The sequence below is a fragment of the Pseudomonas sp. FYR_7 genome, assembly GCF_043106155.1.
Lineage (GTDB): Bacteria > Pseudomonadota > Gammaproteobacteria > Pseudomonadales > Pseudomonadaceae > Aquipseudomonas > Aquipseudomonas parafulva_B.
Window position 1 is genome coordinate 1 of sequence record NZ_JBICMI010000071.1, and the last position, 57,234, is coordinate 57,234.

Here is a 57,234-nt window from a genome sequence, read left to right on the forward strand (position 1 = left end):
TATTTCGAGAAACTCGTTCGACTTCAAAGGCTTGCAGTACTCCAAAGCGTCTACTTGATGCCCGACTGCGCTGGAGTGGGGCGAATTATAGACACTAATTTCGTAGCGTCAAGCATTAATCTTATCCGAACGTCATTTAAGTGGAACGCTTAACACTGTATTGCTGTCTGCCACACCGTTGCGCACTATAGTGCGCAACGCCACTTCTAGGTAATCCGTCCCCATGTCCAAACCGCCTCGCAACCTGGCTAGCGTGCTGTTCCCAATCGGCCTGCTGCTTATCGCCATGGCATCGATTCAGACCGGTGCTTCGATCGCCAAAAGCATGTTCCCACTCATTGGCGCACAAGGCACAACCTCACTGCGACTGATTTTCGCCAGTTTGATAATGGTTGCGCTGCTACGGCCATGGCGAGCACGCTTCACTACTCGCACCCTGCGTAACGTCCTTATCTATGGCTTGGCGCTCGGCGGAATGAATTTCCTCTTCTATATGTCCCTGCAGACGGTGCCCATTGGCATTGCGGTGGCACTCGAATTCACCGGCCCACTGGCAGTTGCCATATTCGCCTCACGTCGCGCCATCGACTTCATCTGGATCGCGCTGGCCATTTTCGGCCTGCTGATGTTGCTGCCCGCAGGCCATGACGGACAGGCGCTGGATCCACTGGGCGCCTGCTACGCAATCGGCGCGGGGGCGTGCTGGGCACTTTATATAGTCTTCGGCCAACGCGCCGGTGCCGAACATGGCGTGCAGAGCGCAGCGCTGGGAGTGGTGGTCGCTGCACTGTTCATCGCACCGATCGGCATCGTGCATGCCGGTAGCCTGCTGCTGACGCCCGCGGTCATCCCCATGGCGATCGCTGTAGCGGTATTGTCTACCGCCCTCCCCTATAGCCTGGAAATGGTTGCGCTCACGCGCATGCCCGCTCGTACCTTCGGCACCCTCATGAGCATCGAGCCTGCCTTCGGTGCCTTGTCCGGGCTGTTGTTCCTGGGCGAGGTCCTGTCATTTACCCAATGGCTGGCCGTAGGCGCCATTATCGCTGCTTCCGTGGGCACGACGTTGTCCATGCGCCATAGCCCAGAACCGACGATGGTCGCGGATTGACACGGGAAAACTTTTCGTTGAAAGCTGCATGGGTGTTGTGGCGTCACCGCTCGCTGATTAAGCTGTCCCAGCGCAGTCGAACAGGGACGCTGTACTCTTCAGGATGAACCCGAGCGAAAATGACGGACCCAGGTAGCTGATCCGTCCTGCATTTAAGGACAGGAATGAAACGTATTTTGCTCATCCTGGCCATCTTGGCTATTGCTGGATGTGCCGCCACGGCGAAAACCGAGGTCAAACGGGGCAAGAAAGGCCTGCATATCAACTGCTCCGGCCTGTCTTCTTCGTGGGACAACTGCTACAGCAAGGCCGCTAGCGCCTGCACCACTCGCGGATACCGCGTCGTCGCCCGTTCGGGCGACAGCGACGAAGAGGACGGCGATTATCTATTTGGCATCAACCCTGCCGGCTACACCAGCCGCAGCATGATCGTCATTTGCAAGTGACCGGGGCAGCCTGATGGCTGCCCCCATATGCCTTAGATCGCCTCAGTACGTGATAACAACCACGCCAGCGCCTTTCCTTCCAGCAGTGGGGCCAATCGCTCGCGCACCATGGCATGGTAACTATTGAGCCAGCAAACCTCCTGCTCAGTCAGCCGCTGCGGCAGCAAGCAACGCGTATCGATGGGGCACAGCGTCAGGGTCTCGAAATCGAGAAATTCACCGAATGCACTGCGGCCGGCGCTTCGCGCGGCGACCAGGTTTTCAATCCGCACCCCCCATTGCCCAGGTCGGTAGGTGCCAGGCTCGATTGAACTGATCATGCCTTCTTGCATGGCGGTCTGCGGCGCGGCCGCTGCCTGATAGGCAATCACCTGAGGCCCTTCATGAACATTCAGGAAATAGCCCACTCCATGGCCGGTGCCGTGGCCGTAATCGACCTGGTCGGCCCAGAGGGGCGCACGGGCTATGGCGTCAAGCATGGGCGACAGCACGCCCCGCGGGAAGGTCGCCCGCGACAGCGCTATCATGCCTTTTAGCACACGGGTGCAATCGAGCTTCTGCAGGTCGCTCGGTTGCCCGATGGGGACCATACGCGTGATATCCGTGGTCCCACCCAGGTATTGGCCGCCAGAGTCAATGAGTAGCAGGCCGTCGCCCTTGATCACTGCGTGTGACTGATCAGTGGCCCGATAGTGGGGCATCGCACCATTGGCATTGAACGCAGCAATGGTCGAGAAGCTCAACGAGACGAAGCCCGGTCGCCTGACGCGCGCCGCGGTGAGTTGCTCATCGACGGTCAGTTCGGTCACCACCTGGGTCGCGAGCGCTTCTTCAAACCAGGCGAAAAATTCGCACAAGGCCGCGCCGTCCTGCTCCATCGCCCTACGAACATGCTCAAGTTCGCCCTCAGCCTTGCACGCCTTGCTCAGGGTACTGGGATTCGAGCCTTCCACGAGCACTACCCCTTCGCCTAGCGGCTCGAGCAACCCGCACGTCACCCGCGCTGGATCCACCAACAAGCGACTACCAGGTGGCAACTGACCAAGGGCGCCGGTAGCCTCGGTGTAGTCTCGCACTTCGATGCCATCCTCGCGCAGCGCCTGACATAGAGGCTCATCGACTTTTCCCGAGGCAATGAAAAGCTGCACGCGCCGCGCATCGATCAGGGCAAACGCCAGGAACACCGGATTGTAAGACACATCGCTACCGCGCAAGTTGAACAACCAGGCAATGTCATCAAGGGTGGCGATGAAATGACTGTCCGCACCTTTGGCCTGCATCGCCTGCCGCACCTGCGCCAGCTTCTGCGCACGGCCCACTGCTGCGTAGGGCGCAAGATGTGAATACACCGGGTTGGACGGTAGCGTCGGCCGGTCGCTCCAAACGCGACCCAGCACATCCTGGTCAGTCACCAACCTTGCGCCTCGCTGGCCAAGGCGCTCTCGCAACTGGCGAGCCGAAGCCAAAGCCATCGCACGACCATCTACGCTGGCGCACCCCTGCGGTTGCACATGTTCAGCCAACCAGTCCAGCGCGCTCGGCTGCCCGGGTGACAATTTCATCAATTCGATGCCGCTACCTGCCAGCTCTCGCTCAGCCTGCTCCCAGTAGCGGCTATCGACCCACAGCCCGGCAAACTGCTGGCTTATGACCAGGGTGCCGACCGAGCCAGTGAAGCCCGACAGCCACTGGCGGCCTTGCCAGTAGCCTGGCAGATATTCGGAAAGATGAGGGTCTGCCGATGGAACCAGCAAGGCGTCAAGCCCTTCTGCGGCCATGGCCTTACGCGTCGCGGCAAGACGCTGGGCCGTGGTCTGTTGGAGAGTGGTGTGCACGATCATGCCCTTATCAGTGGCGACATCCGGTATGCCTGAGCGCTTGATGATGGAATAGCTGCCCGCGGCCTGCAATCAGCAATCTCCGTGCTGCACGCTTCTGAGAAAGGGCCTACGCCGGACCATACCATTGATCCTGCCATGCTGAACTTCACCAACGTCCCGGATTCAGAGGCAGTACAGCTCGCCTTGCAAGAGGGATCGTCATGCCCAGTGCCTGTCATCGCAAACAGGGCGTCGTGGTACTCGACACTCGGCCTCACACGCCCGACCACGAGCACGCCGTGCACCGTAAGCTATCGGAAGGCTTCGCACAGTTGCTGGACTGCCCTGTGATAGACCTGCACGGACCGACACGGGCGGACGCTTCGTACTACTACATGCTCACCCAGCCTTTGGTCGACACCGCAGATCTGACAGCACTGGGTATAAAAAGCGAAGCCGATTTTTTCGGCGGTGCCGTCGCTCATCCGTTCATGTCCACCAAGGCCATTTCACACCCTCTGCCGCCAGGTGCTCCACCGAAGCCTGATTGGCCTGAGGCATTTGCCCGGCAGGCCTGGGACGCGCTGCTCAAGGGCTACACCGTATTCGACAAGGCCACCGCCCGGCACGCCGCACAACTGTTGTTGATCACAGGGCCTGTACGACTGAAACCCGTACGCGCATGCGCGGGTCGAGGGCAGGCCGTGTTCTCCACGCTCGAAGAACTTGAACCCCTACTCTGTGCGGTGGATGACGCAGAACTCTTGATTTGGGGCCTGGTGATGGAACAGAACCTGAGCAACGTCGAGACGTTCAGCGTCGGCCAGGTACGGGTTGCAGGCTTGGTCTGCAGCTATTACGGCACACAGCAACTTACCCAGGATCACCAAGGTATCGAGGTGTACGGCGGCTCTGACCTGACCTTCGTACGAGGAGGCTTTGCGTCTCTGCTGGCCGGCCCCTTGGAAAAGAGCGTTCGCCTGGCGATCGAGCAGGCAATGACTTATGACCAAGCGGCCGATCGACATTTACCAGGCTTCATCGCCTCACGCCGCAATTACGACATCGCCCGCGGCACCGACACCAAAGGCGGCATTTGCAGTGGCGTGCTGGAACAATCCTGGCGGATGGGCGGTGCCAGCAGCGCCGAATTGCTCGCCCTTCAGGCATTCGCTGCCAACGCCAGGGTCGATCGAGTGCGGGCTAGCACCCACGAAGTCTTCGGCACGCCCGCGCTACCGGCGGATGCCACACTTTTCTACCAAGGAAACGACAGTGAACTCGGACAACTCACCAAATACGCGCGGCTGCGACACGTTGGCCATTCAGAGTGAGACGATAGAGCTGCCGGTGAACGGGGATACCATCTGTGCGACGCTGGTCAGCCCGGGCAGCAAAATCCCCGGCATCCTGTTCGTCCACGGCTGGGGCGGCAGCCAGCAGCGTGACCTTGCCAGAGCGCGACACATCACAGGACTTGGCTGCGTCTGCATGACCTTCGATCTGCGCGGCCACGAGAAAACCCAAAGTCAGCGACTGACGGTAACGCGAGAGCAGAATCTGCAGGATCTGCTAACAGCCTACGATCAGCTCATTAGCCACCCCACTGTGGACCCCAACGCCATCGCCGTGATCGGCAGCAGCTACGGCGGCTACCTGGCTACCTTGTTGACCTCGATGCGCCCGGTCCGCTGGCTGGCCCTGCGGGTACCGGCCATGTACTGGGACGAAGAGTGGAATACGCCCAAGCAGTCCCTGGACCGACAACGGCTCAATGACTATCGCCGTCGCCCCTTGGCGCCGTCTGACAACCGTGCTCTGGCCGCCTGCGCCGAGTTTACCGGCGATGTTCTGCTGGTCGAATCCGAGCATGATGACTACGTACCCCACAGCACGCTGATGAATTACCGATCAGCCTTCGGCAGTGCCCACTCGCTCACCCACCGGATTGTCGACGGCGCCGACCACGGCCTGTCCACCGAAGAGAGCCAGAAGGCCTACAGTGCGCTGCTGGCGGCATGGATCAGCGAAATGGTCATTGGTGCTCGCCTGGACCGCTATCCCCACTACGCACCCTGGTACGCGTGAAGCTCACTCCACCTGACAGTACAACGCTCCGTCTGGATGGCGAGCCAGACACCGCAGGGCCGTGAAAGCAGCAAAGTTCACGGCGCTGGCGTGATACTGCTGGAGGAGACCCAGAAACGAACCGTCCAGCACTTGCTCGATAGCCGCCTCACAGGCCTCCCGGTTGGTCCACTGCAGCGACTGAAGCAGACAATTGCCATCTTCGCTCACCTGAACGCTGACCGCCCGGAGGTCTTCAAAGCGCGCTGCCAGTGACTCACTGCGCTGCATCAATGCCTGGGCCAATGCTTGCTGAAAGACGACGGCGACCCGATATTCGATCATCTGGTTGTACCAAATGGCTGAGACACTTCCTGACATCGGCAACCTCCTGACAGGGGATACACATCGCAATGCCCGGAAGGTTAAAACCTCAACCAATCTCGAGGTCAAGAGGGTCGCTACGCCATGCACCCCGATCCTCAGGCATTGAAGTCACGCCCTGCCGTCGAAATGCACTGGGGGTGATGCCTGTGGCGCGCTGAAATACCTTGCGAAACGCACCGGGGTCGCGATAACCGACATCCCAAGCGATCTGGTCGACTGTCCTGCGTGTGAACTCAAGCAAACGTGCTGCCCGGCATACTCTGATCTGCTGACAGTACTCGGTGGGGCGCAAGCCTGTAGCCAAGCGAAATCGCCTCAAAAACGTGCGCGGCTCCAGGCTGGCGCACGCTGCCATCGCTGCGAGGCCCGCCGTCCGCGCGCCCGTAGCCTGCAACCAGTGCTGTACCTTCAGGACCGCTTCATCGCCATGATCAAGCAACGGGTTGAGGCAAGTGCCGGGCAAAGCGGCAGGTATCGGATCTACCGCCAGAAAGTTCGCAGTTTCAGCGGCAACGGTATTGCCCATAAATCGCTGCACCAAACTCAGGCCCAGACTGGTCCAGGCCATCAGGCCAGCGGAGCTGACGATATCGCCGTCGTCGAGCAACACCTGTTGAGCCTCAGCCCTGAGGTGCGGGTAACGCGCCTTCAGTAGCTGCACATGATTGCGATGGGCGCATGCGGTGCGTCCATCCAGCAGACCGCAGTCGGCTATGAAGAAAACCCCGATGCACACCGAGGCCAGAACGGTGCCTTCCTGGTGCAATCGGCACAAAGCCGAGCGATGGCGAGCCAGGCAGGCATCGTGGGGAACGGCGTGCAAACTTGGCGGGATGATCAGAACACGCAGTCTCGCATCACTGTCATCCCCTGAAGGAGCCTCAGGCAGCAGTTCTTCCTCTGCACCCACACCCCATACGCTGATACGCACACGAGGCGCTTGGGCCGCACCCAACCCGTCAGCCATACGGTTAGCCACGTCGAACAGGTCGTGCAGGCCGTGGATCGCTGCCTCCTGCGCATCGGGATAGCGAAGCAGGCCAATCTCGATAAAACGAGCCATGTCAGTTTTGCCCCGCATAGTGTCTTTCGCGCCGATTCACCCCTATCACGCGACAGCCTATAACTAAGCAACAGTCAAAACCACTACCCCCGGAGGCAACATGAACACTCACGCACTGATCATCATCGACATCCAGAATGACTATTTCGCAGGCGGCAAATGGCCTCTGGAAGGTGTCGAGCGCGCCGCTGAAAATGCGGCCCGCCTGCTCCAGGCTGCCCGCGACGCGAACGACCTCATCGTGCATGTACGCCACGAGTTCGACAGCGCCGACGCCCCCTTTTTTGCTCCAGGCTCTTCGGGCGCAGCCATTCACCCAAGTGTTCAGCCGATGCCTGGAGAGACTGTGATTCTCAAACACAAGGTCAACGCTTTTCTCTCGACCGATCTTGCGCCGACGCTCGAGCGCCAGGGCATCAGGTCGCTGACTGTCGTGGGCAGCATGAGCCACATGTGCATCGATGCAGCGGTGCGCGCAGCAGCTGACCTCGGGTACGAAGTCACGGTCGCCCATGATGCCTGCGCCACGCTGGCCCTGGAGTTCAACGGCAAAAGGGTACCTGCTGCACAGGTGCATGAGGCATCGATGGCTGCACTGGCGTTCGCCTATGCCTCGGTGCGCAGCACCGATGCATTGCTCCAAGAGGCTGCTGGCCACGCCTGATCGCCACTTTAGATCACTACATTGCGTACAAACTTCACTGCGACCGCGCCATCGTTGCGATAGGCGTAACGGCAATTGCTGGCGAATACGTGAAAGCGTCCCTGCTCGAGTCGGTGCTCGACGCCCTCGATAATCAGCGTTAGTACACCTTCGACCACGTAGATCTGCTCGCTCCAGCCTTCGGCATCTGCCTCGCTGCGATAGTGTTCGCCGACCGCCAGCGTCCATTCCCACAGCTCAACTTCGCGACGGGCCATGCTGCTTGCCAGCAGGATGGCCCGGCTTTGCGGATGCTCACCCGCCCAGGCCAGCTCTTCGATACGACCAGGGTTACGCTGGTCAGGCGCCTGGATCAATGTGCTGAACGCCACCCCGAGTGCCTCGGCGATGAGGTCGAGCGTGGTGAGGCTGACATTTTTCTCGCCAGCCTCAATCGCCACCAGCATGCGACGGCTGACACCTGAACGCTCGGCCAAGGTTGCCTGGCTGATGCCAGCAGCGTTGCGCAGACTGCGAACATTCAAGCTCACGTGTTGCAGCACCGAAGCACGATGCGAGGCGTCGTTGTGCACTATATTGCTCACCCCTAGTTGTTGCGCAGTATACTGCCCACTTTGCGCCGATTGTGCGCCCTGTCCTACGAGCCTGCAACCGCATGAATAAGTCACGCCCGCAACGTCCCACCTTTTCGTTCCGTTTTAGCAAAGCCGAGTGGGTACTGGTGTTCATCACCATGTTATGGGGCGGTACATTCCTGCTGGTGCACAACGTGATGGCCGTCAGTGGCCCCATGTTTTTCGTGGGCTTGCGCTTCGCCGCGGCTGCCCTGTTCGTCGGCATGGTCTCGGCCCGCGCCTTGCCAGGGTTAACCCTTGTCGAATTCAAGGCAGGCCTGTCGATTGGCGTATTGATCATGTTGGGCTACGGCCTGCAGACCATGGGCCTGCAGACGATCAGCAGCAGCCAGTCGGCGTTCATCACGGCGCTCTACGTGCCCTTCGTACCCTTACTGCAGTGGCTGGTGCTGGGTCGGCGCCCGGGCCTGATGCCCAGCCTTGGGATCGGCCTGGCATTCGTTGGGTTGGTCCTGCTCGCCGGGCCGCAGGCCGGTAGCCTGCACATGAGCGAAGGCGAGGTAGTGACATTGGTGAGCGCCGTCGCCATCGCCGGCGAAATCATTCTGATCAGCCGCTTTGCCGGGCGCGTCGACGTTCGCCGCGTTACTGTGGTGCAACTGGCAACGGCCTCGGCACTGGCATTCATGATGATGCTGCCTACCCAGGAATCGGTACCCGATTTCTCTTGGCTTTTGCTGAGCAGTGCGATTGGCTTGGGTCTGATGAGCGCGATCATCCAGGTGGCGATGAACTGGGCACAAAAATCGGTATCACCCACCCGGGCCACGTTGATCTATGCCGGTGAGCCAGTGTGGGCCGGCCTCGTCGGACGGCTAGCGGGAGAGCGCCTGCCAGGGTTGGCATTGTTGGGCGGCCTGCTGATCGTCATCGCCGTGGCCATCAGCGAGTTGCGCGTGCGCCGCAGGCCAGAATCTGCTGGTACTGAACTTGCACAGAATGAACGTCAACTCAAGACCGGTCTCTAAAGCTCCGACTATCCTCTGTAAAAAACTGTTATAAAAAAACAGCCTGTCACAGCCCTTTTGTAGGATTCTGCGACAGGTTGTGTGTTGGTCGATGACCCGTTCGGCACGTATGATCCTTGGAAAACCTCTCAGAATAGAACTCTATGTCTTTGATAGTGCTATTGCTTCTGCCGTTCGTGGGCAGTTTGCTGGCAGCCGCGCTGCCGCACAACGCACGTAACGCCGAGTCCATACTCGCCGGGCTCGTGGCCTTGGTCGGCACCGTCCAGGTAGCACTTCTCTATCCACAGGTGGCCCACGGTGGGGTCATTCGTGAAGAATTCCTGTGGCTACCTAGCCTTGGGCTCAACTTCGTACTGCGCATGGACGGCTTTGCCTGGCTGTTCTCACTGCTGGTGCTGGGCATCGGTACGTTGGTGTCTCTGTACGCGCGCTACTACATGTCGCCACAAGACCCAGTGCCGCGATTCTTTGCCTTCTTCCTTGCATTCATGGGCGCCATGCTCGGGCTGGTGTTGTCGGGCAACGTTCTGCAACTGGTGTTTTTCTGGGAGCTCACCAGCCTCTTCTCCTTCCTCTTGATTGGCTACTGGCATCACCGGGCCGACGCGCGCCGTGGCGCCTACATGGCGCTGATGGTCACTGGTGCCGGTGGCTTGTGCCTGCTGGTAGGGGCGCTGCTGCTCGGCCATGTGGTGGGCAGCTACGACCTGGACAAGGTCCTGGCTGCAGGTGACACCATACGCCAGCACGCACTTTACCCAGTGCTGTTGCCGCTTATCCTGATCGGCGCCCTGAGCAAGAGCGCGCAATTTCCCTTCCACTTCTGGCTGCCCCATGCCATGGCGGCGCCCACGCCGGTGTCGGCGTACCTGCACTCGGCAACCATGGTCAAGGCCGGCGTATTTTTGCTGGCGCGCCTATGGCCAGTGCTGTCGGGCACCGACGAATGGTTCTGGATAGTCGGTGGTGCTGGCGCGCTGACGCTACTGCTCGGTGCCTTCGCAGCGATGTTCCAGAATGACCTCAAGGGCCTTCTGGCCTATTCGACTATCAGCCACCTGGGCCTCATCACGCTGTTGTTGGGGCTGAACAGCTCGTTGGCCGCCGTGGCGGCGGTCTTTCACATTCTCAATCACGCGACCTTCAAGGCATCGCTGTTCATGGCCGCCGGCATTATCGACCACGAAAGTGGTACGCGTGACATCCGGCGCCTGAGCGGCTTGGTCCGACTGGTTCCCTACACGGCCACCCTAGCCATGGTCGCCAGCGCCTCCATGGCGGGGGTGCCGCTAATGAACGGCTTCCTGTCCAAGGAAATGTTCTTCGCCGAAACCGTGTTCATCACCTCCAGCGCCTGGGTCGAGGCCATGCTTCCGGTGATCGCCACCCTGGCCGGCACATTCAGCGTGGCCTATGCGCTGCGCTTCACGGTCGATGTGTTTTTCGGCCCCACTGCCCAGGACCTGCCGCATACACCCCACGAACCCCCGCGCTGGATGCGCGCGCCGGTCGAGCTGCTGGTGCTGACATGCCTGGTGGTCGGCATTTTCCCCGCCCAGTCCGTAGGCCCCTTGCTAGCCGCTGCGGCACTGCCGGTGGTAGGGGGTACGCTACCCGAGTACAGCCTGGCCATCTGGCACGGCTGGAATGCGCCCTTGATCATGAGCCTGGTGGCCATGAGTGGTGGCGTGGTCCTGTACCTGCTGTTGCGCAAGCAACTGCGACGTGGCCGCTTCCCCTGCCCTCCCGTGATGGGCCGATTCGATGGCAAGCGTCTCTTTGAGTATGGCCAGGTGCAGTTGATGCTGATGGCGCGACGTATCGAGCACCTGCTTACCAGCCGGCGCCTGCAGGCGCAGTTGTTCATGCTGGTGGTGGCCGCCTTCCTCGCGGGCCTGACACCCATGCTCCACAGTGGCCTGACTTGGGGCGAGCGGCCGAAGATCCCAGGTTCAGGGGTGTTCGTCGCACTCTGGATGATCGCCATTGCCTGCGCGATCGGCGCGGCCTACCAAGCCAAGTACCACCGCCTGGCGGCCCTGACCATGGTCAGTGTGTGCGGCTTGATGACCTGTATCACGTTTGTGTGGTTTTCCGCACCTGATCTTGCCCTGACCCAGTTGGTCGTCGAAGTGGTGACCACTGTCCTGATCCTTCTTGGCCTGCGTTGGCTTCCACGTCGTATCGAGGGTGTATCCCCTCTGCCTGGCAGGTTCGACCGCGCCCGCGTGCGTCGCCTGCGCGACCTGCTACTGGCGGTGCTGGTGGGTGCCGGCATGGCCGTGCTGTCCTACGCCATGCTGACCCGCCCTACGCCTAATGACATCTCTTCGTTCTACCTGAGCCGTGCGCTGCCCCAAGGTGGTGGCACCAATGTGGTCAACGTGATGCTGGTGGATTTCCGCGGCTTCGATACCCTGGGCGAAATCACCGTGCTGGTCGCGGTGGGGCTGACCGTTTTCGCGCTTCTGCGTCGCTTCCGCCCACCCAAGGAAAGCATGCAATTGCCGACCCAGCAGCGCCAACTGGCACCTGATGTCGTCACCGACCTGATCAACCCGCGCCATGCTGCCGATACCGCTCTGGGCTTCATGATGGTGCCCGCCGTGCTGGTGCGCCTGTTGCTGCCCATCGCGCTGCTGGTATCGATGTACCTGTTCATGCGTGGTCATAATCAGCCGGGCGGCGGCTTCGTCGCCGGGTTGGTGACTTCGGTGGCGTTCATTCTCCAATACATGGTCGCAGGCACCCAGTGGGTCGAAGCGCAAATGCGCCTGCGCCCCTTGCGCTGGATGGGCACCGGTCTGCTCTGTGCAACCTTGACCGGTGGCGGCGCCATCGTGCTCGGTTACCCGTTCCTGACCACCCATACGGCGCACCTGCATCTTCCTCTGCTCGGAGACATCCATCTGGCAAGCGCATTGTTCTTCGACGTCGGTGTGTTCACCGTGGTCGTCGGATCGACCCTTTTGATACTCACGGCCCTGGCCCACCAGTCGGTACGTGCCTATCGCCCGGCCAGTCCAGGCAAGACCCGTAAAGCAGGAGCCGCCTGATGGAAGAAGTGATCGCAGTGGCCATTGGCGTGCTTGCTGCCTCCGGAGTCTGGTTGGTGCTGCGCCCTCGCACATACCAGGTGATCATGGGCTTGTGCCTGCTTTCCTATGGGGTCAACCTCTTCATTTTCAGCATGGGCAGCCTGTTCATCGGCAAGGAGCCCATCATCAAGGAAGGCGTTACCCAGGACCTGTTGCACTACACCGATCCGCTGCCACAGGCCTTGGTACTCACGGCAATCGTCATCAGCTTCGCCATGACCGCCCTGTTTCTCGTGGTACTGCTGGCATCGCGCGGCCTGACCGGTACCGACCACGTAGATGGCCGGGAGCGTGAGGAATGAGCGGCATGAGCCAACTGATCGTTGCCCCTATCCTGCTGCCGTTGATTACAGCGGCAGTCATGTTGCTGCTGGGCGAAAAGCGTCGATTGATCAAGGCACGGCTGAACCTGCTGTCGACCTTCGCCGGTCTTGGCATTGCCATCAGCCTGCTGCTTTGGGTCCGTACCCAGGGCCAGGCAGAATCGATCGGCGTCTACCTGCCGGGCAACTGGCCAGCCCCGTTTGGCATCGTGCTGGTGGTGGACCACCTGTCGGCGCTGATGCTGACCCTGACCGGCGTCATCGGGCTAAGCGCCCTGCTGTTCGCACGGGCACGCTGGGATGGCGCCGGTGCAAGTTTTCATGCGCTGTTCCAGATTCAGCTGATGGGCCTGTACGGCGCATTCCTGACGGCAGACCTGTTCAATCTGTTCGTGTTCTTCGAAGTACTGTTGGCAGCTTCATACGGCCTTCTGCTGCACGGATCCGGCCGCGCACGTGTGCGAGCCGGCCTGCACTACATCGCCGTCAACCTTTTCGCCTCCTCGTTGTTCCTGATTGGCGCGGCAATGCTGTATGGCGTGACGGGTACGCTGAATCTTGCGGACCTTGCCCTGAAGATTCCGCTGGTACCCGAGGCCGACCGCGGCCTGCTGCATGCAGGCGCAGCGATTCTGGCCATGGCGTTCCTGGTCAAAGCGGGCATCTGGCCCCTGAACTTCTGGCTGGTACCAGCCTATGCGTCTGCCAGCGCGCCCGTGGCTGCCCTCTTTGCAATCATGACCAAGGTGGGGCTGTATGCGGTGCTGCGAGTGTGGACGCTGCTCTTCTCCGGGCAAGCAGGGGCATCGGCACACTTCGGGGGAGATTGGCTGGTCTACGGAGGCTTGGCGACCCTGGCCATGGCAGCGGTGTCGATCTTGGCAGCGCAGCGCCTGGAACGCATGGCGGCGTTGAGTATCCTGGTATCGGCTGGCACCTTGCTGGGGGCGGTGGGCTTTGCGCAATTGGCATTGACTGGAGCCGCGCTGTTCTACCTCGTGAATTCTACCCTGGCCTTGTGCGCATTGTTCCTGTTGGCCGAACTCATCGAGCGCTCGCGATCTGCCAATGAGTTGCCATTGGACGAGGAAGAAGACGCCATGCCGGCCTTACTGGAATCACTTCACCCTCCAAAAGGGATCAACCTCGATGATGACCAGAAGGCCGTCATCGGTCAGGTCATTCCTTGGACCATGGCATTCCTGGGCTTGAGCTTCATCGCCTGCGCCTTGTTGATCATCGGCATGCCACCCCTTTCAGGCTTCGTCGCCAAGCTCAACCTCATCAGTGCCTTGTTCAACCCCAACGGCTTGGGCGTTCCGAGCCAATACACCCTCGGTGCCGCTGGCTGGGGCCTTGTGGCCCTGCTTGTACTGTCGGGAATGGCATCGCTGATCGCATTCGGACGCGTTGGCATCCAACGTTTCTGGAAACCCGAAGAGCGACCCTCTCCAGTGCTCAGGCGTTTTGAATGCCTTCCGATCGTGATCCTGCTGGGCCTGTGCATGCTGCTCAGCTTCAAGGCCGAGCCGCTGCTGCGCTACAGCCTGGACACAGCTGCCAGCCTTCAGGCGCCTGATGCCTACATCGATGCAGTCATGGCAGCGCAGCCAAAACCTGGTCCTACCTCGCTCGACGTTCAGGGGCAGCCATGAGCCGACTATTTCCCGCTCCTCTGCTATCGGCATGCCTGTTCGGCCTGTGGCTGTTGCTCAACCTGTCGCTGAGTCCGGGTAACCTCATCCTCGCCGCCGTACTAGGGATACTGGCTCCGCTGCTGATGGCACCCTTGCGGCCGCAACATGCCCATGTCCGACGCCCCCTGGTCATCGTCAAGCTGATAGGCCGGGTTGGCGTGGACGTCATCCTGTCCAATCTGCAGGTCGCTCGCGGCGTGCTGGGTGCTGGGGCGCGGCCGCCACGCTCAGTCTTCGTTCATATCCCCCTGGACCTGCGTGAACCCCATGGGCTTGCAGCGCTGTCCATGATCACGACGGTGATCCCTGGAACCATCTGGTCGGAACTGGCCCTGGACCGTAGCGTGCTACTGCTGCACGTATTCGATCTGGATGATGAAGCGGCGTTCGTCCAGCATTTCAAGGACGTCTATGAGCGTCCCTTGATGGAGATTTTTCAATGAGTGGACTGCTCGCCAACGCTGTTCTTGTCAGCTTGTTCATCTTTGCGCTGGCTATGTGCCTAACCCTGCTTCGGCTATTCCGAGGGCCTTCGGCGCAAGACAGGGTTTTGGCTCTAGATTACCTGTACATTCTGGCAATGCTGACCATGCTGGTGCTGGGCATCAGGTATGCCAGTGACACGTATTTCGAAGGGGCGTTGCTCATTGCGTTGTTTGGCTTCGTGGGCTCCTTTGCCTTGGCCAAGTTCCTGCTGCGTGGAGAGGTGATCGAATGACCGAGACACTCAATCTACCGTTCTGGCTCGAAATGATCACAGCCATACTGCTGGTAGCTGGCAGCCTTTTTGCGCTGATCGGTGCGATTGGCCTACTGCGCCTGAAAGACTATTTCCAACGCATGCATCCCCCGGCGCTGGCCTCGACCATAGGGGCCTGGTGCGTCGCGCTTGGCTCGATTATCTATTTTTCGTGGTTGAAGGAGTCGCTGGTGCTGCATGCATGGCTGATTCCCGTGCTGCTATCGATCACGGTGCCAGTGACTACCTTGTTACTGGCCCGCGCAGGGCTGTTTCGCAAGCGTCAGGCCAAAGAGCCGGTACCCGAGGAGGTCAGCAGCGGCCTGGATCGTGGTAACTGACCGCGCTTAGCCTGGCTGCTTACTCAGCCGCTGCAGTGCTCGCCTGACCATGGCCACGTAATGGGGCGGGCCCTGGGTATACAACTCGGCGGCTACCCAATCCAACCATCGCCCGCCCACCGCTTCACGTGCTGCGAGCAGCCGCTGCGCCTCGGCCATGGCGCGCGCCTGGTGCTCACGGTGATAGTGTTCCCGTGATCCAGGCGCTTGCGCTGGCAGCGTCACTCGCTTGCCTTGAACGTCGTCAGCTCACCCTTGCGCCATTTCGCAACCTTGCCGGTCACAGCCTTCAACAGCTTGCCTAGCCCTTCCTGAATTTGCTGCTCGGCGGCAAACACCAGCATCACGCTATGGCCTTCCCGCAATACGATCCCCTCGCCTTCCTGAACCGATACGAACGCGTAGTCGCCAACGCCGTAGACATTGAGCTTGATGTCGCGAAAACGCATTTCCAGCTTGCCGCCTTCGCGGCTGGGCAGCACGGCGGCACGAAAATGGTCGCCGACTTTCAATTCAAGGCGCTGCTTGTCATCAACCACAAGCGCATTTTGCGTGTCGATCTCGGCCATGTAGAGGCCATCAGGGTTTTGCTCGGTGACATAGACGAATCGACCCTGGAACAACTGGGCCAGTTTCCCACGCAAATCGCCAAGGGCGAACAACGCGTGTGTATCAAGAGTGCTGACTGCCAATGAAGTAATCCTCAACCGTTTACAACCCGCCCTCGCAGGAGCTCGCGAAGCACGGCCATTTCAAATCGATAGGCAATGAGATTAATAAAACGCTGGGCGACATGTCTGTGCCCGCTGACGATGCAGCGTGCAGGATTTTTCACTCTAACGGCCGGCGTTGCTGTCGCTTGCATACCCTTGGGCAATGCCCAAGCGCTACCGGCGTAACGTCTGACATTGCACGTCCATGAAAATGCGATTCCGGATGGGTGCGTGGTCTTGGCGCCTGATGGCGACTCGCACACTGTTGTCGGTGGGGATATCCGAAGACAGTGAAATCCATGAGAGACGCCCTGTTTTAACAGGCTTGCCGGTTATTGCGCAACTGCTCCGGGCAAATTGCATGGGTCGTTGCGGCTTGATTTGCGAAATGCAAAAAGCCCCACGAATCGCTCCATGGGGCTTGGCAACCTGACCGGCTCAGGCCTGACGCTGATGGCGATCAAGCTGCTCGTGGCGCTCTTGTGCTTCGATGCAGTACTTGGTGGTTGGACTGATCAGCAAGCGCTTAAGACCAATTGGTTCACCGCTGTCGTCGCACCAGCCGAAGCTCTCGTCGGCAATACGGTCAAGCGCCATCTCCAGTTGCGGGAGCAGGCGCTGATCGCGATCGATGGCATTCACCAGCCAGCTACGCTCTTCTTCGACCGATGCCACATCGGCAGGATCCGAGGGGGTATCCAGGCCTTCGATGGTGGCACGGCTCAGCTCGATGCGTTCATGGGTCTCGACTTTCATCGCTTGCAGCAGCTGAGTGAAGAAGCTCAGCTGTTCAGCGTTCATGTAGTCATCGGCCGGCATGGCCAGCAACTGTTCCTTGGTCATCGATTTCTCTATGAAAATAGGTGCATTTGGGCGATTCGTTTGCCGCTGATGCTTTGGCATCGGCAGCGGAAATTTTTCGAGCGCCAGTCGGCACTCTTTAACAAGGGGCGGCAGTCTAAGGCGCAGCGTCGCCTTGAGCAACAGCAAAATGGGGTGGCGTTGGCATTCGCTGCTTACGATCCGCCGGCCGGTGCTTGCATTTGAAGGTATAAGCGCGAGTTTGAGCAGTGCGGGTAGATTCGGCGGCATGTTTACTGCAATGCAGGAGTAACGTTGAAAATTATGATGCCTTGGAACCTCGATAACGCTATAGGGGAGCGCTTCGCACTCCATCGCGGGACAAGCCCGCTCCTACAGAGGGAGCTTTAAACATATACACATTAAAAGATTCACTGTAATAAATAGGCACGAGGCAGCAGCTACTGAGCGCATCGCAAACTTCTTTAAACTCCAGCTCAACATATATAGCTAATTCCTGCTCTTGCTCTTGCTCTTGCTCTTGCTCTTGCTCTTGCTCTTGCTCTTGCTTTGGCTTTTGATCTGGCTTTTGATCTTCGCGACTTCAGGAGGCCGAACGCAGGGCTTGCGGAGGGAGGTGACAGGCATGGATGCCTGTCAAGCGCTGGGCCCCAGGATGGGGCCTGCAGCGCGGTCCTCCCGGGAGCAAGACCGGAGTGAGGGAACCCCGAAGCGCAGCGTAGGGGCCGTATGAATGGAGCACAGCGTTTTTTGGTTACTTTTTGTCGCGTTTGACAAAAAGTGACTCGCCGTAATGGCGAAAAGGTGACTAAGCGTCGCCATCGCAAATGGACTATGCTCTCTTTCAATACACACGCCAACGCAATCAAACTTAAAACTTAAAACTTGAAACTTAAAACTTAAAACTTGAAACTTAAAACTTAAAACTTAAAACTTGAAACTTGAAACTTGAAACTTGAAACTTGAAACTTGAAAGCGTGGGCGCGCACAGCAAGTTGGTATTCATTGCCGCGGGTGGCGCACAGTCACCTTTCCGCCCTTACGGCGGCTCACTTTTTGTCTTGTCAAAAAGTGAGCAAAAACCGCCTGCTCCTATCATCCGGCCCCTACGCTGCGCTCCGGGGTTCCCTCACTCCGGGCTTGCTCCCGGGAGGACCGCGCTGTAGGCCCCATCCTGGGGCCCAGCGCTTGACAGGCATCCATGCCTGTCACCTCCCTCCGCAAGCCCTGCGCTCAGCCTCCTGAAGTCGCGATCTGCGGCGCCTGAGCTACCGCGCGCTTAGAAGCAAAAGCCAAAGCAACGGCAACGGCAACGGCAACGGCAACGGCAACGGCAACGGCAACGGCAACGGCAACGGCAACGGCAACGGCATCTTGGGCTTAAACTGTAGCTCCAGTTCCAGGACGAATCTAATAGATGGGCATTGAAGGCCCGGTAGGCGGTAGCAATCCCCCCGCCCCAGCATTACCCTCGCCCCACCCAATCGGCTCATCAGCAGGCACCCGCATGGCCTTCACCAGTGACTCCCTGACGATCTTCCTGGCCGTGCTGGAGGCCGGGTCTTTTTCCGCTGCAGCGCGCAAGCTGGGCCGGGTGCCATCCGCGATCAGCATGGCCATCGCGCAACTGGAGGCAGAACTGGACCTGCCGCTGTTCGACCGTACCACCCGCAAAGCCTTACCCACCAGCGCAGCGCTGGCGCTGGAGTCGCAGGCCAGGCAGGTGATCTGCCAGCTGAACCTGCTCGATGCTCAGGCCCTGCAACTGCATCAAGGGTTGGAAAAACGCCTGACCATCGCCATGGCACCCGAACTGCAAACAGGACCCTGGAGCCAACCACTAGACGCCTTGGCGCAGGCCTTTCCTGGCCTGGAAGTGGAGGTGCGCTCGGCCAGCCAGCGCGAGGCCATCCGCTTGCTGCATGACGGTACCGTGCAACTGGCACTGGTCTTCGAACGCCCAGGTATCGATGAGCGTGAGTCGTTTCTCGAAGCCGGCAGTCAGCTACTGGTGGCAGTCGCCTCCCCCCGTCACCCCGCCGGCATGCAGGGCGCCTTGCCCCTGCCCGAAGAGACCTTCGCCGAACAGCGGCAGATCATCGTCGCCTCCGGCAACCCCACCGGTTCCGACCCGCGCATGGTGCTGTCCCGGCGCATCTGGCTGACCGATAGCTACCTGGCCACACTGGAGCTGGTGCACTCAGGCCTTGGCTGGGCCTATCTGCCGCAGCCCCTGGTCGAGCCGCTCATCGCCTCGGGCGCGCTGGCTGAGGTGCGCTTTGACAACATGGCCAGTCGCCTGCGCCTGTGGGTGGACATCATCTGGATCAAGCCTCGACCCTTGGGCCTCGGCGCACGGCACTACCTGGACAGCGTCCGCAAGCTATTCGAAAAGGACCCGCCCAGGGCCTGAGCCAGGCCGCTCACTGCACCGGGGCGAGCAATCGGTACCCTACCCCTGCCTCGGTGGCGATGAAGCGCGGCGCCATCGGGTCATCGCCAAGCTTCTGCCGCAGGTGCCCGACCACGATGCGCAAATAATGCGTGTCACCCACATGGGTTGGCCCCCAGATGTCCTTGAGCAGTTGCTGCTGAGTGATAACGCGCCCGGGATGGCTCGCAAGTTGCGCCAACAGTGCATATTCCTTGCGGGTCAAGGTCACATCGGTGTCTTCCAGGGTCACGCGTCGCAAGGCAAGATCGACGGTCAGCGGTCCGATGCTGATGCGGGCCGGTGCGCTGCCCATCTGCGGCACCTGCCTGAGCAGGGCACGAACGCGTGCAAGAAACTCCTGAATGCCAAACGGCTTGGTCACATAGTCATTGGCGCCGGCGTCCAGGGCGTCGACCTTCTGTACTTCGCTGGCGCGTACCGACAAGACCATCACCGGCACCGTGCTCCACTGGCGCAGTTCGCGCAGCACCTGCTGCCCGTCCATGTCCGGCAGGCCAAGGTCGAGGACCACCAGGTCAGGCTTACCCAAGGCAGCCTGCGCCAGCCCCTGGGTGCCGTTCTCCGCTTCAAGGACTTTATAGCCCTGAGAAGCCAGGCTGATGCGCAGGAATTTGCGGATCTGAGGCTCGTCATCGATGACCAGCAAGGTGGCGGTCTGGCTCATGGCACGTCGCTTCCGGTGTCCGGTTGGGTAGGCAGCGGCAAGCATAAGGTCATGCAGGTGCCAACACCATCTGTGCCCTCTCCAACCCTGACCTGGCCGCCATGGGCCCCGACCATGCCCTGGCAGATCGCCAAGCCCAGGCCCGTGCCCTGGCCACCGCGATCACCGCGTGCAGCGGTATAGAACATGTCGAAGACCTTGTCCCGATCCGCCACGGCGATGCCAGGGCCTTCATCGCTGACGGCGATATGCAGCTGCTGGTCGTGCACCGTCACCTCGACACGCAGGCGCCCCTGAGCAGGCGAAAACCGTGCGGCGTTCTCAAGCACGTTGACCAGGGCCTGTTCGATCAACGCGGCATGCACGAACAGCAGTGGCAAGTTGGCCGGCACCTGGGTATCGAGGTTCAGGGGTGCCAGCACGGCCCGCAGTCGATGCAGCGCGCTGCCCACGATGTCGGCAGGCGCTACCCAGTCGCGGGCCAGTTTGAGACTGCCGTGCCCCAAGCGGGTCATGTCCAGCAGGTTCTGGATATAGCGGTCCAACCGCTCGGCTTCGTCGCGGGTGCCTTCAAGCAGCTCACGTCGGTCCGATTCGGCAATGGCCTCGCCCAACGCCAGCAAGCTGTCGATGCTGCCGCGCATGGACGTGAGCGGCGTGCGCAAGTCGTGGGATACGGAGGCCAGCAATGCACTGCGCAGCTGTTCGGTCTCGCCGTGCAGACGCGCCGCCTCCAACTGCTCGGACAGCTGTGCCCGGGCCAGGGCCTGGGCCACTGGCTGCGCCAAACCACGCAGCAATCGCCGCTCGGGGCCACTGAGCGCCTGGCCTGCGCACTGAGCCACGCCCATCAAGGCCAAAGGCTGGCTGTCCACGGTCAAGGGCCACCACCACCAACGCCCTTCGGGCAGTGTATCGCTGCCAAATCCGGCCGCCTGGTCGTACTGCCAGGCCCACTGCGCCGCTGCGCGCTCGTTATCGGTAAAAGAAGTGGGATCGCCGCTGGCTACGTGCAGTTGGCCATGCTCGTCGCGCTGCAGGATGCAGACCTGCAAGCCAAGCCGGCCATCGAGGTGCTGGTGCGCAGCCTCCAGCACCGCCTGACGGTCCGTGGCTCCGGTCAGGCGGCGAGACAGGTCCAGCAACTGGATGGTTTGCGCCTGGGTTCCACGCAGGGCCTGCAACTGACTGCGCTGGCGCGCGGCAAGGTTACCCGTGAGCGCGGCCATCAGCAGGAAGAACACCAGGGTCAGCACGTCCTCTTCGCGCTGGATACTCAGGGAAAAGTTGGGCGCAATAAACAGATAATCGTACGCCAGGAAGGACAGCATCGCACAAGCCAGGGCGGGCCCAAGGCTGGTGCGCACTGCCACCAGCAGCACCGCTGCCAGAAACACCAGGGAGATGTTGGGCAACGCCAGCACGCTGGTCACCGCCCAGGCCAGGCCCGCCGCCAGGACGGTCGCGGCCAGCGCCAACAGGTAATGTCGCCATGCCCACACATACCGGGCTGCGGGCTTGGGTGCCGAGCGCTGGACGTCGCGATCGAGCACATTGACCTCCAGACCATGACTGCCCCGCAGCAGCCGTGCAGCGACACCGGCGCCGAACAGTCGGCGGCGCCACCGGTCACGGGACTGCCCTACCAGTACCAGGCTGGCACGCCGCTCGCGGGCATGCTCGATCAGCGTACGAGCCACCTCCGCAGCGCGCAGCACGACCACCTCCCCACCCAGGCGCTCGGCCAGTTGCTGGGCGGCTTGTATTCGCTGGCGCCCGTTCTCGTCGTGCAGGCGCCCGTTGTCCACGTGGACCAGGCTCCAGGGCAAGTGCCGACGCTGCGCCACGCGGCTGGCATGACGCACCAGGCGCTCAGCCTGGTCGTCGCCATCTACCCCGACCAGCAAGCGCCCGCGCAGCGCTGGCGCTGCAGTGCCGCCCTGGCGATAGCCCTGGGCGGCGTCGGTATCGACCTGGGCGGCAGCGGCCTGCATGGCCAGTTCCCGCAGCGCGCTGAGGTTGCGCTGGGAAAAGAATGCGTCGATGGCCGCCCTCGCTTGCTCAGGCACGTACACCTTACCTTCGCGCAGCCGTTCGAGCAGGTCGCGTGGCGGCAGGTCCACCAGCAACAGGTCGAACGCTTCGTGTACCACCCAGTCCGGCACCGTTTCACGCACCAAAACACCGGTGATGTCGCGCACTTTGTCGTTGAGGCTCTCCAGATGCTGGACATTGACTGTGGTGTAGACGTCGATACCAGCAGCTAGCAGTTCCTGCACATCCTGCCAGCGCTTGGCGTGGCGGCTGCCCGGCGCGTTGCTGTGAGCCAGTTCGTCTACCAGCACAAGGCTGCCCGGGGTACTGAGCACCCCATCCAGGTCCATTTCGTGCAGGGTCACGCCCCGGTAACGGGTGCGCAACAGCGGTTGCTGGGGCAGGCCCGCCAACAGGGCTTCGGTTTCGGCACGCCCGTGGGTTTCGACCACGCCTACCAGCACTTGGCGGCCCATGCGCTGCTGGGCATGGGCATGGGTGAGCATGGCGAAGGTCTTGCCGACACCGGGCGCGGCGCCAAGAAACACCTTCAGCCGCCCTCGCCCCGGCTTTGGGAAATCTGCCAGCAGCGCATCGGCGCGGTCGGAATCACTCATGGGGTTTCCTTCACAGCAAGGGTCACAGGCCCTGGCCCGAACGGCTCATCCTTTCCAGTGCCTGGTTCAGGGCCAGGACGTTGACCACCGCAGGGCCCACCAATGGGCGCAGCGTGGCGGCTTCGAGCAGACCCTGCAAGCGTTCGATGGGTAGATGTCGGGCGGCGGCTACCCGTGGCAACTGATAGGCCACGGCCAGCGGCGGCAGGTGTGGGTCCAGCCCACTGCCCGAGGTTGTGACCAGCGCCAGTGGGACCGGCCCCTGCTCTGGCTGGTGCAGCGCGGCTGCCTGTGCCTGAACACGCTGCATCAAGGCTGGGTTGCCAGGGGCAAGGTTGCTGGCGCTGCTGGCCACGGTCGCGAAATCACCTGCCGAGGGACGGGAATGAAACCAACCGTCACCCTCGAAGCGCTGGGCGATCAAGGCAGAGCCGCGCACGCGACCCTGCTCGTCTTGCACCAGGCTACCATTGGCTTGGTAGGGGAACGCCACCTGGGCAATACCGGTGACTGCCAGGGGGTACAGCGCACCTGTCAGGAAGGTCATCGACAGAACCAGGCTCAGAGCCGGGCGTAGGTATGCAGTCATGATGGCCTCCTCAGACCAGGTGCAAGGCGTTGAGCAGCAGGTCGATGACCTTGATGCCGGCGAACGGTACGATGATGCCGCCCAGCCCGTAGATCAGCAGGTTGCGCCTGAGCAGCTGCGCAGCACTGGCAGCCTGTACCTGCACCCCACGCAAGGCCAACGGAATGAGCACGACGATAATCAGTGCGTTGAACACGATGGCCGACAGGATCGCGCTCTGCGGGCTTGCCAGCTGCATGACGTTGAGCACCCCCAGCTGCGGATAAATCACCGCGAACAACGCTGGCAGGATGGCGAAGTACTTGGCCACGTCGTTGGCGATGGAAAAGGTCGTCAACGCCCCACGGGTGATGAGCAGCGCCTTGCCAACCTGCACCACGTCCAACAGTTTGGTCGGGTCGCTGTCCAGATCGACCATGTTGGCCGCCTCCCGTGCAGCCTGGGTGCCATCGTTCATGGCCATACCCACATCCGCCTGGGCCAGAGCTGGCGCGTCGTTGGCACCATCGCCGCACATGGCCACCAGACGGCCGTCTTGCTGCTCCTGGCGAATGCGCGCCAGTTTTTTCTCCGGTGTTGCCTCTGCCAACACATCATCCACGCCCGCTTCGGCCGCGATGGCGGCTGCCGTGAGCGGGTTGTCGCCAGTGACCATGACGGTCCTGATACCCAGCTTGCGCAGTTCGGCAAAGCGTTCGCGAATGCCAGGCTTGACCACATCCTTGAGGTGAATCACGCCCAGCAGACGCTTGTCGAGGCACACCAGCAACGGCGTACCGCCTGACTGGGCAATGCGCTCTACCTCTCGGGCAAGGGCTGTCGGCATGTCCGCGCGCTGCATCTCGACGAAGGCAAGGAGCGCATCGACGGCGCCTTTTCGATAACGACGTGGCCCCAGGTCGATACCAGACAGGCGTGTCTGGGCCGTGAAGGCTACCGGTTGGTAGTGCCCGGCCGCCGGTTCGACGAAATCATGAAGCTGGTGCAGGTACTCGACGATCGACTTGCCCTCTGCCGTGTCATCGGCCAGCGAAGCCAGCAAGGCCCCCTCCCCCAGCTCACGGGCGGTCACACCGGGCGCGGCGTACAGTGCGCTGCAGCGGCGGTTACCGAAGGTGATGGTACCGGTCTTGTCCAGCATCAAGGTGTGCACGTCGCCTGCGGCTTCCACGGCGCGCCCTGAACGTGCGATGACGTTGAGGCGCACAAGGCGGTCCATGCCGGCGATGCCGATGGCAGAGAGCAAGCCGCCGATGGTGGTGGGAATGAGTGTGACGAGCAACGCGGCCAGAAAAATCAGCGGCAAGCTGCCCCCAGCGAAGTGAGCAAAGGGTTGCAGGGTCACCACCACAATCAGAAACACCAGGGTCAGGCCGATCAACAGCATGTCCAGGGCGATCTCGTTGGGCGTTTTCTGCCGGCGCGCGCCCTCGACCAGGGCGATCATACGGTCCAGGGTGGAGTCACCGGGGTTGCTGGCGATGCGGATCAGCAGCCAGTCCGACACCAGACGGGTATTGCCGGTCACCGCCGAACGATCGCCGCCTGACTCCCGAATGACGGGCGCAGATTCCCCGGTGATGGCTGCCTCGTTGACGGCAGCGATACCTTCTATCACCTCGGCGTCGGCGGGGATCATCTCGCCAGCCTCCACCCGGACTACATCACCCTTGCGCAGGGATACAGCCGGCACGTTGTCGAAGCTGCCATCCGGATTGCGACGCCTGGCCGAGAGCCCCTGGCTGCCGGCTTTGAGGCTGTCGGCCCGGGCTTTACCCCGGCCTTCGGCCAGGGCCTCGGCGAAGTTGGCGAACAGCACGGTGAACCACAGCCAGGCTGCGATCTGCACCGCAACGCCTGGGGTGACGCCATTGGCCGGGGCCAGGCACAGCACGGTGGTCAGTAAGGCCGTAATGGCCACCACCAGCATGACCGGTGAGCGTTTGAGCTGACGTGGATCGAGCTTGAGCAACGCCTGCAGCAACGCCGGCCGCCACAGCGCGGCCAGCCGCGTCTGGGCTGCTGCGTCTGGTTGGGCCTTGATCTCTGGAATGGGCATGTTCATGGTCATCTCTCAATAGGCCTGGCTCAAATGGTCGGCAATCGGCCCCAAGGCCAAGGTCGGCAGGAAGGTCAGCCCGCCTACCAGCAGGATGGTCAGCAGCAGCAGGAGGGTGAACAGTGGCCCTTGGGTGGGAAAGCTGTTGGGGCCTTGAGGTGCCTGTGGCTTGGCTGCCAGGCTCCCAGCCAGCGCCAGGACAGGCAGGATGTAACCGAAACGGCCGATCAGCATCGCCAGACCGATCATGAGGTTGTGAAACACCGTGTTGGCGCCAAAGCCTGCGAAGGCCGACCCGTTATTGGCGGCCCCGGAGGTATAGGCATAAAGCAACTGACTGAAGCCATGGGCGCCAGGGTTGCTCACCGCTGTGGCCGGCCCTGGCAGGCTGGCAGCGACGGCGGCCAGTACCAGCACGCCGACCGGCATCACCAGCAACGTCGCCACCAGCAGCTGTACCTCGCGGGCTTGAAGCTTCTTGCCCAGGTACTCCGGCGTGCGGCCGATCATCAGCCCGCACAGGAACACTGCGATCAGCACGAACAGCAACATGCCGTACAGGCCTGCCCCGACGCCGCCGAAGATGACTTCGCCGACCATCATGTTGACCATGGCCACCATGCCTGTCAGTGGGTTGAGGCTGTCGTGCATGGCATTGACCGAACCGTTGGAGGCTGCCGTGGTAGTGACTGTCCACAACACCGAACCCGTGATACCGAAGCGACTTTCCTTGCCTTCCAGAGGGGCTGCCTGCTCCACCTCGCTGACGTGCAGCGCCGGGTTGGGCTGGTGTTCGGACCACAAAGCCGATGCGCCGCCGACCAGAAACAATGCAAGCATGCAGGCCACAATGGCGCGGCTCTGGCGCAGGTCTTTCACGTAATGGCCGAACATGAACACCAGCGCCACGGGAATCAGGATGATCGCCGACACCTCGAACAGGTTGCTCCACGCTGTCGGGTTTTCAAACGGATGCGCCGAGTTGACGCCGAAGAAGCCACCGCCGTTGGTACCCAGTTGCTTGATCGCAATCTGGCTGGCTGCCGGGCCGAGCGGGATCAGCTGCTCGGCCCCTTGCAATGTCAGGGCATGGGCATAGTCGCTGAAGGTCTGGGGCACGCCCTGCCATACCAACAGCAGCGCCAGTAGCAGGGACAGGGGTAACAGCCCATAAAGCGTGGCCCGGGTCATGTCCACCCAGAAATTGCCCAAGGCCGCACTGCTGCGACGGGCGATACCACGGCACAAGGCTACCAGCACGGCCAGGCCCGTGGCCGCACTGATGAAGTTCTGCACGGTCAGGCCGAGCATCTGGTTCAGGTAGCTGATGGAGGCCTCGCCACTGTAGGCCTGCCAGTTGGTGTTGGTCACGAAGCTGACCGCGGTGTTGAAGGCCAGCGACCACTCAAGGCCGGGTAAGCGCTGCGGATTCAATGGCAGAAGGCCTTGGGCCACCAGCGCGCCGAACAGCAGTAGGAACCCAACTAAATTGAAGATCAGAAGCGCCAGGGCATAGTGGCGCCAGCCCTGCTGCTGCGATGGGCAGACCCCAGCCACCCGGTAACAGACATTTTCAATCGGTCCCAGTAATGGCGTAAGCCAGGTGCGCCGGCCTTCCATGACATTGAAGTAGTACCTTCCCAGCCAAGGGGCCGGTAGCAGGACAATGGCGAAGAAGGCCATCAGCAAGGCGATATCGTAGGCGTGCATTGGCGCCCCCTTAGCTACGATCGGCGCGTAGTAGCGCCGTCAGCAGGTACACCGCCATGGCCACCGCGATCAGCAGTGACAACCCTTCGAGCAAGTTCATGAATCAATCCCCGTTGATGCGGCTGCGGCCGCTTTATGGGGATTTTCGGTCAGGCCAGCGTAAAGGCTCGAGATCGTGGGGGCAGGCCTGGCATAAAGAACACGTAAAGAAACATGCTCGACCAGGCGGCAGGCCTAGGCAGTCGGGGTAGGCTGCACGTTGTGACTCCAGTCCAGCAGCAGGCTGTAGCCGATGGCCAGTAACGTCGGGCCGATGAACAGGCCGATGAAGCCGAAGGCAATCAGGCCGCCGAACACGCCGAGCAACACGATCACGAGCGGTAAGTCGCCGCCACGGCTGATCAGGTAGGGCTTGAGCACGTTGTCCACGCCACTGATCACGAAGGTGCCCCAGATACCCATGAAGATCGCCATGCCGTAGTCACCCTTCCAGATCAGCCAGCCGGTCACCGGCAGCCAGGCCAGCGGCGGGCCCATGGGGATCAGGCTGAGCATGAAGGTGATCAAACCAAGCACGATGGCACCCGGCACGCCTGCGATGAGAAAGCCGATCAACGCGAGCAGGGCTTGCGCCGCCGCCGTACCGATCACGCCATTGACCACCCGTTGTACCGTGCCGGCCACCAGGTTCAGGTAATACTCGGCGCGCTCGCCGGTCAGCCGGTGCAGCAGCCGAAGCACGAACGCCGAGAGCCGCGGCCCGTCGCGGTAGAAGAAGAACACGAAGACCAGGCTCAGGGTGAGTTCCAGCACGCCACTTCCGATCTGCGCGCTGCGGGCCAGGAGCCAGTTGCCCACCTGCCCCAAGTAGGGTTTGACCGATGCCAGCAGCGCGGCGCCCTGCTGGTCCAGCGACGACCACCAGCTGGCCATGCGTTCGCCTACCAACGGGATGTCGACCAGCCACAAAGGCGCATCCGGCAGGCCATCGACCTGCACATCACGCACGAACAAGGTCGCATCACGAATGTGGTCGGCCAGGTTGAAGCCCAGCCAGACCAGGGGCAGCGCCACGATGAGGATCCAGGCGCTGGTCAACAATCCGGCGGCAAGGGTTTCGCGCCCATCCAGCACGCGGGTCAGGAACCGCATCAAGGGCCAGCTGGCGAATGCGAGGATGGCGCCCCACAGCAGCGCCGAAATGAAGGGGGCCATGACCCATAGGCCGGCGCCTAGCAATGCCAGCAAAAGGATCTGGATCAGCAGGCGATCATTGTCAACCATGGTCTTGCCCGTCAACGGATCAGTTCGAGGTGCAGGCCATCGGTCGGCGAATCGCCGAGCTCCAGGCGAGCGCTGCGTACACCGGCCTTTATCAGTGCTTCACGCCAGGCCTCGGCCTGGGCACCGCTCAGGGTGGCGCGCAAGGTGCTGTCCAGATTGAGGCTGCGTGCAAGCAGGGTTGCCCAGGCCGGCTGCGGCTCGCTCAGATCAGGATAATCGAGCTTGCCGGTGTCACGCATTTCACGCAGCACGGTTGCAGCAGTAGGCAGCAGTTCACCCAATGGGCTGGCGGCGACGAACTCCTCCACATGCAGGTAGGCCCGGCGATTACCACGGGTCACGCTGTAGAGTGCGACCAACGTATCGGCCTGCTCGGCAGAGCGGCGCAGCAGGATGAACGCCTGGCGCTCATCGCCACCATTGAGCCGAGCATTGGCAAAGACATCGTTGGCCCACAGGCTAGCCTCGCCACAGTCGCGGCCCTGGCACCAGAACAACGGATACCCGCCGTCCTGCTGCAAGGCCTCGCGCGCGCGCGTGAAAGCCTCCCGCGCGGAGCGCTCAACCGGCAGTTCATAGGTCGTGGAGCTGACCTGGCCACGGCTCTCTACTTTGTCCTCCACCCGCAGGCGGCCGCTGATCTTGCGCAGCGGCCCCAATGGATAGACACGCTCCTGCTCCACAGCCGGGCGCTGATCGACAACCTTGGCGTCCACTGGCACTGGCAGGCTTCCGGCCCAGAGCGTGGTGCTGGCGAGCAGTGCGCTGACGCCCAAGAGGCCACGCAACGCGGCAGGCGCATTCATAGGCGGCCCACGCGGCGCTCGGCGTCAAGGTGAAGCATGTACATGTCTGGCAATTGCATGGTTGTCTCCCTGATCAACCCGCCAAGCCTCGACACTTGTCCGGTGCAAGTCAAGCAAAGCCAAAGAAGCGATTGAAACAGTCTGCTACAAGCGTTGCGCCCTGCTCATCGTTCAGGTGCAGGTGATGGCCACCGGGCAAGGTCACCTGTTCAAAGGGTAGCTGCTCAAGCAACCCCTCGCGACGCGCCAGCATACCCTGCGCTGCCACCACCAGGCAGCCGGGGCACTTGACGTGCCGCACGTAGGCCATCGCCTGGGCTTGCGTCAGGCGCATCGGCGAGGGCAAGGTCAGGCGACTGTCGCTGCGCCAGCTGTAGCCACCGGCCACGGGCATCAGCCCACGCTGGGCCAGCAGCTCGGCCGCTTCGCGGCTCACCGCGACCATGCCCTTCATGCGTGCCTCCACGCCTTGGTCCTGGGTGCTGTACACCGACTTGCGCTTGGTATCGAGGCGCATCTGGGCGCGCAGCGCCATCCCCAGCCGCTCGGCAGCATCCTGCTCCTCACCGGTAGGCGGGATGAGGCCATCGATGAGCGCCAGGTGGCTGACACGCTCGGGCAATGCGGCGGCCAGTTGCACGCTGATGATAGCGCCCAGTGAATGCCCCAGCAGGGCGAAGCGCTCCCAGCCAAGTTGCTCGGCTGCGCGCACGATGTCGTAGGCGTAGTCGGCCAGCGCGTAGCCGGCACCCGGCGGACGATGTTGCGAATGGCCATGACCGGCCATGTCCAAGGCCACGATGCGCAGGCCCCGAAGGCGGGGCGCCAGGCGCGCGAAGCTGTTGGCGTTGTCCAGCCAGCCGTGCAATGCGATCACCGGCAGGCCGTCCTCGGGGCCGAACACGTGGCCGGCCAGCTCGATATGGCCAAGGTTCAAGCGTATGTCTTCGACCTGGATATTCATGCCTGACCCCACCGATCGAACAGGCCCTTGATCAGGCTGGCGGTATCTTCCGGGTGCTCAAGCGGGAACATGTGGCCACCCGGAACGCTGTGATATTCCCCCTTCGGCATGCCCCGCACCGCCAAGGCATTATGACGACGCACCACGGTACTGGCCTGACCACGGACCATGGCCAGCGGCAGGTGCAACTGCTGAACAGGCGCAGGGCTCAGGTGGGGTACGTTGCGATAGATGCTGATTTCGATAGCAGGATCGAAGCGCAGGCACAGCGCGTGCTGATGCTCGTGCAGGCCATGCTCGACGTAGGCATCCAGGCAGTCGGGGTCGAAGTGGCGGAACAGTGATCGGCTGGCGAAATAGGAACGGGCACTGAGCCGATCTTCGAATTCGGCGCGCCGACCTAGCGTCCGGCCGGCCGGGGTAATGCGGTCGATCAAGCCCAGGTGCTTGGCAGCGCGCAGCAGCCACTGGTCTGCGCGGGTCAGCACGGGCGAGTCGAGCATGACCACGCCCCGGTAGAGCTCAGGTCGCCGCAGGGCGGCATGCAAATGCAGAACACCCCCTAACGAATGTCCCACACCCCATACGGGGCCTGGCTGCTGCTCAAGGTGGTACAACAGCTCGTCCACCAGGCTCTGCCAGTTGGCGTCTACCGGAAAGCGCGGATCGTGGCCGTGCTGGGGCAAGCTCTGCACAGAGTAGTCCGGCGCCAGGGCGGCGAACAACTTGCCGTAGGTTGCCGACGGAAACCCATTGGCATGGGCAAAGAATATCGGTTGCGGCATGGTGGGCTTCCGGGCGCAGAGAGTGGCCCATTGTGGTTGTCCACCAAGCCCCAGGCAACGTTCGGAAAGGTCATCGGCAAGGGCGATCAGGTCAGGCCGATCGATCAAAGCTACCCAGCGAGCGGCGCAGACACGCCTTGATGAAGGCTTGCTGGCTTTCCAGCGCCTCGCGCGCCAGACGCTGGTCTTCAGCGTCAAGATCCAATCTGCGCAGCGCCAGGCAGCTGGTTTGTATCAGGTGGGCCACGCGGGTGCAGGCTAGCTGCAAGGCAAGCAGTTCCTGCTCGGCTTGCTGACGTCGACCTTCCTCAAGCGCCGTGTTCGCCTCGATCTTGCGCATCAGGTGATAGAACTTGGCGTCGGAGACCTCCCGCAGCAAGCTGTGCTGGGCGTGGTCCAGGGCGATGCCTTGCTCGACCTTCTCCGTGGTGGTTTGCAGGTTCAGCGAGCACAACAATTTCAACATTTCGCCCGTCATCGACCCAACCTTATGCCTGTTCTTTGTGACTAAGCTAGCAAGTCGCAATCGATTGAAACAACTAACAAAAATGCCAGTTGCCTCCATTGCAAACCTGTATGACGTAGCCAGCGCAGGCAATCAGCAGGACATGTGCAAGGCGCGCAGCGACATCAATCCCGCCAAGGGCCAATCCCCTTCTAGCTCCGCTAGGCTTGCCGTGCCCATGGCGGCCGGCCGCTGCAGGTGACCGTGCTCGAGCAACCCGACTAGGTGGCCGACCAACGGCTGGTGGCTGACCAGCAGCACGTGATCCAGACCAAGGCGTTCAATCTGGCCGATCGTGTGTTGCACATCGCTCTCGGGCATCAGCCACGGCACCGTGCGTACCGGCTCGCTAAACCCCAATGCCTCATGGACCAACGCAGCGCTCTGCTGCGCCCGAACATAAGGGCTGGCAATGATCGCCTGCAGTGGCTTGCCTGCCAGGTGTGCAGCGCTGTGCAGAACCTGCTCGTGACCGCGCGCGGTCAAGCGCCGCTCGGCATCGCGGGTGGCTCGCGGCTCGGCTTCACCGTGGCGCAACACCCACAGGTTCACAGCTTGGGCTCTCGGTCAGGTTCAGCAGGCGCAGGCGCGCGCGCCACATGGGGCGCCTCGCCGTCCGCCGGGCGTGGTGCTGGCCAATCGGCAAACGGCCAGGGCTTCTGATCGGTATGGAAGGTGCCGAAACGTCCGATCTGAGCCAGGTACTGGCTCAGGCTATCGCCAACGTCCATCACGCTGGCGCTGGGCGCACCGTAGATCAGTCGATAGATCAACTGGACTACTACCAGACCGGCCAGCAGCAACTCGGCCAATTGCCAGACCACCAGGAAAACCAGCATCCAGACCACGCGCAGGATCAGGGACTCGCGCTGGGCATGTTCAGGGGTATCGTTCATGTGTCGCTCCTTGCCGTTTGCCAGGGTTATCAGGGTTCAGTTGAAGCCGCTGGTGGAAATGAAATCGACATCGGTCTTCGGCTCGGCGCTCATCAGGTGCTCGATCACCTGATTCAACGTGCGGCCTTCGAACAGGATGGCATGCAGGCCGGCGACCAGGGGCATGTACACCTGCGCCTGCTGGGCCTTGGCCTTGAGTACCTTGAGGGTGTTGACGCCCTCTGCCACTTCCCCCAGCCGACTCACCGCCTCATCCAGGCTCAGCCCTTGGCCGAGCGCGTAGCCCACCTGGTAGTTACGACTCTTGGGTGAGGAGCAGGTGACGATCAGGTCGCCCACGCCGGCCAGGCCCAGGAAGGTCATGGGGTTGGCGCCCTGACTGACTGCAAAGCGGGTCATCTCGGCCAGTGCGCGGGTGATCAACATGCTCTTGGTGTTCTCGCCCATGCCCAGCGCCACTGCCATGCCAGCGATGATGGCGTAGACGTTCTTGAGGGCGCCACCGAGTTCCACGCCAAAACGGTCACTGCTGGCATACACGCGGAAGGTCCTGCCATGCAGCACAGCCTGCACCTGTTGGCACAGGCGCTCGTCTTCGCTGGCCACCACAGTGGCAGTCAGGGCGTGCTCGGCAATTTCCCGGGCAAGGTTGGGCCCGGAGAGCACACCTATGCGCGCCTGCGGGGCGATCTCCTCGACGATCTGGCTCATCAGCTTGAACGTCTGGGCCTCGATCCCTTTGGTGAGGCTGACCAGTCCTTTGCCACGCAGCAGGTCGGCATGTGGCGCCAAGACGCTACGCAAGGCACTGGAGGGCAAGGCCACGAAAATCAGGTCGCACGCCTGGAGCGTGGCCAGCAGGTCATTGACCGGCTCTACCCCCTCGTGCAGCCCAATGCCCTTGAGGTAGCGCGGGTTCTCGCGATGCTCACGCATCGCCTGGGCCTGTGCCGGGTCGCGCATCCATTGGCGCACGGGCACACCGTTCTGTGCCAGCAGGTTTGCCACGGCCGTGCCGAAGCTGCCGCCGCCCAGAACTGCAACAGGTTGCTGATCAGTCATATCCAATCCGTTAACACCTAAAATAAATGGCGACCGGCGCATTATACGGGTCACCTGCCCTGCGCCAAGGCCGGTCGGGCATTGCTCGCCCAGGCCAGGTGCATGCCCACTGATCGGCCAGCATCAATACCGCCGCAGATCACTGGCAAAACGGCAAAGTTCATTTACCATGCCGGTTTACCCACGATACAAGGCCGCTCCGTGCTCCCTGGCTCGCCTCCCTACCCGCGGCTGTTGCTGTTGACCGCCCTGCTCGGTGCACCTGCGCTGGCAGATGACTTGTTCATCGACAACAGCGACCTGCCACAGGTTTTGACTGCAACACGCCTCAAACAATCTCCGGCTGCGGTGCCAGGGAGCATGACCGTGCTCGACGGCGCCTTGATCCGGGCCAGCGGCGCGCGTGACATCCCCGAGCTGCTCAGGCTCGTGCCAGGGATGATGGTGGGCTATTTGGCTGGCAATCAACCGACCGTCAATTACCACGGCAGCAACGTCAACGAAGCGCGCCGCATGCAGGTGCTGATCGACGGCCGCTCGGTGTATCGGGCCGGGCTGGCGACGGTGGACTGGAGCGATATCCCGCTGGCGCTGGAAGACATCGACCGAATCGAGGTGTTCAGAGGGCCGAACACGGTCAGCTATGGCGCCAATGCCCTGATGGCCGTGGTGAACATCCTCACCCGCAATCCTGCCGACAGCCACGGCACGCGCCTGAAAGTCACGCGCGGGCAAAACGGCATCGACGACTTCTATGCCAGCCAGGGCTTTGGCTGGGACAACGGCGATATGCGTCTGTCCATCTCGGGCCTGCAGGATGATGGGTTCGACCATGACCAGTTCGGCCAGCACTACCGTGACAGCCGCCGCGCCACACGTTTGAACCTGAGCGCCAGCCATGCCCTGGCGCAGGACCAGACACTGGACTGGCAACTGGCCGCCAAGGAAGGCACCAACCAGCGGCCTTATACCTACCAGCCAGTGTTCCCGTTCGTGACCCAGCGCGGCAAGGATGCCGACGTCAAGGCCATGGACTATGCAGGCTCGGTGCGCTGGAACATCGACTTTGCCGCTGAACACAGCCTGTACGTCCAGGGTTCGGCGCAGCACTTCGACCGCCAGCAAGTGTGGCGGGCCTGCGACGCGGCGTTGTCCTTCAGCCCTGAACTCACCCGCCTCTGGCAAATGAACCCCAATTACGCCGAACGGGTAGCCCGCGGCGCGAACAACCCGCCCCCTAGCAGCAACCCTCAGGAGCAGGCCCTGGTCGATGCGATCAAGGAGCAGTGGAACAACCAGGGCGGCAGTGACGTGGTGTGCGGCGATGTCGACCAGAGCACGCGTGAAACCCGCTATGACCTGGAAATCCAGGACACCTACAGCCTGACCGACAGCCTGCGCCTGCTCAGCGGCATGAACTATCGCTATGATCGTGCCGACTCGCAGACCTACTTCAATGGCAGCGTGGACGATCAGACCTGGCGGCTTTTCGGGCAACTGGAGTGGCGAGCCGACGAGCACTGGATCGTGCAGGGCGGCGCCATGTTCGAGGATTCGCGGCTCTCTGGCAGCTCGCTTACCCCACGGTTGGCGGTCAATTACCTGATCACTCCGCGCCATGGCCTGCGCGCCGTCTATTCCGAGGCGGTACGTTCGCCTGACATGTTCGAAAACAACGTCAACTGGAGCTACACCGTCAAGAACCTGATGCCCTACGCCTTTGGCCAGCAGCATGGCGAATACTTCGTCAAGACCCGCGGCCCTGGTGACCTGGAGCAGGAGCACATGCGCTCGCGTGAGCTGGGCTACAACGGCTACTTCAGCGATCTGGACCTGAGCATGGACCTGAAGGTGTTCTTTGATGAGATCACCGGCATGATCAGCGAGCCGCTCAAGAACAACCAGTACATCGCCAGCAATGCGAACCGCGCGCGCTTCAGCGGCAGCGAGGCCCAATTCGATTGGCGCCCTACCCTGCGCGACCGGCTGCGGTTGACCTTCGCCCATGTCGACGCCTGGGCCAGCAATCCTGCCGACCGCAACCTCAGCGCCAGCAACAGCGGCTCAGTCGGCTGGATGAGGGACTGGGGCCACGGCTGGTCCAGTGGTGCTTTCTATTATGGAGACGATGCCCTTAATCAGTACCGCTACGAACGCCTGGACCTGCGCGTGGCCAAGCGCTGGCGCGTGTACGAGAGCACCCTGGAACTGGCAGCCCTGTGGCAGCAACGCCTGGATGATGAGCCCACCACGGCCGTGCAGAACCGCTACGACAGCCGGCATCGGCTGAGCCTGAGCGCGGAGCTGGAGTTCTGATGGTTCGGTTGCTGCGCCTGTTGGTGCTATGGCTGTGGCCATTGGGACAGTTGTCCGCTAGCGAAATCCTGCTGGTCGGCGCCCAGGACCAGCCGGGCATCCGCAGCTTCATCGCTGCCCTGGAAAGTCGACGCCCCAATGACCACGTGCATTTCCAGGCTGCCAGCGAGCTGCCTGCGCCGGGCCGGCTTGACCTGGACCTGCGCTTGGTGTTGCTGGACGATGAGGCACTGCAATGGCGCCTGTCGCAAACCGCCGGGCCACCGGCACTGGCCATGAGGGTCAGCCGGGTGCAGGTGGAACAGCGCCTGGGAAAGTCACGCCCCGGGTTTCTCACCTTGCTGTGGAGCGACCCGCCGCTGGATCGGCAACTGCGCTTGACCCGCTACCTGTTGCCGCAAGCCAGGCGCATCGGGGTGCTGTACGGTGAGCACAGTGGGTTTCTGCTGGATGAGCTGCGCCGTGCCGCGCAACCGCTTGGCCTGGAGATCGTGGCACAGGCTTGGCCCGACCCGCGGGACAGCCGCCCCTTGCAATACCTTCTGGGCAGCAGTGACGTGCTGCTCGGGCTCGATGATCCGGACCTGTACAATTCCAAGACAGCGAAAAACCTGTTGCTCAGCAGTTACGGCCGTCAAATGGCCCTGATCGGCCCCAATGCCGGATTCGTCCGTGCCGGCGCGCTGGCCAGCACCTTTAGTGACCAGCAAGATTGGCTGAGCGTGCTCGACAGCCTGCTCGGGCAATCGCCTGCGCGCTGGCCCCGCAGCCTCTACCCAGCTCATTTCGGGGTCAGCGGCAATCAGCAGGTGGCACGGGCGCTGGGCCTGGAGCCCATTGATCCCGATGCCGCTGCCCAAGCCCTGGCTGCTGGAGAGCGCACCCCATGACCAAGGGCCTGAACTGGGACATTCATACGCGCACACAGATCATCAGCCTAGGCCCGGCGCTGCTGCTGACGCTGCTTTTGATCAGCTTCTTCACGTTCGTGCGCATCCAGGATTTGCGTCAGGAGCTCAACCACACCGGCCAATTGATTGCCAACCAGCTTGCGCCCGCGTCCGAATACGGAGTCATCTCAGGCAACAATGAAGTGCTCGAAGGCCTGATGCGCGCCACCCTGAGCATTCCCCACGTGCGGTTTCTGGAGGTGCAGGACAGCCGCAACCATATTTTGGTGTACGTCGAGCAGTCTGACGAAAGCACCAACCGCGCCCAGCAGGTGGAGGTGTTTCAGGCGCCGATTCGTCTGCAACAGATTCGACTCGAAAGCGATTTCCTCCAGGAAGGCCTGGCGGCTGCCCCGGCTATTGGCGATGACTACCTGGGGCGGGTCATCGTCGGCATGTCGGACGATGCGTTCAGTCAGCGTCAGCAGGAGATCGTGATCAAGGCCGCCGTGCTGGCGTTGTTCGCACTGCTGTTCACCTTCCTGCTGGCTCGCCGCCTGGCCCTGAGCCTGGCCAAACCCATCAGCGACATGGGCCATGCCGTCAAGGCCATCCAGCAGGGTCACTACGATACGCCCGTTCCAGTGGTGGACGACAGCGAGCTGGGGCATCTGGCCCGGCACATCAATAATCTGGCCCGTGCGCTGGAGCAGGCCAGTACCGAGCAGAAGACAGCCATTGCCGAGCTGATCCAGGCTCGCGAAGAGGCCGAGCAGGCCAACCGCGCCAAGTCCGATTTCCTGGCCATGATGAGCCACGAGCTGCGCACACCGCTCAACGGTGTACTGGGCATGCTGCAATTGCTCGAAACCACCTCGATGAGCAGCGAGCAGGCCGACTACACCGCAGTGGCGAGCGAGTCGACGGGGCATCTGCTGCGGGTCATCAATGACATCCTCGATTTCTCGCGGATTGAACGGGCGGCCTTGCAGCTCGAGCACATCGACTTCAACCTCGGCGAGCTCATCACCCACTGCGTCCAGTCATTCCAGCATGCAGCGCAGCAACAAGGGCTGACGCTGGACTTGAGCCTGGCCGAGAACACCGCCCAGTTGCAGGTGAACGGCGACCCTACCCGGATCCGGCAGATTCTCCTGAACCTGATCGGTAATGCCCTGAAGTTCACCGAACAGGGGCAGGTGCGGGTCGAGGCCCGTTGGCAGGTGATGGATGAGCAGCGCATCTGGCTGACATGCAGCGTGCAGGACACGGGTATCGGCATCGACAACGATCGCCTGGAGATGATGTTCGTCGCGTTCCAGCAGGCCGACAGCTCGATTTCCCGTCGCTACGGCGGCACCGGCTTGGGCCTGTCCATCGCGCGCACCCTGGCCGAACGCATGGGTGGGCACCTGCATGGCCAGAGCCTCGAAGGCCATGGCTCGACCTTTACGCTGGAGATGCCCCTGGCATTGCCAGCATTGACGCGCCGGGCCCGCCACGTTGCGCCGCCCGGCCAGCTTGCCTGGACCGAACCCACCAGGGTATTGCTGGTCGAAGACAATGCCGTCAACCAGAACGTCACCGAGGCCATGTTGCGCAGCCTGGGCGTTGAGGTGAGCACGGCCGATGACGGTCAGCAGGCCGTGGAGCAGGTCAGGCTGCAGCATTTCGCCGCCGTTTTCATGGACTGTGGCCTGCCCTACATGGACGGTTACGAGGCCACGCGTCAATTGCGCCTGCTGACAAACGGCGCGCACGTACCGATCATCGCCCTGACCGCCAATGCGTTGCAGGGTGACCGCGAACGGTGTATTGCCGCAGGGATGGATGACTACCTGAGCAAACCCCTGCGCCGCAGTGAATTGCAGCAGGTGCTGGCGCGCTGGCTGCCAGGACAGGCAACCGCGACTGGCGATAAATGCTAAAGTGCGGCAGTCTTAAACACTGGACAGGACTCCTTTCGGACCTGAAAATAGACATTTCAGTGCACACCTGTACTTCTTTCGACAGGTGCGCTGTGACTTTCACTACAACGCAATAGTCTACCTGTAGGCTGCCGACCCGCTCGCGATGCGTGACGGGCCGGCCGGGAAGATTCATCCCCTGCCGCAGGGGGTTATTGAGGAGCTCGCATGACCAAACAACACGCCTTTACTCGGGAAGACCTGCTGCGCTGCAGTCGCGGTGAGCTGTTCGGCCCAGGTAATGCGCAACTGCCCGCGCCGAACATGCTGATGGTCGATCGCATCACCCACATCAGTGAAGAAGGCGGCAAGTACGGCAAAGGTGAATTGGTCGCCGAGCTGGACATCAATCCTGATCTTTGGTTTTTTGCCTGCCATTTCGAAGGCGACCCTGTGATGCCAGGGTGCCTGGGCCTCGATGCCATGTGGCAGCTGGTCGGCTTTTTCCTGGGCTGGCAAGGCCTGCCGGGCCGCGGTCGTGCACTGGGTTCCGGTGAAGTGAAGTTCTTCGGTCAGGTGCTGCCCACCGCCAAGAACGTCACCTACAACATTCACATCAAGCGCGTGCTCAAAGGCAAGCTGAACATGGCCATCGCCGATGGTTCGGTCAGTGTCGATGGCCGCGAGATCTACACCGCCGAAGGCCTGCGGGTCGGCGTGTTCACCTCCACTGACAACTTCTAAGGGTTATTCGCATGCGCCGCGTCGTTATCACTGGTCTGGGCATCGTGTCGTGCCTGGGCAATGACAAAGCTACCGTCACCGAAAACCTGCGCAACAGCCGTCCGGGTATTCGTTACAACCCGGAATACAAGGAAATGGGGCTGCGTAGCCAGGTTTCCGGCTCCATCGACCTCAATCTCGAGGAACTGATCGACCGCAAGGTCTTCCGTTTCGTCGGGCATGCGGCTGCCTACGCCTATCTGGCGATGCAGGACGCCATCAAGGACTCCGGCCTGACCGAAGAGCAGGTCTCCAGCCCGCGTACCGGCCTGGTTGCCGGTTCCGGTGGTGCATCGACCCTGAACCAGATGGAAGCACTGGATACCCTGCGCGAAAAAGGCGTCAAACGTGTAGGCCCCTACCGGGTAACTCGCACCATGGGCAGCACTGTTTCGGCGTGCCTGGCGACGCCTTTCAAGATCAAGGGCATCAACTACTCGATCTCTTCTGCATGCGCTACATCGGCCCACTGCATTGGTACTGCACTGGAGCAGATCCAGTGGGGAAAGCAGGACATCGTGTTCGCCGGCGGCGGTGAAGAAGAGCACTGGAGCCAGTCGTTCCTGTTCGATGCCATGGGCGCCCTGTCGACCAAGCGCAACGAAACCCCGGAACTGGCCTCGCGTGCCTATGACGCAGACCGCGATGGCTTCGTCATCGCCGGTGGCGGTGGCATGGTGGTGGTCGAAGAGCTCGAACATGCCCTGGCCCGTGGCGCCAAGATTTACGCCGAGATCGTCGGCTATGGCGCCACCTCCGACGGCTATGACATGGTCGCGCCAAGCGGCGAAGGCGCCATCCGCTGCATGCAGCAGGCGCTGTCGACCGTCGATACCCCGATCGACTACCTGAACACCCACGGCACCTCTACCCCAGTGGGCGACGTTGCCGAAATGAAGGGCGTTCGTGAAGTGTTCGGCGAAAATGCACCGAAGATCAGCTCGACCAAGAGCTTGTCCGGTCACTCCCTGGGGGCTGCCGGTGTACACGAGGCGATCTACTGCCTGCTGATGATGGAGAACAACTTCATCGCCGGCTCGGCCAACATCGACGAACTGGACCCGGCGGTCGCTGACTTGCCGATCCTGCGCAAGACCGAAGAAAATGCCAAGATCGATACGGTCATGAGCAACAGCTTCGGTTTCGGCGGCACCAATGCCACCCTGGTGCTCAAGCGCTGGGAAGGCAAGTGATTCGCTGACGCGCCAATAGAAAACGCCCCGACTGGTTCGGGGCGTTTTCATTTACGTTGTAAAAAAGATCCCGTTGGGCACGACGTGACCTGTGTCATTTCCCCTTGGGCAGTAAAGCCAGGAAGTTGTCCTTGGCCACGCGCCTGGCCACGTCCTCGGGCAAGGCATCCAGAAATGGCCTGAAACTGTCCATCTCCTCCCCCAGGCTATCGAAGCGGCCGACCACATCCGAGCCCAGCATGAACCGCGTCGGATACCGCTTTACCAGCGCCAGCCAGGCTTCGCGTGGGACGCCTTGCTCATCGAGCAGGTAGGGCTTGAGCACACTCCACGACAGGTCCACGTACAGGTTCGGGTAATCCTCGAGCAATAGCGTCAGCACGGGCAGCAGAAAATCCATCTGTGTCTGGTGCCGGTGAATTTCCATGCTGCTGCCAGCGTGTGCCCAGATGAAGCGCGTATGCGGATGATTGCGCAGGGGCTCTTCGATCTCGGCCAGGTACAAAGGGTTACGCTCGCGCTTGGAGGTGATATTGGAATGCAACAGCACCGGCAGGTCGCGCTCGGCGGCCAGGTGATAGACCCGGGTCATGGCTTCGTTGTTGGCACGCGGGGTTTCACCGCTGGTCAACGCCGTCAGGTCATCGTGACGGGTGAATACCTCGCCGATACCCTGCCAGAGGCCTGGATAAAGGTCGAGCATGCGCTCGATATGGCTCACGGCATTCTTGTCGACTGGATTGAAGCCGGTCAGGAAGGGGTGAAATCGCTTGCGCTGTTCGCCCGACAACTGCTGCAGCGCCGCTGCCACGTAAGTATCGGTGGCACTGTACCAATAGGCGTCGGCATCGTCGCCGGCGTAATAGCGGGGGCGCTTGGGCTCGTCTTCATGCCATTTCTTGGCAACGGGGATGCCGGAGATCATCGACTGATCGATGCCTGCAGCGTCCATGGCCCTGAGCAGCGCCGGCATACCTTCGGATTCCTGGAAGAAATCCACGTAATGCAGGTGCGCATCGCTGTAGCGGTATTCACGGGCCTCGGCACCTGGGCCAAGCCAGGCGGTCAACGCTACGCAGGCCAGTGCTCTGGCGATCATGGTTGGCTTCCTTGTAAGGGGCAAACCTACTAGACCGGCAAGGGCAGCGTGCGGTTCGCCAGCCCTGCCATCAACGCAGCGCTGGCAATCGCTCCGGTCACGTGCGCGCTAGCGCTGGAATACCTCGGCCAGCAGGTTGTGCATCGCGCGGAAGGCCCGCTCGGACGTGCGCCGGTCATACTGCGTCTTGCCAGGCACATTGGCATCCGGGTCAGTGAACGAATGCACCGCACCGCCATAGCTCACCAGTTGCCAATCGACTTTGGCGGCGTTCATTTCATTTTCGAACGCCGGGAGCTGCTCTTGGGGCACCAAGGGGTCGGATGCGCCATGCAGCACCAGGACCGAGCCCTTGATGCGTTTGGCATCCTCAGGGTCAGGCGTGTCCAGTGTGCCGTGGAAGGAGATCGCTGCACGCAGATCAGCCCCCGCGCGCGCCAGTTCGAGTGCACAGCACCCCCCGAAGCAGAACCCGAAGGTCGCCACCTTGCCGGGGCTCAGCGGCGCCTTGGACTGGCCCAGCAACTGGGCAAGGGCGCCTTCCATGCGCCTGCGCAACTCGGCGCGGTCTTCTTTGAGCGGCATCATTGCAGCGCCCGCCTCATCGGCATTCGCCGGGCGAACGGTCTGACCATAGAGATCGACGAGCAGCACCACATAACCTTGCGCTGCCACTTCCTTGGCGATGCGCTCGGCCCCTTCGGTCACGCCCATCCAGTTGGGCGCCATCACCAGGCCAGGCCGATCCAGGGCGCCAGGCTCATAGGCCAAACGGCTCTCGAAGGTCTTGCCGGACAGGTGGTGGACCAGTGATTCGACGACTACTTTGCTCATGCTGTACTCCTTGAGGCTGCACCATGAAAAAAGCCCGCCGAAGCGGGCTTTAGCCATACGTCAATTCAAGCAGACAACTCGACCAACAGCTTGTTCAGGCGCCGCACGTAGGCTGCGGGATCTTTCAGACTGTCACCGGCTGCCAGCGCGGCCTGGTCGAACAGAATGTGCGACAGCTCGGCGAAGCGGTCCTCGCTCTGTTCGTGATCGAGCTTCTCGATCAGCGGGTGGGTCGGGTTGAACTCGAAGATGGGCTTGGAATCGGGCACTTTCTGGCCGCTGGCTTCCAGAATCTGGCGCATCTGCAGCCCCAGGTCCTGCTCGCCGATGGCCAGAATGGCTGGCGAATCCGTCAGGCGATGGGAGACGCGGACCTCGGCGACGTTTTCGCCCAATGCGCTTTTCAGGCGCTCTACCAGGCCTTCCTTATCCTTGGCGACTTCTTCCTGGGCCTTTTTGTCTTCTTCGGTATCCAGTTTGCCTAGGTCCAGATCGCCACGGGCCACATCCACGAACGCCTTGCCGTCGAATTCGTTCAGGTAGCTCATCAGCCACTCGTCGATGCGGTCGGTCAGCAGCAACACTTCGATGCCTTTCTTGCGGAAGACTTCGAGGTGCGGGCTGTTCTTGACCTGCGCGTAGGACTCGCCGGTGAGGTAGTAGATCTTGTCCTGCCCTTCCTTGGCGCGGGCCAGGTAGTCGGCCAGCGACACGCTCTGCTCGCCGCTTTCGTCGTGGGTAGACGCGAAGCGCAACAGGCCAGCGATCTTTTCCTTGTTGGCAAAGTCTTCGGCCGGGCCCTCTTTCAACACCTGACCGAAGTTCTTCCAGAAGCTCTTGTACTGCTCTGGCTCGTTCTTGGACAGTTTTTCGAGCATGTCCAGCACGCGCTTGGTCAACGCGGTCTTCATCGAATCGATGATCGGGTCTTTCTGCAGGATTTCCCGCGACACGTTCAGCGACAAGTCGTTGGAATCCACCACACCCTTGATGAAGCGCAGGTAAAGCGGCAGGAACGACTCGGCCTGATCCATGATGAACACGCGCTGAACGTACAGCTTCAAGCCACGCGGCGCTTCACGCTGGTACAGGTCGAACGGGGCGCGGGCAGGCACGTACAGCAGCGAGTTGTATTCAAGCTTGCCTTCGACCTTGTTATGGCTCCAGGCCAACGGGTTTTCGAAGTCATGGCCGATGTGCTTGTAGAACTCCTGATATTCCTCGTCCTTGATCTCGGTACGCGGACGGGTCCACAGGGCGCTTGCACGGTTGACGGTTTCCCACTCTTGGGCTGGCTGCTCTTCGCCTTCGGCTGCTGTCTGTTCCTTGGGCAACTGAATTGGCAGGGCAATGTGATCGGAGTACTTCTTGACCACGTTGCGCAGGCGCCAGCCATCGGCGAATTCCAGCTCGTCCTTTTTCAGGTGCAGAACAATGCGGGTACCGCGCTCAGGCTTGTCGATGGTCGCGACTTCAAACTCGCCCTCGCCCTTGGACGACCAGTGCACGCCTTCGCTGGCGGGCTGGCCCGCGCGACGGCTGTAGACATCGACCTGATCAGCCACGATGAATGCCGAGTAGAAGCCCACGCCAAACTGACCGATCAGGTGCGAGTCTTTCTTCTGATCGCCGGTGAGGTTCTTCATGAAGTCGGCAGTGCCGGATTTGGCAATGGTACCCAGGTGAGCGATGACGTCGTCGCGGCTCATGCCGATGCCGTTGTCCTCGAGGGTGACCGTACCGGCCTCCTTGTCGAAGCTCAGTCGAATCTTCAGGTCCGCATCGCCTTCGAGCAGTTCGGGCTTTGCCAGCGCCTCGAAACGCAGCTTATCGGAGGCGTCGGAGGCGTTGGAGATCAGTTCGCGCAGGAAGATCTCCTTGTTCGAGTACAAGGAATGGATCATGAGGTGCAGCAGTTGCTTCACCTCGGTCTGGAAGCCCAGCGTTTCTTTTTGAGTCTCCACGCTCATGTTCTTCAAACTCCGATCAGATGACAGTGGTCGCCAAGCGGCATGGATGGCTGCGTTGGCGGCGGATGTCATGCAGATGGGGGCTGCCGAATTGATTTCAAGGGCTTGCCCGATTCGATCTTCAAATCCGAGCAGGTCGTGGCAAGCTGCTTGGCCGCCCTGCTTGCCGCAGGCGGTGTATCGTTTCCAGGTTCAGACGGGTACGGATACTGACGCAACGAAAAGACGTGCATGTGCGTACCTGCCGTGCACTGCCATACTGGCGGAGTTGCAGTTGCCCGCGGCCGTTAACCCGCCTTAGTGCGAAACAATCGCCATGGCCGGAAGTTCAGTTTCAAGATATTTAATATCTGCGTAATGACGGTGGAACTAATCCAGCAGGGCCCGACTCGAAGCATCAAGTCAACTTATTCCACCAAGGAGAGACACCCTCATGCGTAAACCATTTGCTTTTGCTCTGATGCTGGCTGCTGCCATGGGCCTGGCTGCTTGCGATAAAGCGAGCGAAGACAAAGCCCAGGACGCACAAGAACACCGTGAAGAAGCCCAGGAGAAGATGGGTGACGCACAGGACAAGATGAACGAAGCCGCCAAGGAAAACGCCGAAGCTGCCCAAGACCAGGCCGAAGCCAATCGCAAGGCTGCCGAAGAGGCTGCCCCAGCCACGCCAGCGACCACCACTACGCCGGCCGATCCTGCCAAGCAGTAATCGAACCGAACAAAAAAACCCGACATTGTCGGGTTTTTTTATGCCTGTCATTCGTGGACTAATCGTTTCAGTTAGGCAACGTGGACTGTGGGGCGTGCAACTCGCCTGTCGAACTTTCGGTGGGGGTGAACACCATGACGTCAAGCACGTCTGAATGGAACTCGCGGCGATAAAGGATCAGCACAACCCCTACACTTACCGCCATGAACAACCAGGGGTTGATAAACCAGCTCAACATGGCCATGCCGAAGTAATAAGCGCGCAGCCCGAAGTTGAATTGGTTGGCCGCCAATGACAGCACCCTGGCCGCCCTCAAGGCAAAGGCCTTGCGCTCTAGTTCGCTTACCTGACGCTCGCCGATCATGGGCGCCGAGCCCACCAGTACGGCAGCGAAGTTGTATTGACGCATGCACCAGCTGAACGTGAAGAAGGCATACACGAACACCGTGGCCAGGCACAGCAACTTGATCTCCGACATGCCCTGGGATGCCTGCTGCACCAGCGGTAAATCCGCCAGCAACGACAGCGCGCGGTCGGAAGCCCCCAGCACAGTCAAGATACCCGCCAGGATGATCAGGGTGCTGGAGGCGAAAAAGGAGGCGTTGCGTTCCAGGTTGCCGATGACGCTGGCATCGGCAATGCGGTTGTCACGCAGCAGCATCCTGCGCATCCAGTCTTCACGGTATAAATGCAACACGCTGGCCAAGCATGCGGTGTCCCGCCCCTTCCAGATGGCATAGCGCGTATAGCCGCCCCAGCACAGCACGAACCAGCATGCCGCTATGAGGTTATTGAGGTTGCTCAGGATGAAGTTCATGCAGAGATCCGTAGGTGCCATGTGCCGAAAGCATAAAGACCGTCTTTCGACGCTGGCAAGCCGCAAAAGGCACGCGAACTCCGGCGAATAATTTCCAAGGCGGCTCGCTTGCGACGTTTGCCAAGGTGCATATGAACAAAAGCCCCGCATCCTTGCGAATGCGGGGCTTGCAGTGCCAAGCAGTGGGTCCAGCATCTCGTGGCTTGTGGCCGATGCCGCACCCTGGGCTTAGCAACTCATGCCATGGCCTGGCGGGGCTTGCCGAGCATGCGATCGCATACCACTGCACCCGCCAAGGTCACCACCGACGGCACCAGCCAAGCCAGGCCCTGATCACTCAAGGGCAAGTGAGCCATGAAGTCCGGGAGCACGTGGGCAATATCGCTACCTTTGACGGCATCTACCATGCCGAACAGCAACGAGACCAGCATCACCGGGCCGAGGATGCGCGTTGGCGAGTTCCACAGCTCGTTCACGAAGCTCAGCCCCACCACGACGATGCACGGCGGGTAGATGGCGGTGAGCACAGGGATCGAGAACATGATCAGCTTGGTCAGCCCGAGGTTGGACACCAGCAGCGAGAAGCCTGCCAGGATCACGACCAGCGCGCGGTAGGACAACGGCAGGATCTGGCTGAAGTACTCGGCACAGGCGCAGGTCAAGCCCACGGCAGTCACCAGGCACGCCAGTGCGATCAACACGGCCAGGAAGCCGCTGCCCAACGAGCCGAAGGTATGTTGCACATAGGCGTGCAGCACAGCCGCCCCGTTGCTGGCCCCTGCCGCGATTTCGTGGCTACCGGCGCCCAGGCGGAACAGGCTGATATACACCAGCGCCAGGCCAACACCGGCAATCAGCCCGGCAATGATGGCATAGCGAGTGATCAACTTGGGCGACTCCACGCCGCGCGAGCGGATGGCGTTGACGATGACGATGCCAAATACCAGCGCCCCGAGCGTATCCATGGTCAGGTAGCCATCGGAGAAGCCCTTGGAGAACGCGGCAGCAGCATAGGCAGGCTGCGCCTCGCCAATGGTGCCCGCTGGCAAGGCGAAGGCCGCGATGCCAAGCACGGCCAGCGCGATGATCTTGAGCGGTGCCAGGAACCGACCCACGGTGTCCAGCAGTTTGCCAGGGTACATCGACACCGCCAACACCACGATGAAGTAGACCAGGCTGTAGATGAACAGCGCCAGCGGGCTTTCACCCGTCAACGGCGCTACACCCACCTCGAACGATACCGTCGCGGTACGCGGTGTTGCGAACAAGGGGCCAACCGACAGGTAGCAAACGGCGGCCAGCAGGCCACCAAAGAACTTGCCGATCGGGCTGCTCAGCGCATCCATGCCACCGCCGACCTTGGCCAGGGCGACCACGGTGATCACAGGCAGCCCCACCGCCGTGACCAAAAAGCCCAGCGCAGCCATCCACACGTGCGGGCCGGATTGCAGGCCGACGATGGGCGGAAAGATGATATTGCCAGCGCCTACGAAAAGCGCGAACGTCATAAAGCCAAGCGCCAGGATATCCTGGCCTTTGAGAACTTTCATTTGAGGTAGTACCACACTGCTGAAATCGGGATTCGTGAGGGGATTTCCCCATGGGTGAGGGAAATGCTGCCCGGCTTGGTAGGCCAGACCCGTTTAGCGTGTCGTTCCCTTTTGGGGCACGGGCACAAAATAGTCGCGTAGATTAACCGGTTTACCCTTCAAACGCACTGGCACAGTGCGTGTTGTCCGATGTGCGTACGTCATTGTCGTCTGCGTGAACGGAACGATCGGTATTATCCGCTGGTTGAACAGGGTGTATGTACGAAAATTCCTATCACAGCTATCGAGAAAACCTAATCCGTTTGGCCCCCTGACCTGACGAGCAAATCTTCACGAGATTAATCGGCGCCCCTATACGACAAAGGCCACCCGAAGGTGGCCTCTGTGCGCGTGGGGGGTGCAGCAATATTACTTCTTCACTTCCCAACCGGTCAGCTCGGCCAAGGCCTTGCCGATGTCAGCCAGCGAACGTACGGTTTTGACACCTGCGTCCTGCAGGGCTGCGAACTTCTCGTCTGCAGTGCCCTTGCCGCCCGAAATGATGGCGCCAGCGTGGCCCATGCGCTTGCCCGCAGGTGCAGTAACACCGGCGATGTAGGAAACGACAGGCTTGGTGACGTTGGCCTTGATGTAGGCTGCGGCTTCTTCTTCAGCCGAACCGCCGATCTCACCGATCATGACGATCGCTTCAGTCTTCGGGTCTTCCTGGAACAGCTTCAGGATGTCGATGAAGTTGGAGCCCGGGATCGGGTCTCCGCCGATGCCGACACAGGTCGACTGGCCGAAGCCGGCGTCGGTGGTCTGCTTGACAGCTTCGTAGGTCAGGGTGCCGGAGCGCGACACGATACCGACCTTGCCTGGCAAGTGAATGTGACCCGGCATGATGCCGATCTTGCACTCGCCCGGCGTGATGACGCCTGGGCAGTTAGGGCCGATCAGGGTCACGCCCAGCTCGTCGCACTTGACCTTGGCGTCCAGCATGTCCAGGGTCGGAATGCCTTCGGTAATGCACACGATCAGCTTGATGCCGCCAAACGCTGCTTCCAGGATCGAGTCCTTGCAGAACGGCGCTGGTACGTAGATGACCGAAGCATCGGCGCCGGTCGCCTCAACGGCTTCCTTGACGGTGTTGAACACCGGCAGGCCCAGGTGGGTGGTGCCACCTTTGCCTGGAGTGACGCCGCCGACCATCTTGGTGCCGTAGGCGATGGCTTGTTCGGAGTGGAAAGTACCCTGCGAGCCGGTGAAGCCCTGGCAGATGACTTTGGTGTCTTTATTGATCAGGACGCTCATTACTTGCCCTCCGCAGCTTTGACAACTTGTTGAGCAGCGTCGGTCAGGCTGGTTGCAGCAATGATGTTCAAACCGCTTTCTGCCAGTACTTTAGCGCCCAGTTCGGCGTTGTTGCCTTCAAGGCGAACGACGACCGGCACCTTCACGCCGACTTCCTTCACAGCACCGATGATGCCTTCGGCAATCATGTCGCAGCGAACGATGCCGCCGAAGATGTTGACCAGAACGGCCGCGACATTGCTGTCGGACAGAATGATCTTGAACGCTTCGGTAACGCGTTCCTTGGTAGCACCGCCGCCCACGTCGAGGAAGTTGGCTGGCTTGCCGCCATGCAGGTTGACGATGTCCATGGTACCCATGGCCAGGCCAGCACCGTTGACCATGCAGCCGATGTTGCCTTCCAGGGCAACGTAGTTCAGTTCGAACTTGGCAGCGTGGGCTTCACGGGCATCGTCCTGGGACGGGTCGTGGAAGGTTTTCAGCTTCGGCTGACGGTACATGGCGTTGGCATCGATGTTGATCTTGGCATCGAGGCAGTGCAGGTCGCCGTCGGCCTTGATCACCAGCGGGTTCACTTCCAGCAGGGCCAGATCGTGATCCTTGAACAGCTTGGCCAGGCCCACGAAGATCTTGGCGAACTGTTGCACTTGCTTGCCTTCCAGACCCAGCTGGAACGCCAGCTCGCGACCTTGGAACGGCTGAGCGCCGACCAGTGGATCGATAGTGGCCTTGAGGATTTTTTCAGGTGTGTCGTGAGCGACTTTCTCGATGTCCACGCCGCCTTCGGTGGAGGCCATGAACACGATGCGGCGGCTCGAACGATCGACCACAGCGCCCAGGTACAGCTCTTTGGCGATGTCGGTGCAGGATTCGACCAGAATCTTGGAGACGGGTTGACCGTTGGCATCGGTCTGGTAGGTGACCAGATTCTTGCCCAACCACTGTGCAGCGAACGCCTTGGCGTCTTCCTTGCTGCGAACCAGCTTGACGCCGCCCGCTTTGCCGCGACCGCCAGCGTGAACCTGGGCTTTGACGACCCACTCGTTCCCGCCGATCTTGTCGCAGGCTTCTGCCGCTTCTTCAGGGGTGTCGACCGCGAAACCCTTGGAAACTGGCAGGCCGTACTCAGCGAACAGCTGCTTACCCTGATACTCGTGAAGATTCATGCTTTTTACCGTCTTCGTTAGGTACTGCGCTTCGGCGCTGCGCCATCACTGGCGCCGCACCACCTGTGACCGTTGACCCCGGGTTATCCCATGTGATCCGGTCCGGCGGACTTTCCGCGGTGAGTCATGCACGCAAGACTCACGACGGGCAGCCCGCCGTGGTTTCTTATGATTAACGCTTCTTACGGTTGGCGACGTGAATGGCACCGCCATTCACCGCCAGCGCTGCTTCGTGCAACGCTTCGGACAGGGTTGGATGGCTGAAGACCATCATGCCCAGATCCTCGGCACTGGTGCCGAATTCCATTGCGATTGCGCCCTGCTGTACCAGTTCGGCAGCCGATGGGCCAATCACGTGCACACCCAGTACGCGGTCGGTCTTGGCATCGGCGATGACCTTGACGAAACCACCGGTGTCGTTGGCCGCCATCGCACGGCCGCTGGCCGCGAACGGGAAGGTGCCCACGTTAACCTCAACACCCTCGGCCTTCAAGGACTGTTCGGTCTTGCCGACCCATGCGATTTCCGGGTGGGTGTAAATGACCGATGGGATCAGGTCGTAGTTCATCTGGGCCTTGTGACCCTTGATGCGCTCGACGACCATGATGCCCTCTTCCGAGGCCTTGTGCGCCAGCATCAGGCCACGCACCACGTCACCGATGGCGTAGACGCCCGGCACGCTGGTCGCGCACTGGTCATCGACGTAGATGTAGCCACGCTCGTCGATGTTCACACCGCTGTCGGCAGCCAGCAGGTCGGTGGTCACTGGACGGCGGCCCACCGCAACGATCAGCTTGTCGAAGGTGATCTTCTGCTCGCCTTCGGCGTTGGTGTAGGTCACTTCGACTTCGTCGCCGTTGACCTTGGAACCGGTGACGCGCGCACCCAGCTTGATGTCCAGGCCTTGCTTGGTCAGAACCTTCTGGGCTTCCTTGGAGACGGCGGTGTCGGCAGCCATCAGGAAGGTGTCCAGGGCTTCGAGTACGGTCACTTCTGCGCCCAGACGCGCCCATACCGAACCCAGTTCCAGGCCGATCACGCCAGCACCGATCACGCCAAGGCGCTTGGGCACAGCTTGGAATTCCAGGGCGCCGGTGGAGTCGACGATCACATTCTGGTCGACCGGGGCCGGCGGAATGTCGATCGGGCGCGAGCCGGAAGCCAGGATGACGTTATCCGCTTCGATGACTTCGCTGGTGCCGTCAGCCTTGGTCACTTCGACCTTCTTGCCCGCCAGCAGCTTGCCGTGGCCCTGGATGGAGGTCACGCCGTTGGCCTTGAACAGGGTGGCGACACCGCCGGTCAGGTTCTTGACGATGCCTGCCTTGCGGCCAACCATCGCCGGTACGTCCATCTTCACTTCGCCAGTGGAGATACCGTGGACGTTGAAGCTCTCTTTGGCTTCCTTGTATTTCCAAGAGCTGTCCAGCAGCGCCTTGGAAGGAATGCAGCCTACGTTGAGGCAAGTGCCGCCCAGGGCCAGCTTGCCCTCGGCGTCGGTGTACTTCTCGATGCAGGCAGTCTTCAGACCAAGTTGGGCGGCCTTGATAGCAGCTACATAGCCGCCAGGACCGGCACCAATCACTACCACGTCGAATTTCTGGGTCATAAAAGATTCCTTGTTAGCTCAAGCGGCCGCTGCAAGCCGCAAGACAGACAGGCTTCGATCTGAAGCCTGTCGCTCGCAGCTTACAGCTGCGCGATTAGATGTCCAGCAGCAGGCGGGACGGATCTTCCAGCAGGTTCTTGATGGTCACCAGGAAGGTCACCGCTTCCTTGCCGTCGATCAGGCGGTGATCGTAGGACAGCGCCAGGTACATCATCGGGCGAATCACCACTTGGCCATTGATGGCCATCGGGCGCTGGATGATGTTGTGCATGCCCAGGATCGCGGCTTGTGGTGGGTTGACGATCGGCGTCGACATCATCGAACCGAAGGTACCACCGTTGGTGATGGTGAAGGTGCCGCCGGTCATTTCTTCGATGGCCAGCTTGCCGTCACGGGCTTTCTTGCCGAAGGTGGCGATACCGTTCTCGATTTCGGCCAGGCTCATGGACTCGGCGTTGCGCAGTACCGGGACCACCAGGCCACGGTCGCTGGAGACCGCTACACCGACGTCCGCGTAACCATGGTAGACGATGTCGTTGCCGTCGATCGAGGCGTTGACAGCCGGGAAGCGCTTGAGCGCTTCGGTCGCAGCCTTGACGAAGAACGACATGAAGCCCAGGCGCACGCCGTTGTGGGTCTTCTCGAACAGGTCCTTGTACTTCGAACGCAGGGCCATGACTTCGGTCATGTCGACTTCGTTGAAGGTGGTCAGCATGGCCATGTTGGACTGGGCTTCGACCAGGCGCTCGGCGATCTTGGCGCGCAGACGGGTCATCGGCACACGCTTCTCGGTACGATCGCCAGCGGCGGTCACGACCGGTGCCGGTGCTGCAGCGGCAGGCTTGGCCGCCGGGGCAGGCGCCGACTTTTTGTTGGCCACGGCAGCGACCACATCTTCCTTGGTCACGCGACCGCCTTTACCGGTACCCGACACGCTGGCCAGGTCGATGCCATTTTCTTCTGCCAGCTTGCGGGCAGCAGGGGCAGCGACCGGGTCGTCTTCACCGGCGTCGGCAGCGGCGGCGGCCGATGCGGCGGCCTGGGCAGGCGCAGCAGCAGGTGCAGCGGCAGCAGCGCCGCCCTCCACGATCGAGCCCAGCACTTCGTCGGACAGGACGGTATCGCCCTCGCCCTTGACGATGTCACCCAACACGCCGTCGGCAGTGGCCAGCACTTCCAGCACGACCTTGTCGGTCTCGATGTCGACGATCAGCTCGTCCCGCTTGACGGCGTCGCCTGGCTGCTTGTGCCAGGTGGCAACGGTGCCGTCGGCAACCGATTCCGGGAAGGTTGGGGCTTTGATCTCGATAGCCATTATCAGTGTTTCCTTAAATTCGGTTTCAGATGCGCGAAGGCGTTAAACGGTGAACGCGTCTTGCAGCAGTCGTTCCTGCTGTTCGGCGTGCTTGGAAGCGTAACCACAGGCTGGCGCGGCAGAAGCTTCGCGACCGGCGTATTCCAGGTTCAGCGCCTTGTTGTGGCGGCCCAGGATACGACGCATGTGGTGCTGGCTGCTGTACCAGGCGCCCTGGTTCATCGGCTCTTCCTGACACCAGACCGCGTGCTTGAGGTTGGTGTACGGCGCCAGGATTTCGACCAGGTCGTCTTCCGGGAACGGATACAACTGCTCGATACGCACGATCGCAATGTCTTCGCGGCCTTCGGCACGACGTTTTTCCAGCAGGTCGTAGTAGACCTTGCCACCGCACAGCACCAGGCGCTCGACCTTGGCCGGATCGAGGGTGTCGATTTCCGGAATGACGGTCTGGAACGAACCTTCCGCCAGGTCTTCGAGCGTCGAGACGGCGAGCTTGTGACGCAGCAGCGACTTGGGCGTGAGCACGATCAGCGGCTTGCGCAGCGGGCGAATGACCTGACGACGCAGCAGGTGATAGATCTGCGCCGGCGTGGTCGGCACACAGACCTGGATGTTCTGCTCTGCACATAGCTGCAGGTAACGCTCCAGGCGCGCCGAGGAGTGCTCTGGGCCCTGGCCTTCATAACCGTGCGGCAACAGCATGGTCAAGCCGCACAGACGGCCCCACTTGTGCTCGCCACTGGTGATGAACTGGTCGATCACCACTTGCGCACCGTTGGCGAAGTCGCCGAACTGAGCTTCCCAGATCACCAACGCGTTCGGCGTGGTGGTGGAGTAGCCGTACTCGAATGCCAGCACCGCTTCCTCGGACAGGAAGGAGTCGTACAGTTCGAAGCGTGGCTGGCCCGGGTACAGGTTCTTCAGCGGTACGTAGGTGCTGGCGTCTTTCTGGTTGTGCAGCACCGCGTGACGGTGGGAGAAGGTGCCGCGTCCGATGTCCTGGCCGGTCATGCGGATCGGGTGCCCTTCGAACTGCAGCGTGGCGTAGGCCATGGTTTCGGCGTAGCCCCAGTTGATCGGCAGGCCACCGGCTTGCATCTTCTGGCGATCTTCGTAGATCTTGGCGACCTGACGCTGGACCACGAAACCTTCAGGCAGCTCCAGCAGTTTTGCCGACAGCTCCTGCAGGGTCTTGAGGTCGAAGCGGGTGTCGTGGCGAGCCGTCCAGGCGTGACCCAGGTAGGGGCGCCAGTCCACGAACAACTCGCGGTTCGGCTCCTTGACCAGGCTCTTGACCACATGCAGGCCGTTGTCCAGCGCACTGCGGTAGTCGTCGATCTTGGACTGGGCGCGCTCGGCGTCGATGCGGCCTGCCTGGATGAGGGCTTCGGCGTACAGCTCGCGGGTGGTGCGCTGCTTGGTGATCTGCTGGTACATCAGCGGCTGGGTGCCGTTGGGCTCGTCGGCCTCGTTGTGACCGCGGCGACGGTAGCAAACCAGGTCGATGACCACGTCACGCTTGAACTGCATGCGGTAGTCGACGGCCAGCTGGGTGACGAACAACACGGCTTCCGGATCGTCGCCATTGACGTGCAGGATCGGCGCCTGAATCATCTTGGCCACGTCGGTGGCGTACTCGGTCGAGCGCGCATCGAGCGGGTTGCTGATGGTGAAGCCAACCTGGTTGTTGATCACGATGTGCACGGTACCGCCGGTCTTGAAACCGCGGGTCTGCGACATCTGGAAGGTTTCCATCACCACGCCCTGGCCTGCGAAGGCCGCGTCGCCGTGGATGGAGATAGGCAGCACCTTGTCGCCAACGCTGTCGTTGCGGCGGTCCTGACGGGCGCGCACCGAGCCTTCGACCACAGGCGACACGATTTCAAGGTGGGACGGGTTGAACGCCATGGCCAGGTGGACTTCGCCGCCTGGGGTCATCACGTTAGAAGAGAAGCCCTGGTGATACTTCACGTCACCGGAGCCCAGCTCGTTCATCTTCTTGCCTTCGAACTCGTCGAACAGCTCGCGCGGGTTCTTGCCGAAGGTATTGACCAGCACGTTCAGGCGACCGCGGTGGGCCATGCCGATGACGACTTCTTTGGTGCCGTAGGAGCCGGAGCGCTGGATCATTTCGTCCAGCATCGGGATCAGGCTTTCGCCACCTTCCAGGCCAAAACGCTTGGTGCCCGGGTACTTGGTACCCAGGTATTTCTCCAGGCCTTCGCCTGCGGTGACGCGCTCGAGCAGGTGGGACTGCACGTCGGCGGAGAATTCAGGACGGCCACGCACGCTTTCCAGGCGCTGCTGGAACCAGCTGCGCTGCTCGGAATCGACGATGTGGGTGAACTCGGCGCCAATGGTGCGACAATATGTCTTCTGGAGCGCATCGAGGATGTCGCGTAGGCTCGCCTCCTCTTTGCCGATGAACAGGTCGCCGGCACGGAAGGTCGTATCAAGATCGGCATTGGTCAAGCCGTAGTGATTGATCGACAGGTCTACGGGCGCAGGGCGCTGCCACAACCCCAAGGGGTCGAGCTTGGCAGCCTGATGGCCGCGCATACGATAGGCCTGGATCAGTCGCAGCACTTCAACCTGCTTCTTCTCGTGTTCACTGCTCACGCTCCCGGCAGATACCGGCTGGGCGCGGCGCTGGTTCTTTGCCAGCAGTACGAAATGATCGCGGATCGTGGAGTGCGATACGTCGGTAGCGGTGCTGCCGTCGGCGGGCAACTTCTGGAAGTAGGTGCGCCACTCTTCTGGCACAGCGTTAGGGTCGTGCAGGTAGAGTTCGTAGAGCTCTTCCACATATGCAGCGTTACCACCTGAAAGGTGGGCGCTTTCCCACATGCGCTGCATCACGCTTTCTTGCATGCTTGGTCACCCTCGATTAGGGGACTGATCGGCGAGAGCCATGAAAACCTGGAACGGTCCGAAAACAGCGACTGAACCACGCCACCTGGATCCTGCTGATTTTCCGGGTACCAGCCCGGAAAGCCCCTGCTGGTCTCATCTTCATAGGTAATGAACAGGGGCTTTGTGAGCCCCGTTCGGGTTTTACCTCGGTGCGGGTGTTACACCCGCACGTCGGCGTACTGCAGGTACAACGTGTATCAGGTGCCGCTTTGCAGCAGCATGTTACGTACGTGGCCGATCGCCTTGGTCGGATTGAGACCTTTAGGGCAAACGTTGACGCAGTTCATGATCCCGCGGCAGCGGAATACGCTGAACGGGTCATCCAGGGACGCCAGGCGCTCCTGGGTTTTGGTGTCACGGCTGTCGGCCAGGAAACGGTAGGCCTGCAACAGCGCGGCGGGGCCCAGGAACTTGTCCGGGTTCCACCAGAACGACGGGCAGGACGTGGAGCAGCACGCGCACAGGATGCACTCGTACAAGCCGTCCAGCTTGTCACGGTCTTCCGGCGACTGCAGACGTTCGATGGCCGGAGGCGGCGTATCGTTCTGCAGGAACGGTTTCACCTTCTCGTACTGCTTGTAGAAGATGCTCATGTCCACGACCAGGTCACGAATGACCGGCAGGCCAGGCAACGGACGCAGTACCAGCTTGTTGCCCTTGACCACGCCCGACAGCGGGGTGATGCAGGCCAGGCCGTTCTTGCCGTTCATGTTCATGCCATCGGAACCGCACACGCCTTCACGGCAGGAGCGACGGTACGAGAAGCCCTCGTCCTTTTCCTTGATCAGCGCCAATACATCCAGAACCATCAGGTCCTTGCCGCCGGTATCGACGTCGAACGACTCCATCTTGGGGGCCGCGTCGGTGTCGGGGTTGTAGCGATAAACTTCGACTTTCAACATAGCAGCCACCCTTAGTAGGTCCGGATTTTTGGTTCGAAGGCCGGCACGGTCTTCGGCGCAAAGTTGACGCCACGCTTGGCAACGCGCTTGACACCCGGGTAGTACAGGGTGTGGCACAGCCAGTTCTCGTCGTCACGGTCTTCGAAGTCTTCACGGGCGTGAGCGCCGCGCGACTCTTTACGGGCTTCGGCCGCGATGGCGGTAGCTTCGGCAACTTCCAGCAGGTTCTGCAGCTCCAGCGCTTCGATACGCGCGGTGTTGAAGGCCTGGGACTTGTCGTTGATCTTGACGTTGGCAATACGTTCACGCAGGCCAGCCAGTTGCTCGATACCCTTGAGCATGTACTCGCCGGTACGGAACACACCAAAGTAGTTCTGCATGCAGCTCTGCAATTCGCGCTTGAGGCTGGCTACGTCTTCGCCGGTGGAGCGCTCGTTGAGCTTGTTCAGGCGATTCAGGGCAACGTCGATGTCGGTGTCGCTGGCGTCGAGGTGCTCGATGCCGTCGCTCAGCGCCTTCTCCAGGTGCAGGCCGGCAGCACGGCCGAATACCACCAGGTCGAGCAGCGAGTTGCCGCCCAGGCGGTTTGCACCGTGAACCGATACGCACGCCACTTCACCTACGGCGAACAGGCCAGG

52 protein-coding genes (1 of these 52 only partly in view) are annotated in these 57,234 nt (G+C 61.4%); 19 read left to right on the forward strand and 33 right to left on the reverse strand.

Annotation, left to right across the window (positions count from 1 at the left end):
• Positions 1-223 precede the first annotated feature (223 nt).
• Positions 224-1,111, forward strand: a complete 888-nt coding sequence (gene rhtA / locus ACF8R3_RS17045; protein WP_058639771.1) for a threonine/homoserine exporter RhtA — start codon at positions 224-226, stop codon at positions 1,109-1,111.
• Between the two features lie 164 nt (positions 1,112-1,275).
• Positions 1,276-1,557, forward strand: a complete 282-nt coding sequence (locus ACF8R3_RS17050) for a hypothetical protein (RefSeq protein ID WP_023534016.1) — start codon at positions 1,276-1,278, stop codon at positions 1,555-1,557.
• 32 nt (positions 1,558-1,589) lie between these two features.
• Here the strand turns inward: ACF8R3_RS17050 and ACF8R3_RS17055 are convergent, their stop codons facing one another.
• Positions 1,590-3,398, reverse strand: a complete 1,809-nt coding sequence (locus ACF8R3_RS17055) for an aminopeptidase P family protein (protein WP_058639773.1) — start codon at positions 3,396-3,398, stop codon at positions 1,590-1,592.
• Positions 3,399-3,592: 194 nt separating this feature from the next.
• On the opposite strand from ACF8R3_RS17055, the gene ACF8R3_RS17060 reads away from it, so the two are divergent.
• Together ACF8R3_RS17060 and ACF8R3_RS17065 are read left to right on the forward strand one after the other, a co-directional pair.
• Positions 3,593-4,711, forward strand: coding sequence for a DUF3182 family protein (locus ACF8R3_RS17060; protein ID WP_058639770.1), 1,119 nt, complete (start codon positions 3,593-3,595; stop codon positions 4,709-4,711).
• Positions 4,695-5,465 (forward strand): S9 family peptidase, encoded by a 771-nt coding sequence (locus ACF8R3_RS17065; RefSeq protein ID WP_058639772.1) that lies wholly within the window; start codon positions 4,695-4,697, stop codon positions 5,463-5,465. The genes ACF8R3_RS17060 and ACF8R3_RS17065 overlap by 17 nt, the downstream gene beginning before the upstream one ends.
• Before the next feature lie 3 nt (positions 5,466-5,468).
• Here the strand turns inward: ACF8R3_RS17065 and ACF8R3_RS17070 are convergent, their stop codons facing one another.
• Positions 5,469-5,825: a hypothetical protein gene (locus ACF8R3_RS17070; RefSeq protein WP_058639769.1), complete on the reverse strand. Its 357-nt coding sequence runs from the start codon at positions 5,823-5,825 to the stop codon at positions 5,469-5,471.
• A gap of 52 nt (positions 5,826-5,877) precedes the next feature.
• The gene (locus ACF8R3_RS17075; protein ID WP_078478805.1) at positions 5,878-6,912 is read right to left on the reverse strand and encodes a GlxA family transcriptional regulator; all 1,035 of its coding nucleotides are present in this window, start codon (positions 6,910-6,912) and stop codon (positions 5,878-5,880) included.
• A gap of 82 nt (positions 6,913-6,994) precedes the next feature.
• Between ACF8R3_RS17075 and ACF8R3_RS17080 the strand changes: the two genes are divergently transcribed.
• Complete coding sequence (locus ACF8R3_RS17080) at positions 6,995-7,558, forward strand: cysteine hydrolase family protein (protein WP_058639767.1); 564 nt, start codon at positions 6,995-6,997, stop codon at positions 7,556-7,558.
• A gap of 8 nt (positions 7,559-7,566) precedes the next feature.
• On the opposite strand, the gene ACF8R3_RS17085 is transcribed toward ACF8R3_RS17080, so the two are convergent.
• Positions 7,567-8,130 carry a helix-turn-helix domain-containing protein gene (locus ACF8R3_RS17085; RefSeq protein ID WP_058605983.1) on the reverse strand — a complete coding sequence of 188 codons (564 nt, stop codon included), beginning with the start codon at positions 8,128-8,130 and terminating at the stop codon, positions 7,567-7,569.
• Positions 8,131-8,213: 83 nt separating this feature from the next.
• Between ACF8R3_RS17085 and ACF8R3_RS17090 the strand changes: the two genes are divergently transcribed.
• The 7 genes from ACF8R3_RS17090 (at position 8,214) to ACF8R3_RS17120 (ending at position 15,362) form a co-directional block, all read left to right on the forward strand.
• Positions 8,214-9,161, forward strand: coding sequence for a DMT family transporter (locus ACF8R3_RS17090; protein ID WP_392515925.1), 948 nt, complete (start codon positions 8,214-8,216; stop codon positions 9,159-9,161).
• A 143-nt stretch (positions 9,162-9,304) separates the two neighbouring features.
• Positions 9,305-12,220, forward strand: coding sequence for a monovalent cation/H+ antiporter subunit A (locus ACF8R3_RS17095; RefSeq protein ID WP_058639764.1), 2,916 nt, complete (start codon positions 9,305-9,307; stop codon positions 12,218-12,220).
• A complete protein-coding gene (locus ACF8R3_RS17100; protein WP_023534014.1) occupies positions 12,220-12,564 on the forward strand; it encodes a Na+/H+ antiporter subunit C in 345 nt (114 codons plus the stop codon). The genes ACF8R3_RS17095 and ACF8R3_RS17100 overlap by 1 nt, the downstream gene beginning before the upstream one ends.
• On the forward strand, positions 12,561-14,240 hold the full coding sequence (locus ACF8R3_RS17105; RefSeq protein ID WP_196186739.1) for a monovalent cation/H+ antiporter subunit D: 1,680 nt from the start codon (positions 12,561-12,563) through the stop codon (positions 14,238-14,240). The genes ACF8R3_RS17100 and ACF8R3_RS17105 overlap by 4 nt, the downstream gene beginning before the upstream one ends.
• Entirely contained in the window at positions 14,237-14,725 is a 489-nt protein-coding gene (locus tag ACF8R3_RS17110) for a Na+/H+ antiporter subunit E (protein ID WP_058605987.1), read from the forward strand. The genes ACF8R3_RS17105 and ACF8R3_RS17110 overlap by 4 nt, the downstream gene beginning before the upstream one ends.
• On the forward strand, positions 14,722-15,000 hold the full coding sequence (locus tag ACF8R3_RS17115) for a K+/H+ antiporter subunit F (protein ID WP_058605988.1): 279 nt from the start codon (positions 14,722-14,724) through the stop codon (positions 14,998-15,000). The genes ACF8R3_RS17110 and ACF8R3_RS17115 overlap by 4 nt, the downstream gene beginning before the upstream one ends.
• On the forward strand, positions 14,997-15,362 hold the full coding sequence (locus ACF8R3_RS17120; protein WP_058639762.1) for a Na+/H+ antiporter subunit G: 366 nt from the start codon (positions 14,997-14,999) through the stop codon (positions 15,360-15,362). The genes ACF8R3_RS17115 and ACF8R3_RS17120 overlap by 4 nt, the downstream gene beginning before the upstream one ends.
• 6 nt (positions 15,363-15,368) lie before the next feature.
• Here the strand turns inward: ACF8R3_RS17120 and ACF8R3_RS17125 are convergent, their stop codons facing one another.
• The 3 genes from ACF8R3_RS17125 to ACF8R3_RS17135 form a co-directional block, all read right to left on the reverse strand.
• Positions 15,369-15,587, reverse strand: a complete 219-nt coding sequence (locus tag ACF8R3_RS17125) for a hypothetical protein (protein WP_392515944.1) — start codon at positions 15,585-15,587, stop codon at positions 15,369-15,371.
• A complete protein-coding gene (locus tag ACF8R3_RS17130) occupies positions 15,584-16,054 on the reverse strand; it encodes a hypothetical protein (RefSeq protein ID WP_058639760.1) in 471 nt (156 codons plus the stop codon). The genes ACF8R3_RS17125 and ACF8R3_RS17130 overlap by 4 nt, the downstream gene beginning before the upstream one ends.
• Before the next feature lie 459 nt (positions 16,055-16,513).
• Entirely contained in the window at positions 16,514-16,918 is a 405-nt protein-coding gene (locus ACF8R3_RS17135) for a TraR/DksA C4-type zinc finger protein (protein ID WP_023534004.1), read from the reverse strand.
• Positions 16,919-18,404: 1,486 nt separating this feature from the next.
• Here ACF8R3_RS17135 and ACF8R3_RS17140 point away from each other — a divergent pair.
• Complete coding sequence (locus ACF8R3_RS17140; protein WP_392475244.1) at positions 18,405-19,310, forward strand: LysR family transcriptional regulator; 906 nt, start codon at positions 18,405-18,407, stop codon at positions 19,308-19,310.
• A gap of 10 nt (positions 19,311-19,320) precedes the next feature.
• Here ACF8R3_RS17140 and ACF8R3_RS17145 read toward each other — a convergent pair whose 3' ends face one another.
• From ACF8R3_RS17145 to ACF8R3_RS17210, 14 genes are all read right to left on the reverse strand, one after another.
• Complete coding sequence (locus ACF8R3_RS17145; protein WP_392515926.1) at positions 19,321-20,016, reverse strand: response regulator; 696 nt, start codon at positions 20,014-20,016, stop codon at positions 19,321-19,323.
• Positions 20,013-22,667: an ATP-binding protein gene (locus ACF8R3_RS17150; RefSeq protein WP_392515927.1), complete on the reverse strand. Its 2,655-nt coding sequence runs from the start codon at positions 22,665-22,667 to the stop codon at positions 20,013-20,015. Before ACF8R3_RS17150 ends, ACF8R3_RS17145 begins: the two co-directional genes overlap by 4 nt.
• Before the next feature lie 22 nt (positions 22,668-22,689).
• Positions 22,690-23,256 carry a potassium-transporting ATPase subunit KdpC gene (gene kdpC / locus ACF8R3_RS17155; RefSeq protein WP_326384104.1) on the reverse strand — a complete coding sequence of 189 codons (567 nt, stop codon included), beginning with the start codon at positions 23,254-23,256 and terminating at the stop codon, positions 22,690-22,692.
• A 10-nt stretch (positions 23,257-23,266) separates the two neighbouring features.
• Complete coding sequence (kdpB, locus tag ACF8R3_RS17160) at positions 23,267-25,321, reverse strand: potassium-transporting ATPase subunit KdpB (RefSeq protein WP_078478816.1); 2,055 nt, start codon at positions 25,319-25,321, stop codon at positions 23,267-23,269.
• Positions 25,322-25,330: 9 nt separating this feature from the next.
• Positions 25,331-27,025, reverse strand: a complete 1,695-nt coding sequence (gene kdpA, locus ACF8R3_RS17165) for a potassium-transporting ATPase subunit KdpA (RefSeq protein ID WP_392515928.1) — start codon at positions 27,023-27,025, stop codon at positions 25,331-25,333.
• Between the two features lie 10 nt (positions 27,026-27,035).
• Entirely contained in the window at positions 27,036-27,125 is a 90-nt protein-coding gene (kdpF, locus tag ACF8R3_RS17170; protein WP_058639621.1) for a K(+)-transporting ATPase subunit F, read from the reverse strand.
• Positions 27,126-27,259: 134 nt separating this feature from the next.
• A complete protein-coding gene (locus ACF8R3_RS17175; protein ID WP_392515929.1) occupies positions 27,260-28,309 on the reverse strand; it encodes an AI-2E family transporter in 1,050 nt (349 codons plus the stop codon).
• A gap of 11 nt (positions 28,310-28,320) precedes the next feature.
• Positions 28,321-29,115 carry a DUF4892 domain-containing protein gene (locus tag ACF8R3_RS17180; RefSeq protein ID WP_392515930.1) on the reverse strand — a complete coding sequence of 265 codons (795 nt, stop codon included), beginning with the start codon at positions 29,113-29,115 and terminating at the stop codon, positions 28,321-28,323.
• Between the two features lie 109 nt (positions 29,116-29,224).
• Positions 29,225-30,079 (reverse strand): alpha/beta hydrolase, encoded by an 855-nt coding sequence (locus ACF8R3_RS17185; protein ID WP_196121902.1) that lies wholly within the window; start codon positions 30,077-30,079, stop codon positions 29,225-29,227.
• Entirely contained in the window at positions 30,076-30,864 is a 789-nt protein-coding gene (locus tag ACF8R3_RS17190) for an alpha/beta fold hydrolase (RefSeq protein WP_392515931.1), read from the reverse strand. The genes ACF8R3_RS17185 and ACF8R3_RS17190 overlap by 4 nt, the downstream gene beginning before the upstream one ends.
• A gap of 91 nt (positions 30,865-30,955) precedes the next feature.
• The gene (locus ACF8R3_RS17195) at positions 30,956-31,330 is read right to left on the reverse strand and encodes a hypothetical protein (RefSeq protein ID WP_058639964.1); all 375 of its coding nucleotides are present in this window, start codon (positions 31,328-31,330) and stop codon (positions 30,956-30,958) included.
• 132 nt (positions 31,331-31,462) lie between these two features.
• Entirely contained in the window at positions 31,463-31,921 is a 459-nt protein-coding gene (sixA, locus tag ACF8R3_RS17200; protein ID WP_078478820.1) for a phosphohistidine phosphatase SixA, read from the reverse strand.
• Positions 31,918-32,265, reverse strand: coding sequence for a DUF4389 domain-containing protein (locus ACF8R3_RS17205; protein ID WP_058602678.1), 348 nt, complete (start codon positions 32,263-32,265; stop codon positions 31,918-31,920). The genes sixA and ACF8R3_RS17205 overlap by 4 nt, the downstream gene beginning before the upstream one ends.
• A 36-nt stretch (positions 32,266-32,301) precedes the next feature.
• Entirely contained in the window at positions 32,302-33,327 is a 1,026-nt protein-coding gene (locus ACF8R3_RS17210) for an NAD(P)H-dependent glycerol-3-phosphate dehydrogenase (RefSeq protein ID WP_058602677.1), read from the reverse strand.
• A 201-nt stretch (positions 33,328-33,528) separates the two neighbouring features.
• On the opposite strand from ACF8R3_RS17210, the gene ACF8R3_RS17215 reads away from it, so the two are divergent.
• From ACF8R3_RS17215 to fabB, 5 genes are all read left to right on the forward strand, one after another.
• Complete coding sequence (locus tag ACF8R3_RS17215; RefSeq protein WP_392515932.1) at positions 33,529-35,643, forward strand: TonB-dependent receptor plug domain-containing protein; 2,115 nt, start codon at positions 33,529-33,531, stop codon at positions 35,641-35,643.
• Positions 35,643-36,533, forward strand: coding sequence for an ABC transporter substrate-binding protein (locus ACF8R3_RS17220; protein WP_392515933.1), 891 nt, complete (start codon positions 35,643-35,645; stop codon positions 36,531-36,533). The genes ACF8R3_RS17215 and ACF8R3_RS17220 overlap by 1 nt, the downstream gene beginning before the upstream one ends.
• Positions 36,530-38,461: an ATP-binding protein gene (locus ACF8R3_RS17225; protein ID WP_058639737.1), complete on the forward strand. Its 1,932-nt coding sequence runs from the start codon at positions 36,530-36,532 to the stop codon at positions 38,459-38,461. Before ACF8R3_RS17220 ends, ACF8R3_RS17225 begins: the two co-directional genes overlap by 4 nt.
• 207 nt (positions 38,462-38,668) lie before the next feature.
• Positions 38,669-39,184, forward strand: a complete 516-nt coding sequence (fabA, locus tag ACF8R3_RS17230) for a 3-hydroxyacyl-[acyl-carrier-protein] dehydratase FabA (RefSeq protein ID WP_023533607.1) — start codon at positions 38,669-38,671, stop codon at positions 39,182-39,184.
• Positions 39,185-39,195: 11 nt separating this feature from the next.
• Positions 39,196-40,416 (forward strand): beta-ketoacyl-ACP synthase I, encoded by a 1,221-nt coding sequence (fabB, locus tag ACF8R3_RS17235; RefSeq protein ID WP_058639738.1) that lies wholly within the window; start codon positions 39,196-39,198, stop codon positions 40,414-40,416.
• Positions 40,417-40,510: 94 nt separating this feature from the next.
• Here fabB and ACF8R3_RS17240 read toward each other — a convergent pair whose 3' ends face one another.
• The 3 genes from ACF8R3_RS17240 to htpG all read right to left on the reverse strand — a co-directional run bounded on the left by ACF8R3_RS17240 (position 40,511) and on the right by htpG (position 44,319).
• On the reverse strand, positions 40,511-41,515 hold the full coding sequence (locus tag ACF8R3_RS17240) for an amidohydrolase family protein (protein ID WP_392515934.1): 1,005 nt from the start codon (positions 41,513-41,515) through the stop codon (positions 40,511-40,513).
• 108 nt (positions 41,516-41,623) lie between these two features.
• Positions 41,624-42,349: a dienelactone hydrolase family protein gene (locus ACF8R3_RS17245; RefSeq protein ID WP_392515935.1), complete on the reverse strand. Its 726-nt coding sequence runs from the start codon at positions 42,347-42,349 to the stop codon at positions 41,624-41,626.
• A gap of 65 nt (positions 42,350-42,414) precedes the next feature.
• Positions 42,415-44,319, reverse strand: a complete 1,905-nt coding sequence (htpG, locus tag ACF8R3_RS17250) for a molecular chaperone HtpG (protein WP_058602670.1) — start codon at positions 44,317-44,319, stop codon at positions 42,415-42,417.
• A gap of 433 nt (positions 44,320-44,752) precedes the next feature.
• Between htpG and ACF8R3_RS17255 the strand changes: the two genes are divergently transcribed.
• A complete protein-coding gene (locus tag ACF8R3_RS17255) occupies positions 44,753-45,028 on the forward strand; it encodes a hypothetical protein (RefSeq protein WP_058602669.1) in 276 nt (91 codons plus the stop codon).
• 67 nt (positions 45,029-45,095) lie between these two features.
• On the opposite strand, the gene ACF8R3_RS17260 is transcribed toward ACF8R3_RS17255, so the two are convergent.
• The 9 genes from ACF8R3_RS17260 to sdhA all read right to left on the reverse strand — a co-directional run.
• Positions 45,096-45,845 (reverse strand): DUF599 domain-containing protein, encoded by a 750-nt coding sequence (locus tag ACF8R3_RS17260; RefSeq protein WP_058602668.1) that lies wholly within the window; start codon positions 45,843-45,845, stop codon positions 45,096-45,098.
• Positions 45,846-46,081: 236 nt separating this feature from the next.
• The gene (brnQ, locus tag ACF8R3_RS17265; RefSeq protein WP_058639741.1) at positions 46,082-47,395 is read right to left on the reverse strand and encodes a branched-chain amino acid transport system II carrier protein; all 1,314 of its coding nucleotides are present in this window, start codon (positions 47,393-47,395) and stop codon (positions 46,082-46,084) included.
• A 408-nt stretch (positions 47,396-47,803) separates the two neighbouring features.
• Positions 47,804-48,688 carry a succinate--CoA ligase subunit alpha gene (gene sucD, locus ACF8R3_RS17270; protein WP_004376004.1) on the reverse strand — a complete coding sequence of 295 codons (885 nt, stop codon included), beginning with the start codon at positions 48,686-48,688 and terminating at the stop codon, positions 47,804-47,806.
• Positions 48,688-49,854, reverse strand: coding sequence for an ADP-forming succinate--CoA ligase subunit beta (sucC, locus tag ACF8R3_RS17275; protein WP_023533614.1), 1,167 nt, complete (start codon positions 49,852-49,854; stop codon positions 48,688-48,690). The genes sucD and sucC overlap by 1 nt, the downstream gene beginning before the upstream one ends.
• A gap of 172 nt (positions 49,855-50,026) precedes the next feature.
• A complete protein-coding gene (gene lpdA, locus ACF8R3_RS17280; RefSeq protein WP_058602666.1) occupies positions 50,027-51,463 on the reverse strand; it encodes a dihydrolipoyl dehydrogenase in 1,437 nt (478 codons plus the stop codon).
• 94 nt (positions 51,464-51,557) lie between these two features.
• Positions 51,558-52,778, reverse strand: a complete 1,221-nt coding sequence (gene odhB, locus ACF8R3_RS17285) for a 2-oxoglutarate dehydrogenase complex dihydrolipoyllysine-residue succinyltransferase (RefSeq protein WP_392515936.1) — start codon at positions 52,776-52,778, stop codon at positions 51,558-51,560.
• Between the two features lie 42 nt (positions 52,779-52,820).
• Complete coding sequence (locus ACF8R3_RS17290) at positions 52,821-55,652, reverse strand: 2-oxoglutarate dehydrogenase E1 component (protein ID WP_058602664.1); 2,832 nt, start codon at positions 55,650-55,652, stop codon at positions 52,821-52,823.
• Between the two features lie 239 nt (positions 55,653-55,891).
• The gene (locus ACF8R3_RS17295) at positions 55,892-56,596 is read right to left on the reverse strand and encodes a succinate dehydrogenase iron-sulfur subunit (RefSeq protein ID WP_023533615.1); all 705 of its coding nucleotides are present in this window, start codon (positions 56,594-56,596) and stop codon (positions 55,892-55,894) included.
• Positions 56,597-56,607: 11 nt separating this feature from the next.
• Positions 56,608-57,234: the 3' end of a succinate dehydrogenase flavoprotein subunit gene (gene sdhA, locus ACF8R3_RS17300; protein WP_058602663.1), read on the reverse strand. The gene runs 1,146 nt beyond the window's last position; 627 of the gene's 1,773 nt are visible here — the last part of the coding sequence; its start codon lies beyond the right edge, outside the window; the stop codon is at positions 56,608-56,610.

Bases quoted from the DNA above. Each gene is read 5' to 3' on its own strand.
- rhtA (WP_058639771.1), top strand. From the start codon at position 224: ATGTCCAAACCGCCTCGCAACCTGGCTAGCGTGCTGTTCCCAATCGGC.
- ACF8R3_RS17050 (WP_023534016.1), top strand. From the start codon at position 1,276: ATGAAACGTATTTTGCTCATCCTGGCCATCTTGGCTATTGCTGGATGT.
- ACF8R3_RS17055 (WP_058639773.1), bottom strand. From the start codon at position 3,398: ATGATCGTGCACACCACTCTCCAACAGACCACGGCCCAGCGTCTTGCC.
- ACF8R3_RS17070 (WP_058639769.1), bottom strand. From the start codon at position 5,825: ATGTCAGGAAGTGTCTCAGCCATTTGGTACAACCAGATGATCGAATAT.
- ACF8R3_RS17075 (WP_078478805.1), bottom strand. From the start codon at position 6,912: ATGCGGGGCAAAACTGACATGGCTCGTTTTATCGAGATTGGCCTGCTT.
- ACF8R3_RS17080 (WP_058639767.1), top strand. From the start codon at position 6,995: ATGAACACTCACGCACTGATCATCATCGACATCCAGAATGACTATTTC.
- ACF8R3_RS17090 (WP_392515925.1), top strand. From the start codon at position 8,214: ATGAATAAGTCACGCCCGCAACGTCCCACCTTTTCGTTCCGTTTTAGC.
- ACF8R3_RS17095 (WP_058639764.1), top strand. From the start codon at position 9,305: ATGTCTTTGATAGTGCTATTGCTTCTGCCGTTCGTGGGCAGTTTGCTG.
- ACF8R3_RS17100 (WP_023534014.1), top strand. From the start codon at position 12,220: ATGGAAGAAGTGATCGCAGTGGCCATTGGCGTGCTTGCTGCCTCCGGA.
- ACF8R3_RS17105 (WP_196186739.1), top strand. From the start codon at position 12,561: ATGAGCGGCATGAGCCAACTGATCGTTGCCCCTATCCTGCTGCCGTTG.
- ACF8R3_RS17110 (WP_058605987.1), top strand. From the start codon at position 14,237: ATGAGCCGACTATTTCCCGCTCCTCTGCTATCGGCATGCCTGTTCGGC.
- ACF8R3_RS17115 (WP_058605988.1), top strand. From the start codon at position 14,722: ATGAGTGGACTGCTCGCCAACGCTGTTCTTGTCAGCTTGTTCATCTTT.
- ACF8R3_RS17120 (WP_058639762.1), top strand. From the start codon at position 14,997: ATGACCGAGACACTCAATCTACCGTTCTGGCTCGAAATGATCACAGCC.
- ACF8R3_RS17135 (WP_023534004.1), bottom strand. From the start codon at position 16,918: ATGACCAAGGAACAGTTGCTGGCCATGCCGGCCGATGACTACATGAAC.
- ACF8R3_RS17140 (WP_392475244.1), top strand. From the start codon at position 18,405: ATGGCCTTCACCAGTGACTCCCTGACGATCTTCCTGGCCGTGCTGGAG.
- ACF8R3_RS17145 (WP_392515926.1), bottom strand. From the start codon at position 20,016: ATGAGCCAGACCGCCACCTTGCTGGTCATCGATGACGAGCCTCAGATC.
- ACF8R3_RS17150 (WP_392515927.1), bottom strand. From the start codon at position 22,667: ATGAGTGATTCCGACCGCGCCGATGCGCTGCTGGCAGATTTCCCAAAG.
- kdpC (WP_326384104.1), bottom strand. From the start codon at position 23,256: ATGACTGCATACCTACGCCCGGCTCTGAGCCTGGTTCTGTCGATGACC.
- kdpB (WP_078478816.1), bottom strand. From the start codon at position 25,321: ATGAACATGCCCATTCCAGAGATCAAGGCCCAACCAGACGCAGCAGCC.
- kdpA (WP_392515928.1), bottom strand. From the start codon at position 27,025: ATGCACGCCTACGATATCGCCTTGCTGATGGCCTTCTTCGCCATTGTC.
- kdpF (WP_058639621.1), bottom strand. From the start codon at position 27,125: ATGAACTTGCTCGAAGGGTTGTCACTGCTGATCGCGGTGGCCATGGCG.
- ACF8R3_RS17175 (WP_392515929.1), bottom strand. From the start codon at position 28,309: ATGGTTGACAATGATCGCCTGCTGATCCAGATCCTTTTGCTGGCATTG.
- ACF8R3_RS17180 (WP_392515930.1), bottom strand. From the start codon at position 29,115: ATGAATGCGCCTGCCGCGTTGCGTGGCCTCTTGGGCGTCAGCGCACTG.
- ACF8R3_RS17185 (WP_196121902.1), bottom strand. From the start codon at position 30,079: ATGAATATCCAGGTCGAAGACATACGCTTGAACCTTGGCCATATCGAG.
- ACF8R3_RS17190 (WP_392515931.1), bottom strand. From the start codon at position 30,864: ATGCCGCAACCGATATTCTTTGCCCATGCCAATGGGTTTCCGTCGGCA.
- ACF8R3_RS17195 (WP_058639964.1), bottom strand. From the start codon at position 31,330: ATGTTGAAATTGTTGTGCTCGCTGAACCTGCAAACCACCACGGAGAAG.
- ACF8R3_RS17205 (WP_058602678.1), bottom strand. From the start codon at position 32,265: ATGAACGATACCCCTGAACATGCCCAGCGCGAGTCCCTGATCCTGCGC.
- ACF8R3_RS17210 (WP_058602677.1), bottom strand. From the start codon at position 33,327: ATGACTGATCAGCAACCTGTTGCAGTTCTGGGCGGCGGCAGCTTCGGC.
- ACF8R3_RS17220 (WP_392515933.1), top strand. From the start codon at position 35,643: ATGGTTCGGTTGCTGCGCCTGTTGGTGCTATGGCTGTGGCCATTGGGA.
- ACF8R3_RS17225 (WP_058639737.1), top strand. From the start codon at position 36,530: ATGACCAAGGGCCTGAACTGGGACATTCATACGCGCACACAGATCATC.
- fabA (WP_023533607.1), top strand. From the start codon at position 38,669: ATGACCAAACAACACGCCTTTACTCGGGAAGACCTGCTGCGCTGCAGT.
- fabB (WP_058639738.1), top strand. From the start codon at position 39,196: ATGCGCCGCGTCGTTATCACTGGTCTGGGCATCGTGTCGTGCCTGGGC.
- ACF8R3_RS17240 (WP_392515934.1), bottom strand. From the start codon at position 41,515: ATGATCGCCAGAGCACTGGCCTGCGTAGCGTTGACCGCCTGGCTTGGC.
- ACF8R3_RS17245 (WP_392515935.1), bottom strand. From the start codon at position 42,349: ATGAGCAAAGTAGTCGTCGAATCACTGGTCCACCACCTGTCCGGCAAG.
- htpG (WP_058602670.1), bottom strand. From the start codon at position 44,319: ATGAGCGTGGAGACTCAAAAAGAAACGCTGGGCTTCCAGACCGAGGTG.
- ACF8R3_RS17255 (WP_058602669.1), top strand. From the start codon at position 44,753: ATGCGTAAACCATTTGCTTTTGCTCTGATGCTGGCTGCTGCCATGGGC.
- ACF8R3_RS17260 (WP_058602668.1), bottom strand. From the start codon at position 45,845: ATGAACTTCATCCTGAGCAACCTCAATAACCTCATAGCGGCATGCTGG.
- brnQ (WP_058639741.1), bottom strand. From the start codon at position 47,395: ATGAAAGTTCTCAAAGGCCAGGATATCCTGGCGCTTGGCTTTATGACG.
- sucD (WP_004376004.1), bottom strand. From the start codon at position 48,688: ATGAGCGTCCTGATCAATAAAGACACCAAAGTCATCTGCCAGGGCTTC.
- sucC (WP_023533614.1), bottom strand. From the start codon at position 49,854: ATGAATCTTCACGAGTATCAGGGTAAGCAGCTGTTCGCTGAGTACGGC.
- lpdA (WP_058602666.1), bottom strand. From the start codon at position 51,463: ATGACCCAGAAATTCGACGTGGTAGTGATTGGTGCCGGTCCTGGCGGC.
- odhB (WP_392515936.1), bottom strand. From the start codon at position 52,778: ATGGCTATCGAGATCAAAGCCCCAACCTTCCCGGAATCGGTTGCCGAC.
- ACF8R3_RS17290 (WP_058602664.1), bottom strand. From the start codon at position 55,652: ATGCAAGAAAGCGTGATGCAGCGCATGTGGGAAAGCGCCCACCTTTCA.
- ACF8R3_RS17295 (WP_023533615.1), bottom strand. From the start codon at position 56,596: ATGTTGAAAGTCGAAGTTTATCGCTACAACCCCGACACCGACGCGGCC.